Genomic DNA, 46,868 nt, shown 5'->3' with positions numbered 1-46,868 from the left:
GAAGAAGTCGAGCGCGACGGTCTCGACCTCGCCCTGCATGGCGAGGTGGTCCAGTAAGCGTCACGCGCTAGCGGTAGGGGCGGACACCCGGCACTGTCCCTTCCGTCGAGGCCCCGGTTCGCAAGGACCGGGGCCTCACTTATTTAAGCCATTGAATCTAAAGGTCTAACTGTTTAATCGGCAGCGGCGTCGCGTTATTGCAATAGAAATAATTAGATACTATATTTTCTTGAGAAAGGAGCTGGCCATGGCCCTCACGGCTGTCCCTCGCCCGGCCAAATTGGAGGCGGTGGCGCTCACCAAAGCGACCGTCCGGGCCGCGCACAGGCTCGGTTTGAAAAATCGCGTGCTTGCCGCCGTTATCGGCGTGTCTGAGGCGACGGTCTCACGCATGAGCAAGAGCGAATTCATGCTCGCGCCGGACAGCAAGTCGTTCGAACTCAGCGCGATGTTCGTGCGGCTGTTCCGCGCGCTCGACGCCATCGTCGGCGGCGACGAGAGCGTCGCCAAGGCATGGCTCGTCAACATCAACAGCGCGCTCGGCGATACGCCCATCAACCTCATCCAATCGGTCAGCGGCCTCGTCAATGTCGTCCAGTACTTGGACAGCCGCCGCGCTCGCATCTGAAGCGCGTCCGCTGCGCGGCCGGCTTTGGCGCGTCGTCGAAGCGCAGGCCAAAGTCTCGACCATGAAGCTCACCGACACGCTTGAGGAGCAGGCGGCGCTTGAGCGGCTGCTCGATGACACCAAGCTCAAAATCCCCGTGGAATGCCAACATCTGGGCTATCTACTGTTCACGCCATTTCGCTACGCGCCTTATCCATTCGACTCACGCTTCCGCCGTGCCGGCTCGCATAATGGCGTGTTCTACGCATCGGAAGAGCCCGACACCGCGATCGCCGAAGCCGCGTTCTATCGTCTGCTGTTCTTTACCGAGAGTCCGAACACGCCGTGGCCGTCAAACGCGGCCGAGCACACTGTCTTCGCCGTCGAAATCGCTACGGCGAAAGCGATTGATCTGACGCGACCGCCCCTCGACCGCGACCATACAGCCTGGACCCGGCTAACCAACTACGCCGCCTGTCTCGATCTCGCCGAAACCGCGCGCGCCGCAGCGCTGGACGCAATCCGCTATCAATCAGTCCGCGATCCGCAAGCGCGCGCCAATGTGGCGCTGCTGACCTGTCGCGTCTTCCGCCGCCATGATGCGGTCGAGCGGCAGACTTGGCATCTCCATGTCGGCCGGGCTGGCGTCCGCGCGGTCTGCGAGGCGCCAGCACGTTCGCTGGCCTTCGGCCTGGACGTTTTCGCCGCCGACCCGCGCCTGACGCCGCTCCGCCGGGACGGTTGAACGCCGCACTCCCGGCCCTTGAAAACCGATGGTTAATCGGGTCTTAACCTCGCCGTCCTTAAGGTGGCCCGACCGTTTCCGCGGTGGGCCCGCAACCCCCACCTATGTGTACCGCTATGCCGACCATGACCGCTCCGCGCGAGCCAAGCCAAACCCCTGCTCCGGCGGTCGATTCCCGCTCCCCCTTCGTGCGCCTGACCGAGCTCATCGCCGGGCTGTCGCCGGGCAGGCCGCCGATCAACCTGTCGGTCGGCGAGCCGCAGCATCCGGTTCCGGCCTTCGTCGCGCCGGTGCTCGCCACCAACATCGCCGATTTCGGCCGCTATCCGCCGAACAAGGGCATCGACGCCTTCCGCACGACCATCGCGACCTGGCTCGGCAAGCGTTTCAAGCTGCCGCGCGCCGTCGATCCGGACAGCGAAGTGCTGGTGCTCAACGGCACGCGCGAGGGGCTTTTCCTTGCGGCGATCTCCGCTGCGCGCTGGGTCGGTCCGCGCGACGGCAAGCCGGCCGTGCTGATCCCGAATCCGTTCTATGCCGCCTACTCGGCCGGCGCGATCGCCGCCGGCTGCGAGCCGGTCTATCTGCCGGCGACGCGCGAGCACGGCTTCCTGCCGGATCTCGACGCGCTCGACGATAAGCTGCTCAAGCGCACGGTCGCGGTCTTTCTTGCTTCGCCGTCGAACCCGCAGGGCGCCGTGGCGAGCCGCGCCTATCTCGAACGGCTCGCCAGGCTGGCACAGCGCTACGGCTTCCTGGTCTTCGCCGACGAATGTTACGGCGAGATCTACTCGAAAGACGCGCCGGCCGGCATGCTCGAAGCCGCCGGGCCCGACTTCGCCAACGTCGTCGTCTTCCATTCGCTGTCGAAGCGCTCGAACCTGCCCGGCCTGCGGGTCGGCTTCGCCGCCGGCGACCGCCGCTTCCTCGCCGCCTTCCTCGAGCTGCGCAACGTCGCGGCGCCGCAGGTGCCGATCCCGGCGCAGCAGGTCGCGGCCGCCGCCTACAGCGACGAGGCGCATGTTGAAGAAAATCGCAAGCTTTACCGGGCAAAATTCGATCTCGCCGACCAGATCATCGGCGACCGCTACGGCTATAAGCGGCCGGCCGGCGGATTCTTCCTCTGGCTCGATGTGTCGCAGCAGGGCGGCAGCGAAGTGGTGACCAGGCGCCTGTGGGCGGAAGCCGGCGTGCGCGTCGTGCCGGGCCGCTATCTCGCCCGCGAGCAGGCGGACGGATCGAACCCGGGCGCGGACTTTATCCGCGTCGCGATGGTGCAGAACAACGAGACGACGGCGGAAGCGCTGCATCGTCTCGTCGAATTGTTGGGGTGATGCGCATGATACCGAAAAGTGGAAACCGGTTTTCGGATCAGATCATGCGCAAAGGAAAAAACTAGCTCATGCCGGCAGCGGATCGCAGCCTCGATATCGTCGCCTTCGTCACCGAGCATTTTCGGGACATCATGCGGCGTCGGCTGCGCGAGCTCGCGGGCCTGGCGCTGATCACGATCGCCCTGCTCGGCGCCATCGCGCTCGCCACCTGGTCGGTGCAGGATCCGTCGCTCAGCCACGCCACACACAAGCCGATCGCCAATCTGCTCGGCTATCCCGGCGCCATCTTCTCCGATCTGGCGACGCAATTGCTCGGCCTCGGTGCCGTGCTGCTGCTGGCGCCGGAAGCGCTGCTCGGCTGGCGGTTGCTGGCGCATCAAGAGCTCGGCGAGAAATGGCGCGGGCTGCTCTGGATCCTAACGACGCTGCTCGCCGCCGCCTTCGCCTCGACGCTACCGGTGCTCAGCACTTGGCCGCTGCCGACCGGCCTCGGCGGCGTATTCGGCGACGCCATCCTGCGTGTGCCGGCCGCGCTCGCCGGCGGCACGCTCGACGGCATCAGCGCGCTGATCGCGTCGATCGTCTTCGGCTTCGCCACTTTGTTCACGCTGCTCGCCGCCTCCGGCCTGCGCGTCTTCCGTAAGCCGGGCGCCGCGGCTGAAGAAGCCGACGAGGACGTCGAACACGACGGCGAGGACGACGAGGAAGAAGCCGATCGTGCCTCACCGTGGCTCGGCATGATCGCGCATGCGCTGCTCAGCCTGAAGGCGCGGCTGATGCTGGTGCTGCGGCCGAGCCCGCGCACCAAAGTAGCCGCTCCCGGGGCACGGCAGGAGCCGCGCTTCGGCGGTCTGAGCCGCGTCGCCGCGCCGAGCATGGCGCCCGAAAGCGACGAGGACTACGAAGACGGCGAAGAGGAAGAAGAAGCACCGGCGCCACGCAAGCGCGCCGCGGCCGTGCCGAAGGCGCCCGCGCGCAAGTCCGGTTCCGGCTTCGCCCTGCCCTCGCTCAATTTGCTGGCGGCGCAGAAGGCGTCCGAGCGGTCGCAGATGCCGAAGGACGTCATCGACGCCAATGCCACGGCGCTCGAGAGCGTGCTGCAGGACTTCGGCGTGCGCGGCGAGATCATCAATGCGCGGCCCGGCCCGGTGGTTACGCTGTACGAGCTGGAGCCGGCGCCCGGCATCAAATCGTCGCGCGTCATCGGACTGGCCGACGACATCGCCCGCTCGATGAGCGCGGTGTCGGCACGCGTCGCCGTCGTCTCCGGGCGCAACGCCATCGGCATCGAATTGCCGAACCCGATGCGCGAGAAGGTGTACCTGCGCGAGCTGCTCGCCGGCAAGGATTACACCGAGACCGCGGTCAAGCTGCCGCTCTGCCTCGGCAAGACCATCGGCGGCGAGAGCGTCATCGTCGACCTTGCCCGCATGCCGCATCTGCTCATTGCCGGCACCACCGGCTCCGGCAAGTCGGTCGCCATCAACACCATGATCCTGTCGCTGGTCTACAAATTGCGGCCCGACCAGTGCCGGCTGATCATGGTCGATCCGAAGATGCTCGAACTGTCCGTCTACGACGGCATCCCGCATCTGCTCACGCCCGTCGTCACCGATCCGAAGAAGGCGGTGGTCGCGCTCAAGTGGGCCGTGCGCGAGATGGAGGGCCGCTACAAGAAAATGTCGAAGCTCGGCGTGCGCAACATCGACGGCTATAACGCGCGCGTCGCCGAGGCGAAGACCAAGGGCGAGCAGCTCACGCGCACGGTGCACACCGGCTACGACAAGGAATCAGGCGAAGCGATCTACGAGAAGGAGGAGCTCGATCTCGAGCCGCTTCCGTTCATCGTGGTCATCGTCGACGAGATGGCGGACCTGATGATGGTCGCCGGCAAGGACATCGAAGGCGCGATCCAGCGGCTGGCGCAGATGGCGCGCGCCGCCGGCATCCACGTCGTCCTCGCCACGCAGCGCCCCTCGGTCGACGTCATCACCGGCACGATCAAGGCGAACTTCCCGACCCGCATCTCCTTCCAGGTCACCTCAAAGATCGACAGCCGCACCATCCTCGGCGAGCAGGGCGCCGAACAGCTGCTCGGCCAGGGCGACATGCTCTATATGGCCGGCGGCGGCCGCATCAGCCGCGTGCACGGCCCGTTCTGCTCTGACGACGAGGTCGAGAAGGTCGTGCGGCATCTGAAGTCGCAGGGCATGCCGGACTACCTCGAGGAAGTCACGAAGGATGACGATCTGGAAGGCGAGGACGGCGCAGTGTTCGATGCGACCGGCATGGGCATGGCCGAAGGCGGCGACCTCTACAGCCAGGCTGTTGCCGTGGTGAAGCGCGACCGCAAGGCCTCGACCTCCTACATCCAGCGCCGGCTGCAGATCGGCTACAATCGCGCCGCCACGCTGATGGAGCGGATGGAGAACGATGGCATCGTCGGCCAGCCCAACCACGCCGGAAAGCGCGAAATCCTGATTCCGGAAGAGGGCGATTTCGAGCGGTAGCGGCCCGAAAATCGGCGGAGCCGGTGGCGGCTGCCGGGGTCGACGCTGTGACGACAAGGACACTGCAATTCATCGCGTCGCCGCGCGAATCAGCGCATGATTCGGCCGGGTCGCGAAATAGCCACAGCCCGTCTCTATAGGCGGGCCGATTGAACTCGGGGCGCGAGGTGGAGAGCGGGATGGCGGGATGGGATACAGCGCGGACCGGCCGGGCCCTGGCCGTGGTGGCCTTGGTGGCGCTGACCGCCGCACCGGCGCTGGCCGATTCCGTACCGCTGCCGCGCCCGCGCCCGCACCGCGTCCTGTACACCGGCTCGGTGCCGTCACTGCCGCCGGCGGCGTTGCGCGCTCGCGCCCAGGCCACCGCGGCGCAGGCCGCACCGGCGCAGCAGCCGCAACCGGCGCCAAATCCGGTTTCCAATCCGTTCGCCGCCTTGCTCGGCAAGCCGGGCTCGACCACCGCGCTCACGCCCGAGCAGCGTTCGATCATCGAACGGGTCGATACTTATCTTTCGACGGTGCAGACGCTGACCGGCAAGTTCGTGCAGATCGGCCCGGACGGCGGCCGCTCGACCGGCCTTTTCTATCTGTCAAAGCCGGGCCGCGTGCGGTTCGAATATGACAGCCCCAACCCGACCGAGCTCGTCGCCGACGGACAGTCGGTGGTGGTGCGCGACCGCAATCTGGGCACCCAGGACGTCTACCCGCTGTCGCAGACGCCGCTGCGCTTCCTGCTCGCCGATCACGTCGACCTGATGAAGGATACCAACCTTGTCGCGGTCTACGCCGACGACGTGTTCGTCACGGTGGTGGTCGAGGAGAAGAACGCGCTGGTCGGCACCAGCCGGCTGATGATCATGTTCGACGCCAAGGACATGCAGCTCAAGCAGTGGACCGTCACCGACCCGCAGGGCTACGACACCACCGTCGCCGTCTACAATCTCGACTCGAGCAAGAAGCTCAATCCGTCGATGTTCCGCATCGACTACACGAATTACCATAACTAGCAGTCCGGAGGTTTTGCACAGCCGGCGCGGAGGCGTGGCAAAGCCGCGCCCGACGGCCTAAATTCGCGACATGCCCCTCAAGATCACCACCTGGAACATCAACTCCGTCCGCCTGCGCATCAATCTGGTCGCCAAATTCATCAAGTCGGCGCGCCCGGATGTGATCTGCCTGCAGGAGACGAAATGCCCGGACGATGCCTTCCCGCTCAAGCGCTTCAAGCGGCTCGGCTACGAGCACGCCGCGCTCAACGGCCAGAAGGGCTACCACGGCGTCGCCATCCTCTCGCGCGTGCCGTTCGAAACCGTCGACAAACAGGACTTCTGCGGCAAGACCGACTGCCGCCACATCTCGGTCGTGCTCGGCGAAAAGGCCGGGCTGAAGGATCCCGTCACGCTGCATAATTTCTACGTGCCGGCCGGCGGCGACGAGCCCGATCCGGAGGTCAATCCGAAGTTCGAGCACAAGCTGTCGTTCCTCGACGAGATGCAGGCGCATATGGGTCTGCGCCCGGCGCGCCGGCAGCGCGCCATTCTCGTCGGCGACCTCAACGTCGCGCCGCTCGAGCACGACGTCTGGAGCCATAAGCAAATGTTGAAAGTGGTCTCGCACACGCCGGTCGAGTGCGAGAAGCTCAACGCCGCGCGCAAGGCCGGCGAATGGATCGACACGATGCGCGTGCTCACGCCGGAACCGGAGAAGCTTTACACGTGGTGGAGCTATCGCGCGATGGACAACTGGCGCGCCTCCGATCGCGGCCGCAGGCTCGATCACATCTGGACATCCGACGCGATCGCCGGCGAGGTGTCGAAGATCACGGTGGCGAAGGATTATCGCGGCGCCGAGCGCCCGTCCGACCACGTGCCGGTCACGGCACGGGTAGAAGTGTAGACACTCGTATCCCGGGCGCAGCGCGGCATGAAATGACGCGCTGCAGACCCGGGACCGTACCGAACTCCGCGCTTGCGACGGTCCCGGATCTGCGGCGCATCACTGCGTGCTGCACCGCGTCCGGGACACGCGTTCCTACTTGTCCAGCTTGCGCCGCACCGCGCCGAGGTCCTTGGTCCACGCCTGCAGGCGCGCGGCCATGATGTCCCGCATTTTCTCGGCGGCGGCGGGATAGCCTTCCAGCATCTTGCGGAACAGATTGCGCGACAGACGGATGACCACAGTCGGCTCTTTCGCGATTGCCGTCGACGGCGAAACGACATCGGTGATCAGCGCCAGTTCGCCGACGAGCGTACCGGGCCCGACGGTGTATTCGCGCCCTTCCGAAAACGTGCCCGGCTCAAGCAGCAGCGAGCCGCGCTGCACCACATAGGCGCCGTCGGCCACCTCGCCGGCGTAATAGAGCACGGCGCCGCTCGGCAGGCTGCGCGTCTCGGCGCCGATCGCCAGCACACGTAGCGCCTGCGCGCCGAGCGCAGCCAGCGTCGGCACCTGCTCGAAGAAAGCGATGTCGTCTTCGAGGCCCATCCTACACCGTCATTCCGGGGCGCGTGCGCAGCACGCGAGCCCGGAATCCAGAGCCACAGCAAGGGCTCTCGTGTTGCATTCTGGATTCCGGGTTCGTACGCCCGCGGCCTGCGGCCGCAGTCGCGCGCCCCGGAATGACGGAAAAACTTATCACGGCACCAGCTTGTAGCCGCCGGACTCGGTGACCAGGATCTGCGGCAGCGCGGCGTCTTTCTCGACCTTCTGCCGCAGGCGGTAAATGTGGGTCTCCAGCGTGTGCGTGGTGACGCCGGAATTGTAGCCCCACACTTCCTGCAGCAGCGTCTCGCGCGACACCGGCTTTTGCCCGGCGCGATAGAGATAGCGCAGGATCGCCGTCTCCTTCTCGGTGAGGCGCACCTTGCCGCCCTTCGGATTGAGCAGGATCTTGGAACTCGGGCGGAACGTGTACGGGCCGATGGTGAAGACCGCGTCCTCGCTCGCCTCATGCTGGCGCAGTTGCGCGCGGATGCGCGCGAGCAGCACGGCGAAGCGGAACGGCTTGGTGACGTAGTCGTTGGCGCCCGATTCCAGCCCGAGAATGGTGTCGGAATCGGTATCGTGGCCGGTGAGCATGATGATGGGCGACTTGAAGCCGTTCTTGCGCAGGATGCGCACCGCCTCACGGCCGTCGACGTCGGGCAGGCCGACGTCCATGATCACCAGGTCGACCTGGCCATTGCGCGCCGCCTGCACGCCTTTGGTGCCGCTATCGGCCGAGATCGGCTCGAATTCCTCGTGCAGCGCCAGCTGTTCGACCAGCGCCTCGCGCAGCTCGGCGTCGTCGTCGACAATCAGGATCGTGCGCTTATTGGCCATGATTGGACGGCCCCCAGAGGGGCGCGGGGCCCCATTTCCAACGGTTCGGACCGGCAGTAGAGCATTCGGCGGTCCAAGAGCAAGGGCGAACTGGTATTGAGCACCGTCCCAACGCGCTGATTCGGGGCTGAAGGCAGACGATGCGGCGGCAAACACTGTCCCATATCCGGGTCCGCAAGAAGCCGGGCGACCCCCGACGCGGCTGGCTGACTGCTGGGCCATTGGCCCTGCCGGTGGCGCTTGGGCGTGGCGGCATGAAAGCCAACAAGCGCGAGGGCGACGGCGGTACCCCGTGCGGGGTGTTCCGGCCGAAGCGGCTGTGGTGGCGGGGCGACCGGCACGCTCGGCCAATGACCCAGTTGCCGGTCCGCCGCATCGGCCGCGACGACGGCTGGTGCGAGGATCCGCGCGACCGCCATTACAACCAGCCGGTCCGGGTTCCGGCGGGTCGTTCAGCGGACCGGCTGACCCGCGCCGACGGGCTGTACGACTTCATCGTCGAGATCGACCACAACACCCATCCGCGCGTGGCCGGCCGAGGCAGCGCCGTGTTCATCCACGTCGCCCGGCCCGGCTTCGCGCCGACCGCCGGCTGCATCGCGCTGGATACCAGGACACTGCGCCGGCTGCTGGCGCGGCTCGGGCCGCGCACGCGGATCCACGTCGGTTAGCTCGGGTTGTCGAGGCTGAAGGTCTCCGAGCGGTCGTCATAGGCGAAGGCCTCGGCGAAGCGCGCCCAGGCGACGACGCAACGCAACGTGCCCTCCGCCGCCTCCTCGGCCATATGGTCCTCGAGTTCGTCGACGAAGCGCCGCTTCGGGGCTTCGTGCTGGGCGCGATCCTGCAGCACGCGGCGGATATGCGCCGCCAGCGGCACATAGGCGAGCAGCTGCCGTTGAAACAGCTTCTTGCGGTCGTCGACACCCGACTCGGCAAATTGCTTGCCGGCATCGGTCAACTTGATGTCGCCGCCCTCGACTTCGGCGAAGCGCAATAGCTGCAGCGCCTCGGCGATCGGGAACAGGTCGTCGACCTCCATCTGCAGCGTGCTGGCGATGACCGGCAGGTCGGCCTCGCCGTTGTAGGGCGCGCCCGCGAGCGCCTCGATCAGACCGGCGAGCGCATTGGCCGACACGCGCGGCAGCACCATCTCGATGCCCATGCCGGCGAAGCGGTCCGGCGCGGCGCGCGGCGCCGGCGCTTGCCGCGCGGTGAGCGCGACGTAGATGCGTTCGACCAGGTCGCGGAACGCCGGTTCGACACGGCTGCGCGGATGCGGCAGGTCGACTTTGATTTCCTCGATGATGTGGCCTGGATTGCGCGAGAACACGAGAATGCGATCGCACATCAGCACCGCCTCCTCGATGTTATGCGTCACCAACAAGACGCCCTTGATCGGCAATTTGCCTTCGATCCACAGGTCGAGAAAGTCGGTGCGCAGCGTTTCCGCCGTCAGCACGTCGAGCGCCGAAAACGGCTCGTCCATGAGCAGGATGTTGGGATGCACAACGAGCGCGCGCGCAAAGCCCACGCGCTGGCGCATGCCGCCGGACAATTCGCGCGGATAGGCCGACTCGTAGCCATCGAGACCGATCAGATCGATGCCGGCGAGCGCACGGCGGCGGATTTCCGCTTCCGGCAGACCGAGCGCCTCGAGACCGAGCTCGACATTCTCAAGAACGGTGAGCCAGGGAAACAGGGCGAAACTCTGGAACACCATGGCGATGCCGGGCGCCGGTCCGATGACCGGCTGGCCGCGATAGATGACGCTGCCCGACACCGGCCGCGCCAGTCCGGCGATGAGGCGCAGCAGTGTCGACTTGCCCGAGCCTGAGCGGCCCAGCAGACCGACGATCTCGCCATCCTTCAGCGTGAGATTGATATCGTCGAGCACGAGCAGGTCTTCGCCGTCGGCCTTCGGGAAAGCCTGACAGCACGACCGGATCTGCAGCAATGCGTCGCTCATGGACCCGCTCCTATCATTCGAGCCGGAATTTCCGCTCTGCGTACCAATAGAGTGGCCGCCAGAATGCGCGATTGATGACAACGACGTAAAAAGACATCACGGCAACGCCGAGCACGATGCGATGGAAATCACCGGCGTCTGTCGCCTGCGCGATGTAGGCGCCGAGACCGAACGCCTCCAGCCTGGTGTGGCCCCAGCTCGCAACCTCGGCGACGATGCTCGCGTTCCACGAGCCGCCCGAAGCGGTGATCGCGCCGGTCAGGTAGTAGGGAAACACGGCGGGCAGCGCGATCTTCTTCCACCACAGCCAGCCGCGAATTTGCAGGTTGGTACCGACGTCGCGCATCTCCGACGGGATTGCCGCCGCGCCGGCAATGACATTGAACAAGATGTACCACTGCGTACCCAGGATCATCAGCGGGCTGAGCCAGATGTTCGGATCGATCTTCAGCAGCACGATCGCCGACACCGCGATGGGGAAGAGCACGTTGGCGGGAAAGGCCGCCATGATCTGCACCACCGGCTGCACCAGTTGCGCGACCCGCGGCCGCATGCCGACCATCACGCCGACGGGAACCCAGATCAGCGTGGCCGCCGCGATCAGGATGATGACGCGCGCGAGCGTGGCGAGGCCGAGCAGCAGCGCGCGGCCGACCTCCTGCAGTGAAATGCTGCCCGACACGAAGCTCGCCACCCGCCAGATGGCATAGACGGCGAGCGCGGCGACACAGCCGTTCCACAGCCAGTCGGCCCAGCGACCGAGCTTCAGCTTCGGCCGCGGCGCCCGACTGGAGGCTTCGGAGCGCGAAGGCTTGAAGGTGCGGCGCCACAGCCGGTCGAGCGGGTCGGTCAGAGTGGCCACGACGCCCGAACGGCGCAGCACGTCGAGCACCCACGAGCGGGGCGGCATGACGCCGGACTGCTGCTCGAAGCGGAAACGATCGGCCCACGCCACCAGCGGCCGGAACAGCAGCTGGTCGTAGAGCAGGATCACCACCAGCATTGCCGCGATCGCCCAGACGATCGCGGCGAGATCCTCCTTGGCGATGGCCAGCGCGATGTACGAGCCGATGCCAGGTAACGTGACCGTGGTCTTGCCGACGCTGATCGCTTCCGACGCCACGACGAAGAACCAGCTGCCGGACATCGACACCATCATGTTCCAGATCAGCTGCGGCATGGCGAAGGGGACTTCGGCGCGCCAGAACTGCATCCAGCGCGACAGCCTGAACACGCGCGAGGCTTCGAGCAGTTCCACCGGCACGGTGCGCAGCGACTGGTAGAACGAAAAGGCCATGTTCCAGGCCTGGCTGGTGAAGATCGCGAACACCGCTGCGAATTCCGCACCGAGCACGCGGCCCGGCGCCAGCGACATGAAGAAAACCACCGTCACCGAGATGAAGCCGAGAATCGGCACCGACTGCAGGATGTCGAGTAGCGGCACCAGCAGGGTCGCTGCGCGCCGGCTCTTCGCCGCCCAGGTCGCGTAGGTGAAGGTGAACAGCAGTGAAAACACCAGCGCGACCAGCATGCGCAGCGTCGTGCGCGCGGCGTATTCGGGCAGGTGCTGCGGCGCCAGCGACAGCGGCGTCGTCTCCAGCTCGGTCAGCGGCTGCAGCAGGTGCCGGCTCGCCTCCCCGACGAACACCAAAAGGCCGAGCACGAGCAGGACGGCGAGCATGTCCCAGTGCGTGAACCGGCGCGGGCCGTGCTCGACCGAGATTGGAATGGTGCCGCGCATGGCTTGGCGACTACCCTGCTACGCGCGCCATACGTATACGTTGGCGCTGCGCCTTGCGGCAAAGATGATGCGCGGGAGCGTCATGGCTCACCTCCGGTTCGAAGCGACCGCGAGGCGAGCGAGCGTCGGGACTAGACCCTGATCTCGTTCAGCCGACGGGATCGCCCGATGACGGCGTGCTTGATTTGAAGGGACGCCTCGGTAGCCGACATGCCGGCTGCCGTGGCGCGACTAGGGTAGCTGTCCATTTTGTCCTGATGCGATTTGTTCGAAGGGCGTTCGAACGTTTTGGCCGTACGCCCGGGCCCAGATGCTGTCAAGAAAAATTGGCCCTCATTGCAAGATGATGTCGTGCCTTGCAGGCACGCGCACATGCGCACCGCGCGGCGAGAGACGAGCGACAGTCGTTTCGTCTCATGCCCGCGTCGGCGGCGACGCGGCTGCGCCGTCGCCGATATCCCTGCGCGAGGATTCTTCAGGCGGCCAATGAGTCGGTCGCCTCCGGCGCCACCGTCCTTGCAGGCCGCCCCACGCCTACCCCCACGGCGCGACCGGCTCGTCCCTAAGTACGGACAATTGCCGGATTAAGCTGCGGGTAAGCATAAGTCCTGCTCGGTCGAATGTTCGGAATGCCATAAAGACTGCGGCAACCTCGCGCCGGTAACGTCGCATATACGCGGCGTAATTTTCGGGCGACCAATGGATATTCCTGCGACTTCGAGCAATCCGCAGCCGTTGCGCTCCACATCGGAGGCGACCGGCCGTGTCGCCGCCGTCACCGGCGCGACGGCGACCATCGAGCTCACCGGCCGCGCGCTCGGCGCCGACAGCCCGACCGTCGGCAAGTTCATGGGCATTTCCACCGCCAAGGCGATGATCATCGGCTTGATCACCGAGGTCGGCGAGCAGGCAGCCGCCGGCCTGTCGCGCAGCGACGTGCGCAAGGTGGCGCGCCTCGACCTGATCGGCGAGATCGTGGCCACGCGTTTCTCGCGCGGAGTCACGGAATACCCGACCATCGGCGACAGCGTCGCGATGCTCGGCGAGCGCGACCTGCGCCTCATCTACGGCGGCGCGAGCAGCGATCGTGCGCAGATCGGCACGCTGCAGCAGAACCAGAACATCGCCGTCCACATGGATATCGATCATCTGGTTAGCCGCCACTTCGCCATCCTCGGCGCCACCGGCGTCGGCAAGTCGAGTGGCGTCGCCATCATCCTGCAGAAAATTCTGGAGACGCGGCCCAACCTGCGCATCTTCCTGGTCGATCCGCACAACGAATACGGCCGCTGCTTTGGCGAGCGCGCGCAGGTGCTCAATCCGCGCAACCTGCGCCTGCCTTTCTGGCTGTTCAATTTCGAGGAGACGGTCGACGCCTTCTTCGGCGGCCGTCCCGGCATCGAGGAAGAAGTCGAGATCCTCTCCGAAGTCATCCCGCTGGCAAAAGCGGCCTATCTCCAGTATCGCAGCAATCCGAACGACCGCAGCCTGGCCAAGCGGCGCGACCCGAAAGATGCCGGCTTCACCGCCGACACGCCGGTGCCGTACCGCATCGAGGATTTGATCGCGCTGCTCGACGAGCGCATGGGCAAGCTCGAGAACCGCTCCCGCGCCGTCGTCTATCACAAGCTGATCGGCCGCATTCAGACGTTCCGCAATCATCCGCGCTACGCCTTCATGTTCGAGAACGCGAACATCGGCGGCGACACGATGGCGGAGATCATCGGCACACTTTTCCGCCTGCCGCCCGACGGCAAGCCGATGACGATCATGCAACTCGCCGGCTTCCCGGCCGAGGTGATCGACTCGGTCGTGTCGGTGCTTTGCCGCATGGCTTTCGACTTCGGTCTGTGGAGCGACGGCGTCGCCCCGCTGCTGTTCGTCTGCGAGGAAGCGCACCGCTACGCGCCGGCCGACAAGAAGATCGGCTTCGGCCCGACGCGGCGCGCGCTGTCGCGCATCGCCAAGGAAGGCCGCAAATACGGCGTCTTCCTTGGCCTGGTCACGCAGCGGCCGGCGGAAATCGACCCGACCATCATCTCGCAGTGCTCGACCCTGTTCGCGATGCGCCTGTCGAACGACCGCGACCAGGAACTGATCCGTTCGGCGGTGTCGGATGCCGCGGCCAATCTGTTGTCGTTCATCCCCTCGCTCGGCACGCGCGAAGTGTTCTGCTTCGGCGCCGGCGTGGCGCTGCCGACGCGCATGCGCTTCGCCGAGCTGCCGGCCGAGATGCGGCCGAACAGCGAAGCCTCCGGCAACACGCGCTCGGATGCCGGCAGCGGCATGAACAAGGATCTGCTGACGTCGGTGATCGAGCGCTGGCGCAGCGCCAGCATGAGCCATCGCATGGGTGACGTCGAGGACGAGTACGGCTCGCCGCCCGACGCGCCGAGCCTGCAGCCGCAAATGCCGCCGCAGCCGGCCTATGCGCCGCCGCAGCCGCAGCCTGCTTATCAGCCTGCCGCCGCCGCGGCGCCGCAGCCGAGCGCGCTGCGTTCGAGCCTCCTGAAGAAGCCGCTCGACGCTTCGCTCGGCAGCAACCCGCCGAACATGCCGAGATTCAACAGGTAGTTAGGCATCTTTCGATTTGCCTCGCCAATTTGAGCCGACTCAGACAGCTCCGTCGCGCTAGGATGCCCCCTTCAAGGAGGGGCGTATCCTACCGCGGAGGCGGGATCATAACATCCCTGGGATATTTTTTTTATACGCCTGGCATATTGACATAACACGCCTGGCTACTTTAAAGAAGAGTTTCAGAGTCGAACCCGGGGGAGCCAAATCATGTTTCCGAAGAATCAGGACCTGCCCACGCCGCTTGGAACGCTGGACGAAGTTTTGGATACGGGAGATTCATCCGAAAAGCCCTTCAAGGTCTTCATCGGCCACAACCTGGGCAACCGAACCTTTCTGATGCTTATGCCAATGCACGAGTTCTATGGGATGTCCGAGGTCGCCAATGACCCCACGCGTGACGGGGAAAGTTTGGCGCAACGGAAACTCGATCCCGCCCACGCGCACAAGCTGGCCATTTACCTCTTGAAGGGTCTCGTCTCGGCCGCCATCGATCGACGAGAAATCTTAAATAAGGATACGAACCCGGTTCTGAACGAGCTGATGAGTAAGCTCGGCCGGCAGCCCTACATGTCCATCCAACCGCTCGTCGTGAACATTCGCGGCTGCAATCCTCGCGGCGCCGATATCCGCGGCGATCGAATGATGGACAAGCGCACCGACGAAACCGCAGCCTTTAAGGTATTTCTGTCGCAGCGCTATGTCTTGTGGGTCGTTGATGGCCAGCACCGTCGAATGGCCATGGAAATGGTTTTCAAATTCCTTGAGCAGCTTCGAATCGCTCGCTCCTATCCAAAGAAAGGGAGCCTGCTCAGTTTCGACGAAGGCAAGATGCTTACAGCTGAAGAGCTACAGGCGTGGGAAGAGTGTTTCGAGGTCGCTCGTACCTATTGCACTCTTCAACTCGAAGTGCATCTCGGCCTTAATCCCGATGAGGAGAGACAACTTTTCCACGACCTAAATCGCCTTGGGAAGAAGGTGGATACAAACCTTGCGCTTCAATTCGACAACTCGAATCCGATCAACCTGTTCATCAAAGATCGATTAATCAACGGGCTTGGCATCGAAGCCTCAGAGACGGATGTAAAGAATTGGAACGATGATGAGGGCCGCGTACCCAGAAAAGATATTGTCGCGGTGAACGCAATACTTTTCTTAAACAAGACGAACATTAGCAGTGCTGTTCCGACCTTGGTCGATGATAAAGCTGAGATTGCCTATAGATTCTGGACAGCGGTTCGTGCGATTCCGGGATTTGGCGAAGATAAGGCGAGGATGAAGACGGTAGCTGCCCAGCCTGTCGTGCTGAAGGCATTAGCTAAGCTGGTCTTCGATTTCAGCTTTAGCAATCGCAAGCCGGAGAATGGAGACGAGCTAACAGAAAAGTTGCTCTCTGGGCTGACCGATATCGATCTCAGCCACGATAATTTTATGTGGCGTTACTACGAGCTCTCGCCCGAGGAGCGGCAGGTCCACGGCTTGACGGGTCTTACCGATTACTTGCCTGCTGAAGAAGGCGGCAATCGCGATATCGGAAGTTTCCAAGGCGGGTTCATGCGCTTTGGTGCCAAGCACAACGACATCTACCCGATCATCGGAGACATGATTCGGTGGAGGCTCGGCCTGCCGTCCAGACGTGAATCGGCCCAGGACAACGCTAACAAGGCCGCCGCCTGACTCCGCTACAGTTGCAGATGGCAGTTCCGGTTTCGATGCTGGGTGAGGGGGCCGCCCCCTCACCCATTCTTTTGTTTTGCGAGGCTGCGGCCTCCCTTTCCCACAGGGGGAGAAGGCACGATTACCAGCCTCGCAACGCCTGGCGGGACGACAAACGCTACTTCACACCCACCACATCGATCAGCGCCGACATGCCGCCGTGGCCCGCGCCTTCAAAGATCTCGGCGTCGTATTCGCGGATGTCGAGCGACGAGAAATCGCCGAATTCCTGCTGCAGCAGCTCGCGCGTGTACAGGTTCTCGAGCACCGACGGCCCCCCGGTCTTGTAGTCGAGCTGCTTCGGCCCGTAGCCCTCGAGCAGCAACAAGCCGCCGGGCTTCAGTGTGCGTTTGATGCCGGCGAAGATCTTCGCGCGCTCCGCCGGTGTGGCGAATTGAAAGAAAATAGCGACCACGACATCGAAGGCCTCCGGCGGATAGTTCCACGTGATCACGTCCGCCTGTTCGGTGCGGATCGGCACGCCGCGCGCCGCCGCCAGCTTGCGCGCCTTGGCCTGCCCGTTGGGCGAGAAGTCGAGCGAGAGAACGTCGAGGCCCTGCTCGGCGAGGAAGACGCCATTCCGCCCTTCGCCGTCGGCGATCGACAACGCGGTCTGACCCTTGCGCAGCCGATGCGCCTGGCTCTTGAGAAACAGGTTCGGCTCGGTACCGAACCGGTAGTCCTCGCCGGCGAAGCGGTCCTGCCAGCGTTCCAACTCGCTCATGTCCGTCCTCCAAAAATGGCGCTGCCGACACGCACATGCGTCGCGCCCATGGCGATGGCGGACGCGAAGTCCGCGCTCATGCCCATCGACAGCAATTCAAGTCCGTTGCGCCGGGCGATCTTCGCCAGCAGCGCGAAATGCGGCCCCGGCGCTTCGCCGACCGGCGGAATGCACATCAGTCCCGAAATCGCCAGGCCGTAGGTGCCGCGGCATGCGGCGATAAACGCGTCGGTTTCCTCCGGCAGCACGCCGGCCTTCTGCGGCTCGGCGCCGGTGTTGACCTGCACGAACAAGGTCGGCGACTTGCCCTGCTTCTCGATTTCCCTGGCCAGCGCCGCGCACAGGCTTTCGCGGTCGACCGAATGGATGGCGTCGAACAGCGCCACCGCTTCCTTCGCCTTGTTCGACTGCAGCGGCCCGATGAGGTGCAGCGATATGCCGGCGTGCTTCGCCATCAGCGGCGGCCACTTGGCCTTCGCCTCCTGCACGCGGTTTTCGCCGAACACGCGCTGGCCGCTCGCGATCACCGGCTCGATCGCCTCGGCGGGAAACGTCTTCGACACCGCGACGAGCGTCACCGACGCCGGATCGCGGCCGGCATCCTTGCAGGCGCGCGCGATCTCGGCGCGGACGTGTTCCAATCCTGTGCTGCTGTCGCTGCTCATAGTCAGATGAACGGCCGCGGCCGCCGCGGCTTCACGTCCTCGCCGGCGATTTCGACCAGCGCGGCGCGGTCGATCAACTGGAAGACGCGGTCCTTCCAGCGCACCGCGTTCGACGCCAGCAGGCGCTTGAGCGTCTTGTTGGTGTGCACCAGCGACATGCCGAGCGTGTCGGCAAGATGCTGCTGCGTGAACGGAAACTGAATGCTGTTGTCGCGCACCAGCCCGGCCTCCTCGGCGCGCACATAAAGATGCAAGAGCAGATAGGCGGTGCGTTCGAGCGCGCTGCGGCGGCCGACGCTCAACAGATGCTCGTCGACCAGCTGCTCCTCGCGGGCGGCAAGCCAGGTGATGTCGAAGGCAAGCGTCGGCACGCGCGAGTAGAGGTCCCACATTTTCTGTCGCGGAAAGACGCACAAGGTCAGCGGCGTCAGCGCCTCGACCGAATGCTCCATCTCGCGCATCAGCGCGCCCTGCAGTCCGACCATGTCGGCCGGCAGCGCGTAGTTGAGGATCTGGCGGCGGCCGTCGTCGAGCATCTTGTAGCGGAACGCCCAGCCCGACAGCACCGTGTAGAGATGCTCGCTACGCATGCCCTCGCGCAGGAAGCTGGCGCCGGGCTCGACGCGCAGCTCGTCCGTCTTGAAGTCCTGCACGAACGCCAGCTCTTCCGGCGTGAACGGACGCAGGCTGTCCCGCTTGCGCAGCGGGCAGGCCTCGCATGGCGTGACGTGGCCGTTCCCCCGGCCGGACCCAAGACTCATGACTTCTCCCGCACGCTGCGGACGCCCCCGCGGGCCGGACTCATGGCAGGTTCCGCGCGCTCCGCCAACGAGGGAATTTGCGCAGCATATGTCGGAATTAAATGCCGACAGCTCGGATTCGTAGGAGAAGCCTTGTTCCATTCGTGACAGGGGATCAGCGTGAGCAAAAAGACCGCGCCGCTGGCAGGCCGGCGATGCCTGGTGCTCGACGATGAATTCCTTATCGCGCTCGACATCCAGCAGGCCCTCGAGCAGGCCGGCGCGGCCGAGGTCGTCTGCGCCGCCACTGTCGAAAACGCGCTGGTGAGCGTGCGCGACGGCCGCTTCGATCTCGCCGTGCTCGATCTGCGGCTTGGCCGCGCCGGCGGTAACAGCCTGCCGGTGGCGGCGGCGCTGCAGGCGACCGGCACGCCGTTCATCTTCCTGACCGGCATGAGCGGCGACGCGGAGCACACCCACGCCTACCCGGCCGCGCCGGTCGTCGAGAAGCCGTACGACGGGACGGCGCTGCTCGGCGCCGTGGCCAGGGCGCTCGACGGCGGCTGAGCGGGTCGGGCACCCGCCCGCCCGTTGACCCAACGGGGCGTTTCATGCGACCACCCGGCGCCTGAAAAGAGCCGGAAATGACTGCCGAATCGCCAAAAATCGAGCGCGCCGACCGTTACAACGCCCGCGAGGCCGAAGCCCGCTGGCAGCAGGCCTGGGACCAGGCCGGAATCTTCGCCACCAAAAACGACGACCCGCGCCCGAAATACTACGTGCTCGAGATGTTCCCCTACCCGTCGGGGCGCATCCACATGGGCCACGTGCGCAACTACACGATGGGCGACGTGGTCGCGCGCTTCAAACGCGCCATGGGCAACGCCGTGCTGCACCCGATGGGCTGGGACGCCTTTGGCATGCCGGCCGAGAACGCCGCCATGGCGCAGAAGGTGCACCCGAAGGCGTGGACCTACTCCAACATCGCGGCGATGAAGAAGCAACTGCAGTCGATGGGGCTGTCGCTCGACTGGGCGCGCGAAGTCGCGACCTGCGATCCGAGCTACTACAAGCACCAGCAGAAGATGTTCCTCGACTTCATGAAGGCGGGGCTGGTCGCGCGCGAATATCGCAAGGTGAACTGGGACCCGGTCGACCAGACCGTGCTCGCCAACGAGCAGGTGATCGACGGCCGCGGCTGGCGCTCGGGCGCGCTGGTCGAGCAGCGCGATCTCTACCAGTGGGTCTTCAAGATCAGCGACTACTCGCAGGAATTGCTCGAAGCCCTCGACACGCTCGACCGCTGGCCGGAGAAGGTCCGGCTGATGCAGAAGAACTGGATCGGCCGCTCGGAAGGGCTGCTCGTCCGCTTCATGCTCGATCCCGGCACGACGCCGAACAACGAGAACGAGCTCGAGATCTTCACCACGCGTCCGGACACCCTGTTCGGCGCCAAGTTCATGGCGATCGCGCCCGACCATCCGCTGGCCACCGCCGCGGCGAAGGATAATCCGAAGCTCGCGGCGTTTATCGAGGAGTGCAAGCACCTCGGCACCTCGCAAGCCGCGATCGACACCGCCGAGAAGCTCGGCTTCGACACCGGCATCCGCGCGATGCATCCGTTCGATGCAAACTGGAAGCTGCCGGTCTACGTCGCCAACTTCATCCTCATGGACTACGGCACCGGCGCCATCTTCGGCTGCCCGGCGCACGACCAGCGCGACCTCGATTTCGTCAACAAATACGGCCTCGGCAATACGCCGGTGGTGCTGCCGCCGAACCAGGACCCGAAGACCTTCGTCGTCACCGACGTCGCCTATGACGGCGACGGCACGATGTTCAATTCCAGGAACGGCGTCGTCGATCTCGACGGCCTGACCCCCGACAAGGCGTTCGACAAGGTCGCCAACGTGCTCGCTGCGACGACGCGCGGCAACCGGCCGGTCGCGCAGCGGCAGGTGAATTACCGCCTGCGCGACTGGGGCATTTCGCGCCAGCGCTACTGGGGTTGCCCGATCCCGGTGATCCACTGCGAGAAGTGCGGCGTGGTGCCGGTGCCGGACAAGGACCTGCCGGTCACGCTGCCGGAGGACGTCACCTTCGACAAGCCAGGCAATCCGCTCGATCGCAATCCGGGCTTCACCAATGTGAAGTGCCCGTCCTGCGGCAGCGCCGCGCGGCGCGAGACCGACACCATGGATACCTTCGTCGACTCGTCCTGGTACTTCATTCGCTTCACCGATCCGTGGAATGAACAATCGCCGACAACGCCGGCGGTCGCCAACAGGTGGATGCCGGTCGACCAGTACATCGGCGGCATCGAGCACGCGATCCTGCATCTCCTCTACTCGCGCTTCTTCACGCGCGGCATGAAGAAGTGCGGCTACGTCGGCATCGACGAGCCCTTCGCCGGCCTGTTCACGCAGGGCATGGTCGTGCACGAGACCTACCGCACCAGGAGCGGCGAGTGGGTCGAGCCGTCGAAGGTGGCGATCGAAGGCATGGGCGAGGCGCGCACCGCCACGCTCATCGGCTCCGGCGAGCCGATCGAGATCGGCTCGATCGAGAAGATGTCGAAGTCGAAGAAGAACACGGTCGATCCCGACGACATCATCGCCGCCTACGGCGCCGACACCGCGCGCTGGTTCATGCTGTCCGATAGTCCCCCGGATCGCGACGTGATCTGGACCGAGGAAGGCGTGCAGGGCTCGTGGCGCTTCGTGCAGCGTCTGTGGCGTCTCGTCGGCGAGATCGCGAATGTCAGCGGGCCACAGAGCCGCCCGGCGACATTTGGTCCGCAAGCTGAAATGGTCCGCAAGGCCGCGCACCGCGCCCTTGCCAACGTCTCCGACGACATCGCCAGGCTGCGCTTCAACCGCTGCGTCGCCCACATCTATGAATGCGCCAATGCGCTGTCCGACGCGATCGGCCACATCGAGACGGCGCCGGCGCCCGATCTTTCTTGGGCGCTGCGCGAGGCCGGCGACATCCTGGTGCGGCTCTTCCACCCGATGATGCCGCATCTGGCCGAGGAGTGCTGGGCCGCGCTTGGCCACAAGAGCCTGGTCGCCACCGAATCCTGGCCCGAAGTGGAGCGGGCGCTGCTGGTCGAGAGCACGATTTCCCTGCCGGTGCAGGTCAACGGCAAGAAGCGCGGCGAGGTCACCGTCCCGCGCGAGGCCGGAAAAGACGAGATCGAGGCTGCCGTTCTGGCCCTGGATGCGGTAGAAAAGGAGCTGGCCGGACGCCGCCCGAAGAAGGTCATCATCGTCCCGCAGAGGATCGTCAATGTGGTCGTTTGATCGCCGAATCGTCCTCCGTATGGGCCTCGTCGCCGTCCTCGGCGGCCTGACCGCCGGCTGCTTCCAGCCGATGTACGGCGACAGCAGGGTCGTGCCGACGGCGGGGCTGACCGACAAGCTCGGCGCCGTCGATGTCCTGCCGATTACCCCGCCGAAGGGCACACGCCTCGCCCGCGTCGGCGTCGAGGTGCGCAACGACCTGATCTTCAATCTGACCGGCGGCGGGCCGGCGCAGACGGCGGCCTATGAACTGAAGGTGCAACTGTCCTCGACCCAGCAGCAGGTCATCGTCGACATCAATTCGGGGCGCCCGGATATTCAGGAATACAGCGTCAACGCGTCCTACACGCTCACCGACATCGGCACGGGCAAGACCGTCGTCTCCGGCAGCACGTTCGGGCGCGTCTCGTACAACATCCCGGGTCAGCAGCAGCGCTTCGCCGGCGAACGCGGCCTGCGGGACGCCGAGAACCGCGCGGCGGGTGTCGTCGCCGACAACATCCGCACGCGCCTCGCGTCGTTCTTCGTTGCCGGGACGTGAGGGCCTCGTGCCCCGGACGCGCTGCAGCGCGCTAGCGGTGCAGCGCCCGGACACGACGCCATGGCTCATAGCGTTTCCGCACCACTCCTCGTCGCTTCAACCCGCGACGGCGTCACACTTCCCGTAATCGACGTCACCGATCCGCGCTTCGCCGTGCCGGACGATGCCGCCAGCCTTGCGCGCCTGTTCGCCCAAGCGAGCGCGGAGGAACAGCGCAACCGGCGTCTGCCGAAATTCATCATGCGCTTCCTGCTCAAGCGCGCGGCGAAGCGCTCGCTGCTCGTACGCGCGCTGTTCGGCGGCGAAGGCTCGTTCCTCGACGGCATTACCACTTATGTGATGAAGCTCGGCGCCGATCATCTGCCGCCGCCGTTCGACAGCGCGGTCGACAAGCGCGTCGCCGCGTCTGCGCAGCTCAAGCTGCTGCGTCTGCGCACGCAGCAGGTGGCAACGCTGCTCGCAGACGGAATTGGCGATGCGCTCGAGGCCGAGCCTGCCGTTCCGCTTCATCTCGTCAACATCGCCGGAGGTCCGGCGATCGACAGCATGAATGCGCTGATCCTGTTGCGGCAGCGCGGAGCCGACCTGAAACGGCCGATCGTCATCCATGTTCTCGACCAGGACGATGCCGGTCCGTTCTTCGGCAGCAATGCGCTCGCCGCGCTGACGGCCGACGGCGCGCCGCTTGCCGGTCTCGACGTCACGTTCCGGCACCGACACTACGACTGGAACGCGCCGGCCGCGCTCGAAGCCGTGCTGCACGATCTTGCCGAGTCGGGCGCCGTCGTCGCCGCTTCGTCGGAAGGCGGACTGTTCGAATACGGCAGCGACGATGCGATCGTCGGCAATCTGGCGGCGCTGCGTGCAGGCAACGTGCGTGTGGTCGCCGGTTCGGTGACCAGCAACGATGAGCGGCGCCGCCGCATGGCGACCGCGAGCCGCTTCAAGCTGATCCCGCGCGGCCTGACCGGCTTCGCGCCGCTGGCGGAACGCGGGGGCTGGCGGGTGGCGCGTACCGAAAGTGCACAGCTCAGCGAGCAGGTGCTGCTCCTACCGGCGTGATTGCCCGGCGCGCCGGCCCGCATTAGCTTCCTGCCATGACCGCCCTCAAAACCGCCGAGATCGATCGCTTCGTCGCCAGGCCCGACCCGGCCCAGCCGATCGTGCTCGTCTACGGGCCCGACGCCGGCCTGGTGCGCGAGCGCGTCGATGCACTGGTGAAAGCCTCGGTCGACGACCCGAGCGACCCGTTCAGCTTCATCCGTATCGAGGGCGACGATCTCTCCGGCAATCCCTCGCGCCTCGTCGAGGAGGCGCACACCGTGCCGCTGTTCGGTGGCCGCCGCGCCGTGCTGGTGAAGGCCGGCTCGCGCAACATCGCCGGCGCGGTCGAGCCGGTCATCGCCGCGCCGTCGCGCGAGTGCCGCATCATCATCGAGGCCGGCGACCTGAAGAAATCTTCGCCGCTGCGCGCGATGTGCGAGAAGGCGAAGGTCGCGGCGGCGCTGCCCTGCTACGCCGACAATGATGCGGCGGTGGCGCGGCTGATCGAGGAGGAACTGCGCGCCGCCGAGCTGACCATCGCGCCGGATGCGCGCACGCTGCTGGTGTCGCTGCTCGGCGGCGACCGCCTCGCCTCGCGCAATGAGATCCGCAAGCTGGCGCTCTACGCGCGCGGGCAAAGCCGCATCGAAGTGGCCGACGTGATGGCGGTGGTGGCGGACGCCTCCGCCGTGGCGCTCGACGGCGTGCTGGACGCTGCGTTTGCCGGCAAGCCGGCCGCCGTCGATGCCGAATTCGCCAAGGCGCGCGCCGACGGCTCCTCGCCGGCGGCGATTATTTCCGCCGCCATCCGCCACGTCGCCAACCTGCACCGGATGCGGCTCGCGGTCGAGGACGGCGACTCGGCGGACTTCGCCATGCAGCGCGGCGCGCCGCCGGTGCATTTCTCGCGCAAGGACATCGTCGGCCAGGCGCTGCGGCTGTGGACCGCGGCGCGGCTGGTGCGGGTGATGAGCCAGCTTGCCGATGCCTCGCTCGAGGCGCGCCGCAATGCGCCGCTCGCCGAGGCCATCGCCGAGCGCGCGCTCTTGAACATCGCGATGAATGCGCGACGGCGCGACTGAATTTACAAATTCAGCTGATAGCTGTGCGCCACCCAGCGATAGCCGGCGCCGTTGCGCTCGATGTAGCCGATGCCGGGGAACGGCATGTGGAAGCTGGCGAACATGATCTTGTCGGTGGCGAGCATGTCGAGCATGCGCTTGCGCGTGGCGACGGCCTGATCCTTCAGGTCGTCCATGTCGAAGTACCAGTCGGGCCGCTGCACCGCCATGACGAACTGCGTCAGGGTGTCGGCCGTGACCATGAAGCGCTTGCCGTCGCTCTCGATGTGGAAGGCGAGCAGGCCCGGCGAATGGCCGAAGGCCTCCACGGCGGTGATGCCGGGCACGACCTCGTCGCCGGGGCGGATGAAGGTCGAGCGGTTCGACAGCGGCGTACAAATTTTGACGAACAGTTCGCGGTTGAACTTGCGCGCCTCGCGCACGTTCTCGCCCTTCTGCCAGAAGTCGTATTCCGCCGCGCCGAACACGTAGCGCGCGTTCGGGAAGACCGGCTTGCCGCCTTCGACCAGGCCGCCGATGTGGTCGGGATGGCCGTGCGTCGCGACGACGATGTCGATGTCTTCGGGCTTGTGACCGAGCTCGGCGAGCCGCGCCACCGTGTTGCCGGCCGGCATGCGCGCCTTGAGCTGCTCGTACTCGCGCGGCAGCGCGCCGTTGCCGGTGTCGAACAGGATGAGCTCCTTGCCGGTGTTGACCAGCGAGGGGATGTTGTTGTGCTCGAAGCGCTGCGGATCGATGTTGTTGGCGCGCGCCAGCGCCTGCACCTCGTCGGCCGTGGCGTTGGCGCCGTAGTTCGGATGCATGCCCTCGCGGATCGCCTTGCTGTCGAGCAGCGTGGCGACCTCGAACGATCCCAGCTTGAAGCGGTAGACGGTGGGCTGCAGATTGCCTTGCATCAAAGCGGGCATCGTTTTCTCCCCTCAGTGTTTGTCATCACCTAGCAGAGAGCCCGGGGTGCGATCCAGCCGGAGTACTCTGGTCAGGGTGTCGGCCGGCTTCTATGCTGGCTGCGGGCGGCCGACAGCGGCCGGAAGGGGATCACATGGCGAAAAAACGCAAAGTCGCGAAGGCTCGTAAGGGCAAGGTCAAGTCGGTCAAGAAGAAGGCCAGGAAAACGGCCAAGCGCAAGACGGTGAAACGCGCCGCCGCGAAGAAGCCGGCGCGCAAGGCCGCGCCAAAGGCGGCCAAGCGGCGGCCGCGCAAGGCGAAATCCCAAAGCATCGGCGCGCGCCTCGAGCACGCGATGTCCGCAGTGCTCGACACCCTGACCGACGCCGAGCGGCTGCACACCCGCGTCGCCGCCAAAGGCGTCCAGGAGCTCGAATAGGCCCGTCCGGCACCGTCACGTCGCTGACGTTGCAGGTCACGCATAGCTGACCGGGCCTATTGTCGCTTTTCGGTCATACTGAGCGGTAGCCTTGACGTTTAGGGTGAGGGCCATGGACAAGCCCACCGCGGGCAGCCGGTTCGGCCGGCTGGTGCAGCACGGATTGCCGCCGCGCTCGCCGGCGGCGCTGTCCTTCGCGCTGCTGTGCGTGGTGGCCGCGACGCTGCTGCGGCTGGCGATCGACGTGATCGCGCCCGACGCCGTCCCCTACGCCACCTACTTCCCCGCCATCCTGATCGCGGCGTTCATCGGCGGCGGCGTCGCCGGCACGGTGGCGGCGCTCATGAGCGCGCTTGTCGCCTGGTACCTGTTCGTGCCGCCGCGCGCCTCGATGATGTACCTGCGGCCCGACGACCTCGTCAGCCTCGCGCTCTTCTTCTTCGCCGCCTTCGCCATCATCTGGGTCGCCGACCGCTATCGGCGCGTGCTGCGGCGCCTCGACGAAGAGGAAGCCTACCGGCAGGTCGTCGTCGCCGATCTGTCCCACCGCGTGAAGAACAAGCTGGCGACAGTCTACGCCATCCTGCGCCACGAACTGCGCGGCCATCGCGACGTGTGGCAGAGCGCCGAGGGCCGCCTGCGCGCGCTGTCGGCCGCCGACGACTTCCTCGCCGCCGCCGAAGACGGCCACAGCGTTCCGCTCGCGCAGATCCTGGAGATGGAGCTCGCGCCCTACGGCAATGCGCGCGTGAGCATGACCGGCGGGCCGGTCGTGCTCGCCGGCAAGGTGCCGTCGGTGTTCTCGCTGGTCGTGCATGAGCTCGCCACCAACGCCGCGAAATACGGCGCGCTGTCCGGCGAGAGCGGCAGCATCGACATCAGCTGGCGCGAGGACGGCGAGCACGTCGCAGTGGAATGGAAAGAGCGCGGCGGCCCGCCGGTCACGCCGCCGCAGAAGCGCAGCTTCGGCACCAGCCTGATCGAGCGCAGCCTCGATCCCTTCAAGGGCTCCGCGCACCTCGATTTCGCGCCCGAGGGCATCGTCTGCCGCATGCGGCTGCCGCGCGCGCTTAGCGCCGCCTAGGTGCCGGCGCCGATGCGGCCGAGCCAGAGGCCGATGCCGAAGACGATGCCGCCGCCGACGATCACCTGCCCGATGGTCGCGAGCAGCGGCGTTCTCATGAACTTGAAGCGGATGACGGCGATCGCCAGCAGCTCGAACACGACGACGCCATAGGCGATGTCGAGCGCCAGCTGCAAACTCGACAGCAGGAACGGCAACGTGTGCAGCATGCCGCCGATTGCCGTGGCAATGCCGGTGATGGCGCCGCGCAAAATCGGACTGCCGCGACCGGTCATCGAGCCGTCGTCCGACAGCGCCTCCGCCAGGCCCATGCTGATGCCGGCGCCGAGCGAGGCGGCGAGCCCGACGAAGAATGCATCGCCCGGCTTGCCGCTCAACCCCGCGGCGGCGAACAGCGGCGCCAAAGTCGACACCGCGCCGTCCATCAAGCCCAGCAGCGCAGGCTGCACCTTCTGCAGGACGAAGCTGTTACGCGCCGCCATCAATCACTCACGTATGTCTTGAAAAAGCAGCGGCAGGCCACGCCGCTCTGTGCGACGTAGCCTGCCGAAGGTCTGCGTCCTAGATGCGTCCCATCAAGAGCAGGATGATCAGGATAATCAGGACCAGTCCGAGGCCGCCGGACGGGTAATAGCCCCAGCCGCCGCTGTACGGCCACGTCGGCAAGGCGCCGAGCAGCAGGATGATCACGATAATGAAGAGTATAAACCGCATTGTTGCCTCCTGAGATGCGCCGCGCAGGCAACGCCAGCTAGCAAAAATTGGTTCCATCGCGCCCTGGCGCGCGGCACGAGAAAAGGCCGGGCGCTCACCCGGCCTCCATGAGCGAGCGCCCGACCGACGACTGCCAATTCACTGAATTCAATTCGTCTCGGCGACCGCGCGTCGGCGCTGCGGGCCGTGCCCGATGTAGCGCGCGAACACCGCGGCACACTGGGGGCTCAACTGCCGCCGCGCGTGGTACAGACAATCGCCGACGCGATGCGCGTCGGGGATCGCCGCAGAGCACAGACGCATGGCGTCCGGCGTGCAGGCATTCACCTCGTCCTGCGTGTAAGCGCTTGCGGTGATCGAAGATGCGAGAAGAAGCCCAAAGGCGAGTGCCGCCACGATACGCATGATATCCGCCCCATCAAAGTGAGTTGCCGGCGGGAAAACTACATGCTGGACGGAATGTTCCTTTTGCCTTCCCGAGTCCCGGTCACAGCCGCGTGTGGGGGCGGGAGCCGCTGCGAGCCAGCAGGTCTTCAATTTCATCGGCGGCGTTTGCGGCACCGTCGACGCCGTCGAGCTGCGCGGCAAGGCCTGCCGCCGCTTCACGGAACCGCGGGGTTGCAAGCACTTCGCGCATCGCGTCGACGATGGTATCCGCCGCCGCATCGCCCGGCAGCGCGCGGCCGACGCACCAGGCTTCCACCGCCGCGGCGTTGACCGGCTGGTCCGCCGCGGCGCCGGTGACGACGACCATCGGCAGGCTGTTCTTCAACGCGCGAATGAGCGTGCCGTGACCGCCATGCGTGACGACGAGGCTGGCGCGCCGCATCAGGTCGTCGTGGTCGGCGGTGGCGAACACGGCGACGTTTTCCGCCGGTGTCAGCGCCTTCGGATCGACGCTGTCACCAACGGTGACGACGCCGCGCACAGGCGAGCGCGACAAGGCCTCGATCACCGTCTGGAATTTCTTGACCGAGCCCTGCTCGGGCATGGTGCTGAAGCTCACCAGCACCAGCGGCCGCGCGTCGTCGTCCGGCCACGGCAAAGCGACTCGCACGCCGTGCCGCTCGCGCTCCAGCACCGGGCCGACATGGCGCAGCTTGTGCGCCTCGCCGAGGTCGCCGGGCGCATTGTCCAGCGCACCCAACGTCGTGACGATCATGCGGTCCTGCGCCATCCAGAGATTTTCGAGATCGGCGGGGATCGGCGCGAACCCGGCTTCAGCGCGCAGCGACACGATTCGCGCCAGCATGTTTCGCCAGGTTTGCAGCCCGCGCCAGACGCAGGTGTGGCAGACGGCAACGGACGGACGGCCGAAGCGCTTTGCTTCCAGCAGCGCCGCGGGAAACATCTGGTCGACGATGACGACGTCGGGGTTCTCGCGCGGCAGCATCTCGCGGATTTCCTCGCCGACCGCGGGCGAGGTCAGATAGCAGGCGTTCTTCGGCATCCACTTGTCTTGCGGATAGCGGTCGGCCTGCTCGTGGGCGCGTTTGATTTCGATGGCGCGAAAGCCGGCGCGCTCGACACGCGGCACCATCTCCGGGCGGCCGGCGAAGGACACCGTGTGGCCGCGGCTCTCGAGCGCCCGCGCAATCCCGAGGCTCGGCGGCAGATTGCCGCCGCCGGACCAGTTCAGCCACAGCATGTTCGCCATCAGTGCCCCCGCTTGCCCCGCAATCCGTGGTGCTTTTGTGCCCGATGATTTTGACAGATGTCCAGAGCGCTCCGTGTTCTGCGCACGCGATCGAAGGGGGCTTGACCACGCTCTATCGGAAATTGGGCATTGTCGCCGTTGTGTGCTGCCGGCGCCGTCTGGCGGCATCACCTATCCGGCCGGCGGTGAAGGGAAAGTAGCGGGGTAGTTGGGGAAAGGTGGCGCGCGCTTGTCCCCTCTCCAAGGAAAGAGGCGGAAGACACCGCGACATCGTGTCGGGAACACCGGCGACCCCGCTGCGTTCGCGGATTGGTGGCGACGCCTGGATTTGATTGGGGAGAGGCCGATGTCCGGTCCCGATCGCAAGCCCATTTGCGATTCTTATCAAGAGCGCCTGCCCGTACGGTCGCGCCGCGAGCTTTTCCACCTGATTACCGCGATCGCCATCGGCGGCAGCGCAATCTCGTTCGCGACGATCGCCGAGGCGCAGTCGAAGACCGACAAGAAGACCGCGAAATATCAGGACAAGCCGAACAACGGCCAGAGTTGCTCGCAGTGCAACTTCTTCCGGCCGCCGAAATCGTGCCAGCTCGTCGACGGTGACATCAGCCCGACCGGCTGGTGCAGCTTCTTCGCCAAGAAAGGCGCGTAGGCACCGACGCGAGCAGCCGTGCCGTGATCTTTCTTATCCCTCCCCCGCTTGCGGGGGAGGGTGGCCGCCGCAGGCGGCCGGGTGGGGGTGCTTGCCCTTCGCCTCCCTCGCCTCCCGTTGTCATCACCGGGCCGCGCCAAAGGCGCGTGTCCCGGTGATCCCGATCAGGCGAGCACCGTGCCTTCCTAAGCGAGATGGCCGGGACATAAGGGCGTTCACGCCCGTCTTCGACGGGCTATGCCCGGCCATGACAACCGATGGATAATGCGCAGGAGGCGCAACCTCGCGTGCGCACCGGCCTCTCCCAGCCCCATCCTGAGGAGCGCCGCGTCTCGAAGGATCGAGGCGGCCTTCAAGCACCCTACTGGAAAGAATCCCCGCGGATTGCTATTTTCGCTTGATGACCCAAGATCAGGTGAAGAAGCTGCTCGATCGCGTGGCGGCTTGGCCCCCCGAGCGGCAAGCGGACCTCGCGCATATCGTCGATCTTATGGAAGAGCAGGACAGCAGCCCTCTTCGGCTTACGGAAGAGCAGGCCGCAGAGGTTCGGCGCCGTCTCGCCGAGCCCAATCCGCAGACGCTGACGCTCGCCGAGTTCAATGAGCGTCTCAGGCAACGCTACGGCGTATGAAAGTCATCGTCCGCAAGAAAGCGGATGACGACCTCGCTTCTATCTTTCAATGGATCGCAAAGGATAATCCGCGCGCGGCGGCAGCGATGGTCGCGCGTATTCGTGATCGGATCGCCCTGCTTGAACTCGACGCCCTCGCACGCATGGGCCGCCCCGGATTTGTCGAAGGCACGCTCGAGCTCGTGGAGTTTCCCTATCTGATTGTTTACCGCGTCGACGACTTGCACCACGAAGTCGTAGTCTTGGCGATCATCCATGGGGCGCGTGATCGCGAAGACGGGTGAATCCGTCTCCGCCGCACGTATCGCCTCAGCCCCCCAGCTTCCTCACCACATCATCCAGCTGATCGAGATCCGTGTACTTGATCGTCAGGCTGCCCTTCTCGCCCTTGTGGTCGATCGACACTTCCAGCCCGAGCGCGTCGGTCAGGCGCCGCTCCAGCGCGCGCGTGTCGGCGTCCTTCGCCGGCGTCGTCGTGCCGCCGCGCGCCTTCTTGTGCATCTTTGCCATGTAGGCGTCGCCGGGCTGGCCCTCCGGCGTGCGCACCCACTCCTCGAGCTGGCGCACGCTGAAGCCCTCGTCGATCGCCATCTCGGCCAGCACCAGCGGATTGGCGTGGCCGACGAGCAGACGCGCGTGCCCGGCCGACAACTGGCCGTGGCGCACCAGGCTTTTGACTTGCTCCGGCAGCTTCAACAGCCGCACCAGGTTGGCGACGTAGGGCCGGCTCTTGCCGACGATCTGCGCCACCTGCTCCTGCGTGTGATTGCACTGCTCCATCAGCGCGGCGTAGCCGGCGGCTTCCTCGATCGGATTGAGATCGGCGCGCTGCACGTTCTCGATGATGGCGAATTCGAGCGACTGGATGTCGGTGGCGTCGACGATGGCGATCGGCACCTCGTGCAGACCGGCGCGCTGTGCCGCGCGCCAGCGCCGTTCGCCGGCGATGATCTCGTACGTGCCGTCGCCGGCCTCGCGCACGACGATCGGCTGGATGATGCCGCGCTCCTTGATCGACTCGGCGAGCTCGGTGAGCTCGTCGTCGCGGAAGGTGCGGCGCGGATTGCGCGGGTTGGCTTTCAGGCTTTCGATCGGCGCGCGGCGCGGGCGACGCGGTTGTTCATTGGGCGCCGGCGCCTGCGCCGCCGACGGATCCTCGTCGACGTCGCCGATCAGCGCCGCGAGGCCGCGTCCCAATCGTTTGTGCTCCGCCATCGCCGCTGCTCCCGACCGATCCGCCACGCTACGCCTTCCTTGTGTCTTCGAGTCTTCTTTCTTATCCCTCCCCTGCAAGGGGAGGGTGGCGAGCGTAGCGAGCCGGGTGGGGTATGCTCTCAATTGCGCCGTGACCCCACCCCGATCTTCGCTTCGCTCAGATCGACCCTCCCCTTTCAGGGGAGGGATGAAGAGGCCTACCCCGCCTTCAGCGCCTTCTCGCGCTGGATGATCTCCGTCGCCAGCCGCAGATACGCTTCGCTGCCCACGCATTTGAGATCGTAGACGAGCACCGGCTTGCCGTAGGACGGCGCCTCCGAGATGCGCACATTGCGCGGGATGACCGTGTCGTAGACCTTCGGCCCCATGAACTCGCGCACGTCGGCGACGACCTGGTTGGAGAGGTTGTTGCGCGAGTCGTACATCGTCAGCACGATGCCGTGGATCGACAGCTTCGGATTGAGCGCGGTCTTGACCTGCTCGACCGTCTTCAAGAGCTGCGACAGACCTTCGAGCGCGAAGAACTCGCACTGCAGCGGCACCAGCACCGAGTCGGCCGCGGCCATGGCGTTGACCGTGAGCAGATTGAGTGACGGCGGGCAGTCGACCAGCACGTAAGTGAAGTCGTGCGCGCGCGGCCCCTTGTTCAATTCGTTGAGCGCGTTGCGCAGGCGATAGGCGCGATCGCGCTGCTGGCCGATCTCGAGTTCGACGCCGGAGAGATCGAGCGTCGACGGCGCGATGAAGAGCTGCGGCACCGCCGTCGGCAACACGGCGTCGCGCATCGGCGCCTGGTTGGTGAGCACGTCGTAGGTCGAGGTGCGGCGCGCCTTGCGCTCGATGCCTAAGCCCGTCGAGGCGTTGCCCTGCGGATCGAGGTCGACGATGAGCACCTGCTCGCCGATGGCGGCGAGCGCGGTGCCGAGATTGATCGCCGTCGTCGTCTTGCCGACGCCGCCCTTTTGATTGGCCACCGCGATGACGCGCGGCCCCGGCGCATCGCCGGCGAGCGACGGCTGGCGCAGCGGGATCACCTGCGGCTCGGCGGGGGGCGTTGAGGCCGCCGGCGTCTCTGCCGTCTGGTCGGGATTATCCGTCGTGTTGCTCATGGCCTCTGCACTCTCGTCAAATCCAAAACTTTGTCCGTCGTCTCAAGGCGCCCGCCGCACCGTCCTTGATCCGGCACCCTGAGTTGCTCGGCCGAAGGCCGAGCCTCGAGGGTCTCTGACTCTGCGGCCGAAAGGCGAGCGCCACCTTCGTTTCTCGCCCGGTCGGCCAGTGGCCGCCCCTCTCCCGCCCCGCGTCCGCCGCTCGAGTGCGTGCCTCCGCCGAAGGAGTTAGGATTTTAATCGCAAAAGTCCTTTGACCACCACGATGCAGCCCTCAGGACTCGTCCGGCTTGGCACCGTCTCGGCTTCGATCCTCCAATATTTAGCGGCCTCGGTCAATTCAGCCGCTACATCTTGGCCCTTGGGAAACAGGCCGACGGCGCCCCGGGCGATCAGAGGAAACGCCTGATCGCAGAGGATTTTCAACGGCGCCAGGGCCCGCGCGCTGACCACATCGACCTTGTCCCCAAAGCTGTCCCCACAATCCTCGATTCGCTTCTGGTGGACCACCGCCGGCACCCCGGTGGCGCGGATCGCCTCGCGCAAGAAGGCGGCCTTCTTGCCGTTGCTCTCGACCAGATGGACCTGCGCGCCCGGCCGCTCGGCCAAGGCACACGCCACCGGGATCGCCGGAAAGCCGCCGCCGGCGCCGAAGTCGACCCAGACCTTCGCATCGGGAGCCAGGTCGATGAGCTGCAACGAGTCGGCCACGTGCCGCGTCCAGAGATTTGGAATCGTCGCCGGCGAGATCAGGTTCGTCTTCTGTTGCCACTGCAGCAGCAGCGCGACGAAGGTTTCAAGCCTTTGCTGTGTTTCACGTGAAACAGGCGTCAGCCGCAGCGCCTCCGCTTTATCGGCGGCGAGATCGCCCTGCCCGGCTTTGCTCAAGCGCTCTTGGCCGGCTTGCCGCGGCCGCGCTTCACATGCGCGACCAGAAGCGTCAGCGCCGCCGGCGTCACCCCGTCGATCTTGCTGGCGTGGCCGATGGTGCGCGGCTTCTGCGTCGTCAGCTTCTGGCGGACCTCGTTCGACAACCCCGGCAGCGCCGCGTAGTCGAGATCGTCCGGCAGCGCGAAGCTCTCGTCGCGCCGATAGGCTGCGACGTCGGCCGCCTGGCGCGACAGATACACGTCGTATTTGGCGTCGATCTCGATCTGCTCGGCGATCTTCGGCGCTAACTCGCCGAAGCGCGGCCAGATGCGCGCCAGATCGGGGAACGAGACGGTCGGATACGACAGCAGCTCGAATGCCGTACGCCGCTGGCCGTCCTGATTGAGCGTGAGGCCGTGCTTCGCGGCTTCCTTCGGCGTCAGCGTCACCGATTTGGCGAAGGCCCGCGCCTCCTCCAAGGCTGTGCTCTTCACCGTATGGAAGCGCGACCGCTCGGCGCCGACGCAGCCGAGCGCCATGCCTTTGGCAGTCAAACGCTGGTCGGCATTGTCGGCGCGCAGCTGCAGCCGATATTCGGCGCGTGACGTGAACATCCGGTACGGCTCGCTAACGCCGCGGGTCACCAGGTCATCGACCATCACGCCGATATAGGCCTCGGCGCGGTCCAAAATGATCGGCTTCGAGCCGCCAGCCAGCGCCGCCGCGTTCAGACCGGCGAGAAGTCCCTGCGCCGCGGCCTCTTCGTAGCCTGTCGTGCCGTTGATCTGGCCGGCCAGGAACAGGCCCTTCAGCCGTTTGACCTCTAGCGAAGGCATCAGCTCGCGCGGGTCGACGAAGTCGTACTCGATGGCGTAGCCCGGCCGGACGATCTCGGCCCGCTCCAGCCCCGGAATGGTCGCGACCAGGGCCTTCTGCACGTCCTCCGGCAACGAGGTCGAAATCCCGTTCGGATAGACGGTGGAATCGTCGAGGCCTTCCGGCTCGAGGAAGATCTGATGGCCGTCGCGGTCACCGAACTTGACGATTTTGTCCTCGATCGACGGGCAATAGCGCGGCCCGCGGCTGGCGATCTGGCCGGAATACATCGGCGAACGATGGACGTTGTCGCGGATGACTTCGTGGGTCAGCGAAACTGTGCGGGTGATGCCGCATTCGATCTGCGGCGTCGTGATCCGCTCGGTCAGCATCGAAAACGGCTCCGGCGGGTCGTCGCCGGGCTGCATCTCGAGCGCCTGCCAGTCGATGGTGCGGCCGTCGAGGCGCGGCGGCGTCCCGGTCTTGAGGCGGCCGAGCGCCAATCCGGCGCCTTCGAGGGTCTTCGACAGCCCCATCGCCGGCGCTTCGCCGACGCGGCCGGCCGGAATCTGTTTCTCGCCGATATGGATCAGGCCGCGCAGGAATGTGCCGGTGGTCAGGACCACGGCGCCGGCGCCGAATTCGCGGCCGTCGGCCATGCGGACGCCGGACACGCGGCCGTTCGACAGCAGCAAATCGTCGGCCTCACCCTCGATCACCGCGAGATTGGCCGTGGCCCGGATCGCAGCCTGCATCGCGGCCGCATAGAGCTTCCGATCCGCCTGGGCGCGCGGCCCGCGGACGGCCGGTCCCTTGCGACGGTTGAGGACCCGAAACTGGATGCCGCCCTGGTCGGCGACGCGGCCCATGAGGCCGTCGAGGGCATCGATCTCGCGGACGAGATGCCCCTTGCCGAGTCCGCCGATCGCCGGATTGCAAGACATGGCGCCGACGGTCGAAAACCGGTGTGTCACCAAAGCCGTGCGGGCGCCCATGCGCGCAGCCGCGGCCGCGGCTTCACAGCCGGCGTGGCCGCCGCCGATGATGATGACGTCAAAATCACTGCGCATTGTCTGGAGCCTCGAACCGACTTTTAGCCGAGGCCGGCCGCAGGGTCAAAAACAACCGCCGGCGGCCATGTTTCACGTGAAACATGCCCGTTCCGGAACGCAGGCCGCAAGTACTACTTGCCGATACAGAAATCTCGGAAGATCACGTCGAGGATATCTTCGACGTCGACGCGGCCGGTGAGGCGGCCAAGCGCCTGCGCAGCCAGGCGCAGCTCCTCGGCCAGCAAATCCTCGCGCTCGGCCACTGGCCGACCGGCGGCCCGGCTGAGCGCGGCGACCGCGTCTTCCAGCGCCCTCCGGTGGCGGGCACGGGTGATCAATGCCGACTCGGCGCCGGCCAGAAATCCGCTCGCATGGCCCTCCAGCGCGCTCAGAAGCCCAGGAATACCAGCGCCGGTCTCAGCAGAAACATTGAACTGAGGTTCATCTATATGACTCTTTGATTCATTTCTTCCCGTTAACTGGTTGTTTACCATAACATTTAAGGAGTCATTAGACCGTCGCTTAGGTTCAGGACTACCGGGGATCGCCGCACCGGGCGCGTCGCCCCTAAGCCCTTGAACGAGATCGCTTTTATTGCGAATCAGCCAGCGCGATTGGCAGGATTCACTTTTTTTCGAGCCAGACGTATTTGTTCCCGCGTTCGACGCATCGCTCGCATCCACGACCCACAACACCAGATCCGCATCCGCCGCCCGCGCCTGCGCACGGCGGACGCCCTCCAGTTCCACCGGATCGTCCGTTTCCCGGATGCCAGCCGTGTCCAGCAAGGTCACCGGCAAGCCGCCGAGATCGAGGTGCACCTCGATCACGTCCCGGGTTGTACCGGCATAAGGCGACACGATCGCCGCCTCGCGCCTGGCGATACGGTTGAGCAGCGTCGACTTGCCGGCGTTCGGCGGCCCTGCGATCGCCACCACCATGCCTTCGCGCAATCGCTCGCCGCGCTGACCGTCGGCCAATGCACCAGCGATCTCCGCCGCGAGCTCGCTGGCGATCGCCACCGCCGGGGCGAGCAGGTCCTCGGGCACGTCGCCCTCGTCGGAAAAGTCGATGCGCGCCTCGACCAGCGCCAGCGCCTTGATCAGCCGCTCGCGCCAGGCCTCGGCCTGCTTGCCGAGCGCGCCGCGCATCTGGCGATAGGCCTGGCGCCGCTGGCCCTCCGTCTCCGCCATCACGAGGTCGGCGAGACCCTCGACTTCGGTGAGATCGAGTTTGCCGTTCTCGAAAGCGCGGCGGGTGAACTCGCCGGCCTCCGCCGGCCGCAAGCCCTCGACGCGCCCGAGCGCCGCCAGCAACGCGGCGATGATGGCGCGGCCGCCGTGCGGCTGCAGCTCGGCGGTGTCCTCACCAACCTCACTCTTCGCCGCCTCGAAAAACAGCACCAGACCTTCGTCGATGACCTCGCCGGAGGCCGCATCGCGGAACCGGGCGAACCCAACCCGGCGTGGCTCCGGCACCTTCACGCCGAGCGCCTCGAGCGCGGCGCGGGCGCGCGGGCCGGCGATGCGGATGACGGCTATGGCCGCGGGCGGCCGGCCGGAGGAGAGGGCGAAAATAGTGTCGCGGGAAGGCTCGCTCATTGCGCCGCGACCAAGCGCCGGCGGGCAGGGGAGGTCAAGCGTCGACACCGTCGATCCAGTGACGGGCAACCGTCAGACTCACGCGCTCGTGATAGGTCAGTATTATTGACCTATTTGGCCTCGGCGGTACTGTGGCGCACCTCACCGCCGGAGCCGCGCCATGCCGCCCCTCACCAGCCCCGACTTTCCCTCCGCTTTCGCCGCACAGTGGATCGCCAACTGGAATGCCCGCGATGCCGAAGCCGTGCTGGCGCACTTTGCAGACGACTGCGTGTTCGAAAGTCCCATCGCACAGACAATCACCGGCGAGGCGAAGCTCATCGGCAAGGACAAGCTCCGCGCCTATTGGCAAGCGGCGCTGGCGCGCATCCCATCGTTGCACTTCACGCTCGACGATGTCGCCTGGGACGCGGCACGGCGCACACTGGCGGTGATGTACACGTCGCGCGTCGCCGACCGCGTCACCGCATGCAGCGAACTCATGACCTTCGACGAGCAGGGGCGGCAGACCCTCGGCCGCGCCTATTACGGCGCGGTGGCGACCGGAGAGCAGCGGAGCGCCGCATGAGCCAGCAAACACCCATCGCTATCGTCGCCGCCTCGGCGGCGCCGCGCACAAAGCAATCGAACTATCCCGAGCCGTTCCGTTCGCGCATGGGCAAGCGCGAGAAGCGGCCACTCGGCGATCTGTTCGGCCTGAAGAACTTCGGCGTCAATCTCACGCGGCTTGCGCCCGGCGGCGAATCGGCTCTCCTGCACCGGCATAGCAAGCAGGACGAGCTGGTCTTCATCCTCGAAGGCACGCCGACTTTGGTCACCGATCGCGGCGAGGTGCAGCTGACGCCCGGCATGTGCGCCGGCTTTCCTGCCGCCGGTCTCGCGCATCAGCTCGTCAACCGAACAGGTGAGGACGTCGTCTATCTCGAGATCGGCGACCGTACGCCGGGCGACGAGGCCACGTATCCGGCCGACGACATCGGGGCGAAGCTCGGACCCGACGGGAAGTGGGCATTCACGCGCAAGGACGGCATGCCGTACTGAGTACCACTTTTTTGAATATCGCTTCGTTACTCATATCGCGTTGCGCGACATTTGCCGCGTCTGCAATCTTTTCGCGTTTATATCGCGGCCATCAAAATATTAGCCCCGTTTGATTCCAATCAAACTCAATCCGACGCAGCGTCGTTCTATTGCTTGTTAAGCCGGTGTCACTTCACTGGCTCGACGTCGGCCTATTCATAACCAAAGGAACCGATATGAAACGCATCCTTCTCGCAGCCCTCATCACAGCTTTCGCCGCCGGCTCCGCCATGGCGCAGACAACCTGCGAAAGCAACGCCGTCGGCAAAGACGGCAAGCCGCTCTCCGGCGCCGCCAAGACGAGCTTCGTGAAGAAATGCAAAGTCGACGCCTGCGCCGGAAAGGCGGTCGGCAAGGATGGCAAACCGCTCAGCGGCGCTGCCAAGAACAGCTTCATGACAAAGTGTGAAAAGGACTCCTGACACACATCGCACGCAGGCCACGTACACCTCGCAGATGAGGTGAGGCCGAGCGCCGCCCGGTCGCCGCCGCGACAGCGGCGACTCCATATAATTCGCCGCTGCGCATCGTCCGACCAACAATATCCGGAGTCTATGATGTTAAAACGTCTGTTGTTTATCCCGAGCGTTGTCGCCGTCGGACTGATGATCTTGTCCTCACCGGCCCTTGCGCAACAAAAGTCGGTCGCGGCGTGCCAGCAAGAATGGCGCGCGAATAAAGCCGCGAATCAGGCCGCAGGCGTGACCGAAAAGGCGTTCGTCGAAAAATGTCGCGCCGGACCGGCCGCCGCACAGAGCACACCATCGACCGTCCCGCCAGCAAAGCCGGCCAAATCCACCACCCCACCGTCGACCGCGGCCAAACCGACCAAGACGGCGAAGGCGTGCGAATCCGAGTGGCGCGCCAACAAGGCCGCCAACCAGGCGGCCGGCATCACGGAAAAGGCCTACGTCGAAAAATGCCGCGCCGGCATTGGCGCGACGCAGCCGGCGCCTGCGCCCACCGCAAAGACTCCGCCATCTTCCGCACCGAAGACGACCGCGGCGCCGCCGCCGGCAGCCCGTGCGCCCGCCGCCGGCACGCACGCCGCCGGCCAATTCTCGACCGAGGCTCAAGCGAAGGCACGTTGCCCCGGCGACACCGTCGTGTGGGTCAATCTCGATTCGAAGATCTATCACTACAGCGCGTATCGCGATTACGGGCACACGAAGGACGGCGCTTACATGTGCGAACGCGACACGGCGGCCGCCGGATTCCGCGCCGCCAAGAACGAGAAGCATCCGTGAGCCGAATCGCGGGATCTCGTCATCGTCACGACCCAACGGAGAGACGTCATGGGCCTGTTCGATAATCTGGGCGGCGCCTTGAAAGCCGCTGCCAATCTCGCCGAAGGCATGGCTCCGGGCCTGATCGCCTCGACGCTGGCCAAGAGTAATCTCGGCAACCTGCAAGGTCTCGTCAGCAAACTGCAGGCCGGCGGCCTCGGCGAGCAGGTGCAATCGTGGCTGAGCAACAACCCGAACCTGCCGGTAACAGCCGACCAGCTGCGCGCCGCGCTCGGGAACGACCAGGTCCGTCAGCTTGCCGAGCATTTCGGAATGCCGGCCGACGCGACGCTCGCCATGCTGGCCGAGCATCTGCCGGCGGCCGTCGACCAAGCGAGCCCGGACGGCGCGCTGACCAACAGCTAGCGCATCGGGCTTTCCGAAGCGTCAGGCGCTGGCGCGATGCGCGGAGTGATCATGCGCGTCGTCGAGCGCAATGCCGAATGTCCGCACAAGGGCGAGCCGGCCTTTCGGCGTGATCGTCACGACGCGCTTGTCGCGCACGCGCGCGATCCAGTCGAGATCAAACAGATGCCGCGCCAACGCGGCGCCGACCGCGCCGGCGAGATGCGGCTTCCGCTCGCTCCAGTCGATACACGGACGGCAGAAGGCGCGGCGGCCGTTGCGCGCGGCGGCGATGTCGATGCCCAGTTCAGAAAAGAACATGTCGCCGGCATTGGTGACGACGCCGCCATCGTTGCCGAATTCGACGAAGCCGCGCGCCTGCAGCGTGTCGGCGAGGGCGACGCCGAGCCGGCCGGCGAGGTGGTCGTAGCACATGCGCGCTGCACGCATGTCGTCGGGAATGCGCGGCGGCTTGCAGCGCGGCGGCGCGGTCGCGACTACGGCCATGATGCTCTCCAGCATCGCCGCGACGTGCGGGCCCGCCAGATGAAAATAGCGATGCCGCCCCGCCGGCGTGGAGGTGATCAGCTTGGCCTGGGCGAGCTTGGCGAGATGGCCGCTCGCTGTCTGCGGCGACACGTGCGCGGCGTAAGCCAACTCACCCGCGGCATAGCCGCGACCGTCGAGCAGCGCGCACAGGATGTTGGCGCGCGCCGGGTCGCCCACCAGCGCGGCGACCGCCGCCATGTCGAGAACGTCAGCCATGCCGCGATGATAGCGCGCGGGCGCCGGCGACGCATCCGGGGACTCTTCGGCGGCCGCCGTACTATCCGGTGTGGGCGCGCATTCGTATCATGGCACCCGATCCCAGGGGGACCGCCATGAAGCTTGCAAAGCCGCTCTGCCTCGCACTCCTCGCAATCGCATTGTCGTTCACCGCCGCGCAGGCGCAGTCCGATCTCGCACGCGCCTATCGCGTCATCGCCTCGAAGAGGTTCGTCGATCTGACGCACAGCTTCTCGCCGGAGACGCCGGTATGGTCCGGCTTCGGCCAGGCGAAGTTCACGCCGGCGTTCGACCCGAAGACCAAGCGGCCCTACACGATCAAGGAGGACGGCTTCCGCACCACCTATTACGACATGGTCGGGCAGTACGGCACGCATGTCGATCCGCCGGCGCATTTCGCCGAGAACGGCATCACCATGGACGAGATCCCGCTCAAGCAGATGATCCTGCCGCTGATCGTGCTCGACGACACGCCCTATCTCGCCAAGGACCCGAACCACGCCTTCTCGGTTGCCGACCTCACGGCGTGGGAGAAGAAACACGGCCGCGTGCCGAAGGGATCGTTCGTGGCGCTGCGCACCGACATGTCCAAGGACTGGGACGCGAACCCCGAGCGCTTCAAGCGCGCGCCGTTCCCGGCCTGGGCATTCGAGACCGTCAAATTCCTCTACGAGAAGCGCGGAGTCACCGCCACCGGGCACGAGGCGATGGACACCGACACCACCGACAAGATGGATTCGGAAACATGGATCCTGCAGCACGGGCATTACCAGATCGAGGTGATGGCCAATCTCGACAAGGTGCCGGCGAAGGGTGCGCTGATCGTCGTGACCTGGCCGAAGGTGCGCAAAGGTTTGGGTTTCCCGGCGCGGGCCTTCGCCATCCTGCCGTGAGTTTTTCTGCAGCGAACCGAAAAGTTCCCGTTCGTTAAACTTGTTATGGCCGGATTAACTAAATTCGCGACGATTGCCGCAGCGGCCACGCTTCAGCCACGCATAGGCGCGATACTCAAACTTGAAAGGCGGGACATCCATCTATGCAGGCGGCGACGATCGGCATGTTCGACGAGGTCGACCGGCAGCTCACGCAGCTGGCGCACGCCGGTGATGTCGCGCCACCGGCCGAGCCGCTGCCGACCGTGACGGCGCCGCCGAGCACGCCCGTGCCCGAGGTCGTCTGGCTGCCACCGCCGCCGCCGCCGGGTCCCGGCAGGCTGCAGGCCGGCATCGCCATCGCGGCGGCCGTCGTTGCCGTGCTCGGGCTGGCGCTGATCGCCGGAGCCAACGTCTTCCACTGGTTCGATACAGGCGGCCCGCTCACCGGCACCGCGGCGGTCGACTCCGTCGTCAGCCGCATCATCAGCGCCGAATCGAACGGCCACGATGTGAAGAACAAGCGTTCTTCCGCCGCCGGGCCGGCGCAGTTCCTCGATGACACCTGGCTGGAGATGATCCGCGCCTACCGGCCGGACCTCCTGAAGGGGCGTACGCGCGAGCAGTTACTGGCGCTGCGCAACGAGGCGCCTCTCTCGCACGAGATCGCGGTCCGCTTCGCCGAACGCAACGCGACGATGCTGCACCGGCGTGGGCTGCCGGTGACGGCCGGCACGCTCTACCTGGCGCATTTCGCCGGCGCGGCGGGCGCCGCCGCGCTGCTCAAGGCCCCGCCGCATGCCGACGCCGCCGGCGTGATGGCCATGGCCGACGCCAGCGGCAAGACCAGCCGTACGCAGATCGTCAAGGCGAACCCGTTCCTCGACGACTACACCGTCACCGACATCCGGCAGTGGGCTAACCGCAAGATGCACGGGCGCGAGTTGGTGCTGACCGCGCTTCTGTCGGCTGACGCACGCAAGTAGCCGGCACTCAACGGAAACCGGCAGCCAGCGACACGACACGGCCGTCGATGCCGTTGAAGCCGTGATGGGCCTTCGCCCCGCATGGATTGCCGAAGCTGACGCCGCCGTCGAGCCACACCACGCGCGCGCGACCGCCGGCCCATTTGATGAAGGGCTCGACGCCGGCCGGCTGCGTGAAGCGGCAGCCGTCCTGCCGATGCTCGATCACGAGGGTACGCGGCAGCCGCGCCGGTGAGCCGAGGATGGCGACGACGTTCTGGCCGCTGCCGGATTCGGCACTGAGAAATCCCGACGTCAGGACCAGCGCATCCGGCCGCGCTCCCGCCGCAATGCCTTCGGCGGCGCGCAGCGTGCCGCGGCTGGTGCCGATCACCGTCACCGGGCCCTTGATCGCGCGCATATAGTCGACCGCCGCCTTCAGGTTCACATCCGCGTCCACCACCAGCACCGCAAGCCCGCGCGCACGATAGGCGTTGCGCGTGCGCACGAGCTGATTGTTCTTCAAATGCCCGATCGCGCCGCCGGCGGCGGCCTCGATTTGTCCGTCGCCGCCCGGCATGAGAATGACGCTGGCGTGCGGGACAGGCGGCTTGAGCAAGACTGCCCGGGAGCCGCCGATGCTGACCGTCTCGTCAGCCCGCACCGGGCCGGCGATCATGGCCGCGCCGATCGCGACCGCTGCAAATAGCCGCACACTGCTCAGGTGCATGCCCATCCCCGTATCCCGGCATGGTCTGATTTCGCAGCCGGAACGTCAATCGGGACGCGGCATTGCCCCATGCGCGCTGCGCCCGTTTCGCAAACCCGATAGACTTGCCGGATGGAAAACCCGCAGACCGCCCACACCAATCGTCTCGCCGGCGCGACGTCGCCCTATCTTTTGCAGCACAAGCACAATCCGGTCGACTGGTGGCAGTGGGGACCGGACGCACTCGCCGAGGCGAAGCGCTCCAACCGGCCGATCCTGCTCTCGGTCGGCTACGCCGCCTGCCACTGGTGCCATGTGATGGCGCACGAGTCCTTCGAGGACGAGGCGACCGCGCGCGTGATGAACGAGCTGTTCGTCAACATCAAGGTCGACCGCGAAGAGCGGCCCGACATCGACCAGATCTACATGAACGCGCTGCATCTGCTGGGCGAGCAGGGCGGCTGGCCGCTGACGATGTTTCTGACGCCGGCCGGCGAGCCGGTGTGGGGTGGCACATATTTCCCGAAAGAATCACGCTTCGGCCGCCCGGCCTTCGTCGATGTGCTGCGCGAGGTGGCGCGGCTGTTTCGCGAAGAGCCTGAGAAGATCGCGCAGAACCGCGCGTCGCTGCTCGCCAACCTGGCGCAGAAGGCGCGGCCCGAAGGCAAGGTCGTCATCGGCGGCAAGGAGCTCGACGCGGCCGCCGGCCAGATCGGCAACATGTTCGACAGCGTCAACGGCGGTTTGCGCGGCGCGCCGAAATTCCCGCAGCCGGCGATCCTCGAGATGCTCTGGCGCGCGGGGTTGCGCACGGGCGACGCGCGCTTCTTCGATGTCGTCGAGCACTCGCTCGAACGCATGTGCGAAGGCGGCATCTACGATCATCTCGGCGGCGGCTTCTCGCGCTATTCGGTCGACGAGCGCTGGCTGGTGCCGCATTTCGAGAAGATGCTCTACGACAACGCGCAGCTACTCGAGCTTTTGGCGCTCGGCTGCAGTCGTTCGAAGAACGGCATCGCTTCGCTCGCGGATGGCAGCCGCAAGGCGCTGTTCGCGCAGCGCGCGCGCGAGACGGTCGGCTGGCTGAAGCGCGAGATGACGACACCGGACGGCGCCTTCAGCGCTTCGCTCGACGCCGATTCGGAAGGCGAGGAGGGCAAATTCTATGTCTGGTCGAAGAACGAGATCATCGAACTGATCGGGCCGGAAGCGGCGGAGTTCTTCGCGCGCTATTACGACGTCAGCGATGAAGGCAATTTCGAAGGCCACAATATCCTCAATCGCCTTCATGACGTGCCGCGCACCGGCGATGACGAGGCGCGGCTGACGGCACTGCGCGCAATCCTGCTCGACGCGCGCGCCGCCCGCGTGCGCCCCGGCCTCGACGACAAGGTGCTCGCCGACTGGAACGGGCTGATGATCGCGGCGCTCGTCAATGCCGGCGTCGTGCTCGACGAGCCGGACTGGATCGCCGTTGCGCGGCACGCCTTCGATTTCATCGCGCGCGCGATGACGCGGGGAGATCGCCTCGGCCATTCCTTCCGCGACGGCCGCCTGCTGTGGCCGGGGCTTGCCTCCGACTATGCGGCAATGATCCGCGCCGCGCTGGCCTTGTATGAGGCGACCGGGGAGCGGGCCTATCTCGCGCGCGCACTTGCCTGGCAGGGGGCATTCGATGCCCACTACAGCGACGCCGAGACCGGCGCCTACTACCTGTCCGCCGACGATGCCTCCGACCTCCTGCTGCGGCCGCACGCGACCGCCGACGACGCCATCCCCAATGCCAACTCGCTTGCCGCCGGAAATCTGCTGCGGCTCGCCGTGCTCGCCGGCGACGACGCCTTCCGCGCCCGCGCGGACCGCCTGATCGAGCACATCCTCTCGACCAATGCGCGCAACCTGTTCGGGCACGTCGCGCTGTTGAACGCGCTGGACCTGCGCTTGACCGGCACCGAGATCGTCTGCGCCGGCCCCGATGCTGAACGCCTGGCGCAAGCGGCGCTCAAGCTGCCCTTCGTCGGCCGCATCGTGCTGCGCGCGGCCAGCGCCGCCGACCTGCCGCCGTCGCATCCGGCGCAGGACAAGCTGAAAGCGGTGACCGGCAGCGCCGCCTTCGTCTGCGTCGGCGAACGCTGCTCGCTGCCGCTGACGGAACCGGCGCAGCTTGCCGAGGCGGTCGCCGCCATGCGCCGCCCTTGATCGACGGCGAACTCTCGCGAAGAATCGGTGTTGTCGAGTCGACCGGGGGCGACGGAGCAATCGGGAGAACTCTATGCAACGTGCGATCTTCTTCGTGAGCGCGGCGGTCCTCATGCTCGGCCTCGCCGCCGCTGACGCCATGGCGGCCTCGCCGACGCCGGGTCAGCCGGCCGCAGCCGCCGGCGGCCTGGCCTGGTGCGGCTTCAAAGACAGACCGGGCTCGCGCGTGCGCTGCGGCTATTCCAGCGAAAGCGATTGCAAGCAGGGCATCGGCGGGTCCGGCGCGATCTGCATCGTCGATCCGTATCTCACCGAGTACCGGCCGAGCCGGGTAAGGCTCGGCTGACAAGGCCGCGCCTTAAGGAAGTCTTCACCACCGGGGCCGTTTCTACAACCGCAAGAGCTCCACAACCACTTTAGACAACGCAATTCTCAGGTCTGGATTGTATAACGGCCATCACGCAATCCGGTTGAGGGTCGCCGCGTGGACGCCGTTCGTAATTCCCTTCGGGAGACGAAGTCGCAACCCGAAGGAGCTGATCGGCGCATCGTCGCGCTCGACGGCGTGCGTGGCCTGATGACCATTCTGGTGGTGCTCTCCCACTATTTCGGGGAAGTCCCGCACGGCCTCAGCGTCTTCCTGCTCGGGCGCATGGCGGTTGAGACCTTCTTCGTGCTCAGCGGCTTCCTTGTCGGCGGGCTCATCCTCGGGAAAATGCACCACGACAATTTCTTTCAGGTCTTCTATGTCCGCCGTGTCTGCCGCACGCTACCCATCTATTTCTTTTCGGTACTTCTGATCACGGCGATGCTGGCCGCGACCGGCGCGTCCTGGCGCGACGCGGATGTAAGCTTTCCCGCCTGGAGTTATTTCACGTTCACGCAGAACTTTTTCATGGCCGAGACGCACAGCGTCGGTGCGCATTGGCTCTCACCCAGTTGGACGCTGGCGATCGAGGAACAGTTCTACGTGCTGGCGCCGCTCACCTTTCTGCTCGTGCCACGCCGTTATCTCGCCGCCACGCTCATAGCCGCCGCGGCGGCGGCCGTAGGCTGCCGGATTGCCGTTTACGGCTTCGGCTTCGCCAATCAGAGCGCCGCGCATGTGCTGCTTCCGACCAATGCCGACGTGCTCATCTGCGGGCTTCTCGCCGCGCTCGCGGCGCGGCTCGCCATCGTGCGGCGGGGAGCGCTCGATTACGCCCTGCGCCTGGCGCCGATCGTGCTGCTCCTGTGTCTCGCCTTCCTCGGCGTGCTCGCGGGTCGCCGCAGCTCGGCTTTCGCCG

48 protein-coding genes (1 of these 48 running past the window's edge) are annotated in these 46,868 nt (G+C 66.0%); 29 read left to right on the top strand and 19 right to left on the bottom strand.

Going from position 1 to position 46,868, the window contains the following annotated elements; translation table 11 throughout:
- Window positions 1-247 precede the first annotated feature (247 nt).
- From VGV41_RS05715 to VGV41_RS05690, 6 genes are all read left to right on the top strand, one after another.
- Window positions 248-628, top strand: coding sequence for an MbcA/ParS/Xre antitoxin family protein (locus VGV41_RS05715; protein WP_326862744.1), 381 nt, complete (start codon window positions 248-250; stop codon window positions 626-628).
- Between the two features lie 61 nt (window positions 629-689).
- Complete coding sequence (locus tag VGV41_RS05710; protein ID WP_326862743.1) at window positions 690-1,352, top strand: RES family NAD+ phosphorylase; 663 nt, start codon at window positions 690-692, stop codon at window positions 1,350-1,352.
- A gap of 125 nt (window positions 1,353-1,477) precedes the next feature.
- Window positions 1,478-2,686 (top strand): aminotransferase class I/II-fold pyridoxal phosphate-dependent enzyme, encoded by a 1,209-nt coding sequence (locus VGV41_RS05705; protein ID WP_326862742.1) that lies wholly within the window; start codon window positions 1,478-1,480, stop codon window positions 2,684-2,686.
- 68 nt (window positions 2,687-2,754) lie between these two features.
- Window positions 2,755-5,196: a DNA translocase FtsK gene (locus VGV41_RS05700; protein WP_326862741.1), complete on the top strand. Its 2,442-nt coding sequence runs from the start codon at window positions 2,755-2,757 to the stop codon at window positions 5,194-5,196.
- 179 nt (window positions 5,197-5,375) lie between these two features.
- Window positions 5,376-6,203, top strand: coding sequence for an outer membrane lipoprotein carrier protein LolA (locus VGV41_RS05695; RefSeq protein WP_326862740.1), 828 nt, complete (start codon window positions 5,376-5,378; stop codon window positions 6,201-6,203).
- 70 nt (window positions 6,204-6,273) lie between these two features.
- Window positions 6,274-7,092: an exodeoxyribonuclease III gene (locus tag VGV41_RS05690; protein ID WP_326862739.1), complete on the top strand. Its 819-nt coding sequence runs from the start codon at window positions 6,274-6,276 to the stop codon at window positions 7,090-7,092.
- A 135-nt stretch (window positions 7,093-7,227) separates the two neighbouring features.
- Here VGV41_RS05690 and VGV41_RS05685 read toward each other — a convergent pair whose 3' ends face one another.
- Window positions 7,228-7,680 (bottom strand): Crp/Fnr family transcriptional regulator, encoded by a 453-nt coding sequence (locus VGV41_RS05685; protein WP_326862738.1) that lies wholly within the window; start codon window positions 7,678-7,680, stop codon window positions 7,228-7,230.
- 150 nt (window positions 7,681-7,830) lie between these two features.
- Window positions 7,831-8,517: a response regulator transcription factor gene (locus tag VGV41_RS05680; protein WP_326862737.1), complete on the bottom strand. Its 687-nt coding sequence runs from the start codon at window positions 8,515-8,517 to the stop codon at window positions 7,831-7,833.
- Between the two features lie 140 nt (window positions 8,518-8,657).
- On the opposite strand from VGV41_RS05680, the gene VGV41_RS05675 reads away from it, so the two are divergent.
- Window positions 8,658-9,188, top strand: a complete 531-nt coding sequence (locus VGV41_RS05675) for a L,D-transpeptidase family protein (RefSeq protein ID WP_326862736.1) — start codon at window positions 8,658-8,660, stop codon at window positions 9,186-9,188.
- On the opposite strand, the gene VGV41_RS05670 is transcribed toward VGV41_RS05675, so the two are convergent.
- Both VGV41_RS05670 and VGV41_RS05665 read right to left on the bottom strand, forming a co-directional pair.
- Window positions 9,185-10,483 carry a nitrate/sulfonate/bicarbonate ABC transporter ATP-binding protein gene (locus tag VGV41_RS05670; RefSeq protein ID WP_326862735.1) on the bottom strand — a complete coding sequence of 433 codons (1,299 nt, stop codon included), beginning with the start codon at window positions 10,481-10,483 and terminating at the stop codon, window positions 9,185-9,187. The genes VGV41_RS05675 and VGV41_RS05670 overlap by 4 nt on opposite strands.
- Before the next feature lie 13 nt (window positions 10,484-10,496).
- Window positions 10,497-12,224: an ABC transporter permease subunit gene (locus VGV41_RS05665; protein WP_326862734.1), complete on the bottom strand. Its 1,728-nt coding sequence runs from the start codon at window positions 12,222-12,224 to the stop codon at window positions 10,497-10,499.
- A 699-nt stretch (window positions 12,225-12,923) separates the two neighbouring features.
- On the opposite strand from VGV41_RS05665, the gene VGV41_RS05660 reads away from it, so the two are divergent.
- Window positions 12,924-14,798 (top strand): ATP-binding protein, encoded by a 1,875-nt coding sequence (locus VGV41_RS05660; protein WP_326862733.1) that lies wholly within the window; start codon window positions 12,924-12,926, stop codon window positions 14,796-14,798.
- Between the two features lie 210 nt (window positions 14,799-15,008).
- Entirely contained in the window at window positions 15,009-16,475 is a 1,467-nt protein-coding gene (locus VGV41_RS05655) for a DNA sulfur modification protein DndB (RefSeq protein WP_326862732.1), read from the top strand.
- A gap of 157 nt (window positions 16,476-16,632) precedes the next feature.
- On the opposite strand, the gene VGV41_RS05650 is transcribed toward VGV41_RS05655, so the two are convergent.
- From VGV41_RS05650 to VGV41_RS05640, 3 genes are read right to left on the bottom strand one after another with little or no spacing between them, the layout of a single operon-like run.
- Entirely contained in the window at window positions 16,633-17,238 is a 606-nt protein-coding gene (locus tag VGV41_RS05650; protein WP_326862731.1) for a class I SAM-dependent methyltransferase, read from the bottom strand.
- Window positions 17,235-17,903 carry a YggS family pyridoxal phosphate-dependent enzyme gene (locus tag VGV41_RS05645; RefSeq protein WP_326862730.1) on the bottom strand — a complete coding sequence of 223 codons (669 nt, stop codon included), beginning with the start codon at window positions 17,901-17,903 and terminating at the stop codon, window positions 17,235-17,237. The genes VGV41_RS05650 and VGV41_RS05645 overlap by 4 nt, the downstream gene beginning before the upstream one ends.
- A 2-nt stretch (window positions 17,904-17,905) precedes the next feature.
- Entirely contained in the window at window positions 17,906-18,664 is a 759-nt protein-coding gene (locus tag VGV41_RS05640; protein ID WP_326862729.1) for a Crp/Fnr family transcriptional regulator, read from the bottom strand.
- Between the two features lie 159 nt (window positions 18,665-18,823).
- Between VGV41_RS05640 and VGV41_RS05635 the strand changes: the two genes are divergently transcribed.
- The 5 genes from VGV41_RS05635 to holA all read left to right on the top strand — a co-directional run bounded on the left by VGV41_RS05635 (window position 18,824) and on the right by holA (window position 24,612).
- Window positions 18,824-19,210: a response regulator gene (locus tag VGV41_RS05635; RefSeq protein ID WP_326862728.1), complete on the top strand. Its 387-nt coding sequence runs from the start codon at window positions 18,824-18,826 to the stop codon at window positions 19,208-19,210.
- Between the two features lie 77 nt (window positions 19,211-19,287).
- Window positions 19,288-21,945 carry a leucine--tRNA ligase gene (leuS, locus tag VGV41_RS05630; protein WP_326862727.1) on the top strand — a complete coding sequence of 886 codons (2,658 nt, stop codon included), beginning with the start codon at window positions 19,288-19,290 and terminating at the stop codon, window positions 21,943-21,945.
- Window positions 21,932-22,486 (top strand): LPS assembly lipoprotein LptE, encoded by a 555-nt coding sequence (lptE, locus tag VGV41_RS05625; RefSeq protein WP_326862726.1) that lies wholly within the window; start codon window positions 21,932-21,934, stop codon window positions 22,484-22,486. The genes leuS and lptE overlap by 14 nt, the downstream gene beginning before the upstream one ends.
- Before the next feature lie 60 nt (window positions 22,487-22,546).
- Complete coding sequence (locus VGV41_RS05620; RefSeq protein ID WP_326862725.1) at window positions 22,547-23,548, top strand: hypothetical protein; 1,002 nt, start codon at window positions 22,547-22,549, stop codon at window positions 23,546-23,548.
- Window positions 23,549-23,583: 35 nt separating this feature from the next.
- Window positions 23,584-24,612 carry a DNA polymerase III subunit delta gene (holA, locus tag VGV41_RS05615; protein ID WP_326862724.1) on the top strand — a complete coding sequence of 343 codons (1,029 nt, stop codon included), beginning with the start codon at window positions 23,584-23,586 and terminating at the stop codon, window positions 24,610-24,612.
- 2 nt (window positions 24,613-24,614) lie between these two features.
- Here holA and VGV41_RS05610 read toward each other — a convergent pair whose 3' ends face one another.
- Window positions 24,615-25,520, bottom strand: coding sequence for an MBL fold metallo-hydrolase (locus VGV41_RS05610; RefSeq protein ID WP_326862723.1), 906 nt, complete (start codon window positions 25,518-25,520; stop codon window positions 24,615-24,617).
- A 134-nt stretch (window positions 25,521-25,654) separates the two neighbouring features.
- Here VGV41_RS05610 and VGV41_RS05605 point away from each other — a divergent pair, with 134 nt between their 5' ends.
- Window positions 25,655-25,939: a hypothetical protein gene (locus tag VGV41_RS05605; protein ID WP_326862722.1), complete on the top strand. Its 285-nt coding sequence runs from the start codon at window positions 25,655-25,657 to the stop codon at window positions 25,937-25,939.
- Window positions 25,940-26,051: 112 nt separating this feature from the next.
- Window positions 26,052-27,023, top strand: a complete 972-nt coding sequence (locus tag VGV41_RS05600; protein ID WP_326862721.1) for a sensor histidine kinase — start codon at window positions 26,052-26,054, stop codon at window positions 27,021-27,023.
- Here the strand turns inward: VGV41_RS05600 and VGV41_RS05595 are convergent.
- The 4 genes from VGV41_RS05595 to VGV41_RS05580 all read right to left on the bottom strand — a co-directional run bounded on the left by VGV41_RS05595 (window position 27,020) and on the right by VGV41_RS05580 (window position 29,394).
- Window positions 27,020-27,505: a hypothetical protein gene (locus VGV41_RS05595; RefSeq protein ID WP_414705062.1), complete on the bottom strand. Its 486-nt coding sequence runs from the start codon at window positions 27,503-27,505 to the stop codon at window positions 27,020-27,022. The two genes, VGV41_RS05600 and VGV41_RS05595, sit on opposite strands and share 4 nt — an antisense overlap.
- A 79-nt stretch (window positions 27,506-27,584) precedes the next feature.
- Window positions 27,585-27,737, bottom strand: a complete 153-nt coding sequence (locus VGV41_RS05590; protein ID WP_326862720.1) for a DUF3309 family protein — start codon at window positions 27,735-27,737, stop codon at window positions 27,585-27,587.
- A 147-nt stretch (window positions 27,738-27,884) separates the two neighbouring features.
- Window positions 27,885-28,142 carry a hypothetical protein gene (locus tag VGV41_RS05585; RefSeq protein WP_326862719.1) on the bottom strand — a complete coding sequence of 86 codons (258 nt, stop codon included), beginning with the start codon at window positions 28,140-28,142 and terminating at the stop codon, window positions 27,885-27,887.
- Window positions 28,143-28,224: 82 nt separating this feature from the next.
- Window positions 28,225-29,394 carry a glycosyltransferase gene (locus VGV41_RS05580; protein WP_326862718.1) on the bottom strand — a complete coding sequence of 390 codons (1,170 nt, stop codon included), beginning with the start codon at window positions 29,392-29,394 and terminating at the stop codon, window positions 28,225-28,227.
- Between the two features lie 346 nt (window positions 29,395-29,740).
- Between VGV41_RS05580 and VGV41_RS05575 the strand changes: the two genes are divergently transcribed.
- The 3 genes from VGV41_RS05575 (at window position 29,741) to VGV41_RS05565 (ending at window position 30,961) form a co-directional block, all read left to right on the top strand.
- Window positions 29,741-30,046 (top strand): high-potential iron-sulfur protein, encoded by a 306-nt coding sequence (locus tag VGV41_RS05575; protein ID WP_326862717.1) that lies wholly within the window; start codon window positions 29,741-29,743, stop codon window positions 30,044-30,046.
- 400 nt (window positions 30,047-30,446) lie between these two features.
- Complete coding sequence (locus tag VGV41_RS05570) at window positions 30,447-30,677, top strand: hypothetical protein (protein ID WP_326862716.1); 231 nt, start codon at window positions 30,447-30,449, stop codon at window positions 30,675-30,677.
- Window positions 30,674-30,961: a type II toxin-antitoxin system RelE/ParE family toxin gene (locus VGV41_RS05565; protein ID WP_326862715.1), complete on the top strand. Its 288-nt coding sequence runs from the start codon at window positions 30,674-30,676 to the stop codon at window positions 30,959-30,961. The genes VGV41_RS05570 and VGV41_RS05565 overlap by 4 nt, the downstream gene beginning before the upstream one ends.
- A 25-nt stretch (window positions 30,962-30,986) precedes the next feature.
- Here the strand turns inward: VGV41_RS05565 and VGV41_RS05560 are convergent, their stop codons facing one another.
- The 5 genes from VGV41_RS05560 to mnmE form a co-directional block, all read right to left on the bottom strand.
- The gene (locus tag VGV41_RS05560; protein WP_326862714.1) at window positions 30,987-31,892 is read right to left on the bottom strand and encodes a ParB/RepB/Spo0J family partition protein; all 906 of its coding nucleotides are present in this window, start codon (window positions 31,890-31,892) and stop codon (window positions 30,987-30,989) included.
- A 197-nt stretch (window positions 31,893-32,089) separates the two neighbouring features.
- Window positions 32,090-33,001, bottom strand: coding sequence for a ParA family protein (locus tag VGV41_RS05555; RefSeq protein ID WP_326862713.1), 912 nt, complete (start codon window positions 32,999-33,001; stop codon window positions 32,090-32,092).
- A gap of 228 nt (window positions 33,002-33,229) precedes the next feature.
- Complete coding sequence (rsmG, locus tag VGV41_RS05550; RefSeq protein WP_326862711.1) at window positions 33,230-33,889, bottom strand: 16S rRNA (guanine(527)-N(7))-methyltransferase RsmG; 660 nt, start codon at window positions 33,887-33,889, stop codon at window positions 33,230-33,232.
- Window positions 33,886-35,757, bottom strand: coding sequence for a tRNA uridine-5-carboxymethylaminomethyl(34) synthesis enzyme MnmG (gene mnmG / locus VGV41_RS05545; RefSeq protein WP_326862710.1), 1,872 nt, complete (start codon window positions 35,755-35,757; stop codon window positions 33,886-33,888). The genes rsmG and mnmG overlap by 4 nt, the downstream gene beginning before the upstream one ends.
- Window positions 35,758-35,870: 113 nt before the next feature.
- Window positions 35,871-37,340 (bottom strand): tRNA uridine-5-carboxymethylaminomethyl(34) synthesis GTPase MnmE, encoded by a 1,470-nt coding sequence (gene mnmE / locus VGV41_RS05540; RefSeq protein WP_326862709.1) that lies wholly within the window; start codon window positions 37,338-37,340, stop codon window positions 35,871-35,873.
- Between the two features lie 160 nt (window positions 37,341-37,500).
- On the opposite strand from mnmE, the gene VGV41_RS05535 reads away from it, so the two are divergent.
- The 5 genes from VGV41_RS05535 (at window position 37,501) to VGV41_RS05515 (ending at window position 40,072) form a co-directional block, all read left to right on the top strand.
- The gene (locus VGV41_RS05535; protein WP_326862708.1) at window positions 37,501-37,908 is read left to right on the top strand and encodes a nuclear transport factor 2 family protein; all 408 of its coding nucleotides are present in this window, start codon (window positions 37,501-37,503) and stop codon (window positions 37,906-37,908) included.
- Window positions 37,905-38,381, top strand: a complete 477-nt coding sequence (locus VGV41_RS05530) for a cupin domain-containing protein (protein ID WP_326862707.1) — start codon at window positions 37,905-37,907, stop codon at window positions 38,379-38,381. The genes VGV41_RS05535 and VGV41_RS05530 overlap by 4 nt, the downstream gene beginning before the upstream one ends.
- A 215-nt stretch (window positions 38,382-38,596) precedes the next feature.
- A complete protein-coding gene (locus VGV41_RS05525) occupies window positions 38,597-38,842 on the top strand; it encodes a hypothetical protein (protein WP_326862705.1) in 246 nt (81 codons plus the stop codon).
- Window positions 38,843-38,881: 39 nt separating this feature from the next.
- The gene (locus tag VGV41_RS05520) at window positions 38,882-39,667 is read left to right on the top strand and encodes a hypothetical protein (protein ID WP_326862704.1); all 786 of its coding nucleotides are present in this window, start codon (window positions 38,882-38,884) and stop codon (window positions 39,665-39,667) included.
- A 48-nt stretch (window positions 39,668-39,715) separates the two neighbouring features.
- On the top strand, window positions 39,716-40,072 hold the full coding sequence (locus VGV41_RS05515; RefSeq protein ID WP_326862702.1) for a YidB family protein: 357 nt from the start codon (window positions 39,716-39,718) through the stop codon (window positions 40,070-40,072).
- Between the two features lie 21 nt (window positions 40,073-40,093).
- Here the strand turns inward: VGV41_RS05515 and VGV41_RS05510 are convergent, their stop codons facing one another.
- A complete protein-coding gene (locus tag VGV41_RS05510; RefSeq protein WP_326862700.1) occupies window positions 40,094-40,816 on the bottom strand; it encodes a helix-turn-helix transcriptional regulator in 723 nt (240 codons plus the stop codon).
- A 116-nt stretch (window positions 40,817-40,932) separates the two neighbouring features.
- Between VGV41_RS05510 and VGV41_RS05505 the strand changes: the two genes are divergently transcribed.
- Window positions 40,933-41,730 carry a cyclase family protein gene (locus VGV41_RS05505; RefSeq protein ID WP_326862699.1) on the top strand — a complete coding sequence of 266 codons (798 nt, stop codon included), beginning with the start codon at window positions 40,933-40,935 and terminating at the stop codon, window positions 41,728-41,730.
- Window positions 41,731-41,873: 143 nt separating this feature from the next.
- Window positions 41,874-42,695, top strand: coding sequence for a lytic transglycosylase domain-containing protein (locus VGV41_RS05500; protein ID WP_326862697.1), 822 nt, complete (start codon window positions 41,874-41,876; stop codon window positions 42,693-42,695).
- A gap of 7 nt (window positions 42,696-42,702) precedes the next feature.
- Here the strand turns inward: VGV41_RS05500 and VGV41_RS05495 are convergent, their stop codons facing one another.
- Window positions 42,703-43,404, bottom strand: a complete 702-nt coding sequence (locus VGV41_RS05495) for an alpha/beta hydrolase (protein ID WP_326862695.1) — start codon at window positions 43,402-43,404, stop codon at window positions 42,703-42,705.
- 111 nt (window positions 43,405-43,515) lie between these two features.
- On the opposite strand from VGV41_RS05495, the gene VGV41_RS05490 reads away from it, so the two are divergent.
- The 3 genes from VGV41_RS05490 to VGV41_RS05480 all read left to right on the top strand — a co-directional run.
- Window positions 43,516-45,582 carry a thioredoxin domain-containing protein gene (locus VGV41_RS05490; protein WP_326862693.1) on the top strand — a complete coding sequence of 689 codons (2,067 nt, stop codon included), beginning with the start codon at window positions 43,516-43,518 and terminating at the stop codon, window positions 45,580-45,582.
- A gap of 73 nt (window positions 45,583-45,655) precedes the next feature.
- On the top strand, window positions 45,656-45,928 hold the full coding sequence (locus tag VGV41_RS05485) for a DUF3551 domain-containing protein (protein WP_326862692.1): 273 nt from the start codon (window positions 45,656-45,658) through the stop codon (window positions 45,926-45,928).
- Between the two features lie 138 nt (window positions 45,929-46,066).
- Window positions 46,067-46,868, top strand: the 5' portion of a protein-coding gene (locus VGV41_RS05480; protein WP_326862690.1) for an acyltransferase. The gene runs 377 nt beyond the window's last position; only the first 802 of its 1,179 coding nucleotides appear in the window; it begins with the start codon at window positions 46,067-46,069; its stop codon lies off the right edge, out of view.

It is taken from the genome of Pseudolabrys sp. (assembly GCF_035943735.1).
GTDB lineage: Bacteria > Pseudomonadota > Alphaproteobacteria > Rhizobiales > Xanthobacteraceae > Pseudolabrys.
Note: the sequence above shows the minus strand (reverse complement) of the source record. Positions and strands in the feature narration are given on the sequence as shown.

Excerpts from the sequence above, each read along its gene's own strand:
- VGV41_RS05690 (WP_326862739.1), top strand. The coding sequence starts at position 6,274 with ATGCCCCTCAAGATCACCACCTGGAACATCAACTCCGTCCGCCTGCGC.
- VGV41_RS05650 (WP_326862731.1), bottom strand. The coding sequence starts at position 17,238 with ATGAGCGAGTTGGAACGCTGGCAGGACCGCTTCGCCGGCGAGGACTAC.
- VGV41_RS05490 (WP_326862693.1), top strand. The coding sequence starts at position 43,516 with ATGGAAAACCCGCAGACCGCCCACACCAATCGTCTCGCCGGCGCGACG.
- holA (WP_326862724.1), top strand. The coding sequence starts at position 23,584 with ATGACCGCCCTCAAAACCGCCGAGATCGATCGCTTCGTCGCCAGGCCC.
- VGV41_RS05695 (WP_326862740.1), top strand. The coding sequence starts at position 5,376 with ATGGCGGGATGGGATACAGCGCGGACCGGCCGGGCCCTGGCCGTGGTG.
- VGV41_RS05575 (WP_326862717.1), top strand. The coding sequence starts at position 29,741 with ATGTCCGGTCCCGATCGCAAGCCCATTTGCGATTCTTATCAAGAGCGC.
- VGV41_RS05645 (WP_326862730.1), bottom strand. The coding sequence starts at position 17,903 with ATGAGCAGCGACAGCAGCACAGGATTGGAACACGTCCGCGCCGAGATC.
- VGV41_RS05500 (WP_326862697.1), top strand. The coding sequence starts at position 41,874 with ATGCAGGCGGCGACGATCGGCATGTTCGACGAGGTCGACCGGCAGCTC.
- VGV41_RS05620 (WP_326862725.1), top strand. The coding sequence starts at position 22,547 with ATGGCTCATAGCGTTTCCGCACCACTCCTCGTCGCTTCAACCCGCGAC.
- VGV41_RS05680 (WP_326862737.1), bottom strand. The coding sequence starts at position 8,517 with ATGGCCAATAAGCGCACGATCCTGATTGTCGACGACGACGCCGAGCTG.
- VGV41_RS05710 (WP_326862743.1), top strand. The coding sequence starts at position 690 with ATGAAGCTCACCGACACGCTTGAGGAGCAGGCGGCGCTTGAGCGGCTG.
- VGV41_RS05570 (WP_326862716.1), top strand. The coding sequence starts at position 30,447 with ATGACCCAAGATCAGGTGAAGAAGCTGCTCGATCGCGTGGCGGCTTGG.
- VGV41_RS05585 (WP_326862719.1), bottom strand. The coding sequence starts at position 28,142 with ATGCGTATCGTGGCGGCACTCGCCTTTGGGCTTCTTCTCGCATCTTCG.
- VGV41_RS05580 (WP_326862718.1), bottom strand. The coding sequence starts at position 29,394 with ATGGCGAACATGCTGTGGCTGAACTGGTCCGGCGGCGGCAATCTGCCG.
- VGV41_RS05525 (WP_326862705.1), top strand. The coding sequence starts at position 38,597 with ATGAAACGCATCCTTCTCGCAGCCCTCATCACAGCTTTCGCCGCCGGC.
- VGV41_RS05555 (WP_326862713.1), bottom strand. The coding sequence starts at position 33,001 with ATGAGCAACACGACGGATAATCCCGACCAGACGGCAGAGACGCCGGCG.
- VGV41_RS05535 (WP_326862708.1), top strand. The coding sequence starts at position 37,501 with ATGCCGCCCCTCACCAGCCCCGACTTTCCCTCCGCTTTCGCCGCACAG.
- VGV41_RS05705 (WP_326862742.1), top strand. The coding sequence starts at position 1,478 with ATGACCGCTCCGCGCGAGCCAAGCCAAACCCCTGCTCCGGCGGTCGAT.
- VGV41_RS05595 (WP_414705062.1), bottom strand. The coding sequence starts at position 27,505 with ATGGCGGCGCGTAACAGCTTCGTCCTGCAGAAGGTGCAGCCTGCGCTG.
- VGV41_RS05640 (WP_326862729.1), bottom strand. The coding sequence starts at position 18,664 with ATGAGTCTTGGGTCCGGCCGGGGGAACGGCCACGTCACGCCATGCGAG.
- VGV41_RS05675 (WP_326862736.1), top strand. The coding sequence starts at position 8,658 with ATGCGGCGGCAAACACTGTCCCATATCCGGGTCCGCAAGAAGCCGGGC.
- VGV41_RS05605 (WP_326862722.1), top strand. The coding sequence starts at position 25,655 with ATGGCGAAAAAACGCAAAGTCGCGAAGGCTCGTAAGGGCAAGGTCAAG.
- mnmG (WP_326862710.1), bottom strand. The coding sequence starts at position 35,757 with ATGCGCAGTGATTTTGACGTCATCATCATCGGCGGCGGCCACGCCGGC.
- VGV41_RS05670 (WP_326862735.1), bottom strand. The coding sequence starts at position 10,483 with ATGAGCGACGCATTGCTGCAGATCCGGTCGTGCTGTCAGGCTTTCCCG.
- VGV41_RS05660 (WP_326862733.1), top strand. The coding sequence starts at position 12,924 with ATGGATATTCCTGCGACTTCGAGCAATCCGCAGCCGTTGCGCTCCACA.
- VGV41_RS05485 (WP_326862692.1), top strand. The coding sequence starts at position 45,656 with ATGCAACGTGCGATCTTCTTCGTGAGCGCGGCGGTCCTCATGCTCGGC.
- VGV41_RS05590 (WP_326862720.1), bottom strand. The coding sequence starts at position 27,737 with ATGCGGTTTATACTCTTCATTATCGTGATCATCCTGCTGCTCGGCGCC.
- VGV41_RS05510 (WP_326862700.1), bottom strand. The coding sequence starts at position 40,816 with ATGGCTGACGTTCTCGACATGGCGGCGGTCGCCGCGCTGGTGGGCGAC.
- VGV41_RS05700 (WP_326862741.1), top strand. The coding sequence starts at position 2,755 with ATGCCGGCAGCGGATCGCAGCCTCGATATCGTCGCCTTCGTCACCGAG.
- VGV41_RS05495 (WP_326862695.1), bottom strand. The coding sequence starts at position 43,404 with ATGCACCTGAGCAGTGTGCGGCTATTTGCAGCGGTCGCGATCGGCGCG.
- VGV41_RS05715 (WP_326862744.1), top strand. The coding sequence starts at position 248 with ATGGCCCTCACGGCTGTCCCTCGCCCGGCCAAATTGGAGGCGGTGGCG.
- VGV41_RS05560 (WP_326862714.1), bottom strand. The coding sequence starts at position 31,892 with ATGGCGGAGCACAAACGATTGGGACGCGGCCTCGCGGCGCTGATCGGC.
- VGV41_RS05655 (WP_326862732.1), top strand. The coding sequence starts at position 15,009 with ATGTTTCCGAAGAATCAGGACCTGCCCACGCCGCTTGGAACGCTGGAC.
- VGV41_RS05515 (WP_326862702.1), top strand. The coding sequence starts at position 39,716 with ATGGGCCTGTTCGATAATCTGGGCGGCGCCTTGAAAGCCGCTGCCAAT.
- VGV41_RS05530 (WP_326862707.1), top strand. The coding sequence starts at position 37,905 with ATGAGCCAGCAAACACCCATCGCTATCGTCGCCGCCTCGGCGGCGCCG.
- VGV41_RS05665 (WP_326862734.1), bottom strand. The coding sequence starts at position 12,224 with ATGCGCGGCACCATTCCAATCTCGGTCGAGCACGGCCCGCGCCGGTTC.
- VGV41_RS05565 (WP_326862715.1), top strand. The coding sequence starts at position 30,674 with ATGAAAGTCATCGTCCGCAAGAAAGCGGATGACGACCTCGCTTCTATC.
- mnmE (WP_326862709.1), bottom strand. The coding sequence starts at position 37,340 with ATGAGCGAGCCTTCCCGCGACACTATTTTCGCCCTCTCCTCCGGCCGG.
- VGV41_RS05685 (WP_326862738.1), bottom strand. The coding sequence starts at position 7,680 with ATGGGCCTCGAAGACGACATCGCTTTCTTCGAGCAGGTGCCGACGCTG.
- lptE (WP_326862726.1), top strand. The coding sequence starts at position 21,932 with ATGTGGTCGTTTGATCGCCGAATCGTCCTCCGTATGGGCCTCGTCGCC.
- VGV41_RS05600 (WP_326862721.1), top strand. The coding sequence starts at position 26,052 with ATGGACAAGCCCACCGCGGGCAGCCGGTTCGGCCGGCTGGTGCAGCAC.
- VGV41_RS05610 (WP_326862723.1), bottom strand. The coding sequence starts at position 25,520 with ATGCCCGCTTTGATGCAAGGCAATCTGCAGCCCACCGTCTACCGCTTC.
- VGV41_RS05505 (WP_326862699.1), top strand. The coding sequence starts at position 40,933 with ATGAAGCTTGCAAAGCCGCTCTGCCTCGCACTCCTCGCAATCGCATTG.
- leuS (WP_326862727.1), top strand. The coding sequence starts at position 19,288 with ATGACTGCCGAATCGCCAAAAATCGAGCGCGCCGACCGTTACAACGCC.